This window comes from Paenibacillus sp. Root444D2, from assembly GCF_001426375.1.
GTDB lineage: Bacteria > Bacillota > Bacilli > Paenibacillales > NBRC-103111 > Paenibacillus_E.
Genome location: NZ_LMEO01000006.1, coordinates 84209 through 141879, shown reverse-complemented (window position 1 = coordinate 141879; position 57671 = coordinate 84209). Strand labels below are relative to the sequence as shown.

62 protein-coding genes (2 of these 62 running past the window's edge) are annotated in these 57671 nt (G+C 44.4%); 10 read left to right on the top strand and 52 right to left on the bottom strand.

Going from position 1 to position 57671, the window contains the following annotated elements:
- Both ASD40_RS06025 and ASD40_RS06020 read right to left on the bottom strand, forming a co-directional pair.
- Positions 1 to 1367: the 5' portion of a 3-hydroxyacyl-CoA dehydrogenase/enoyl-CoA hydratase family protein gene (locus ASD40_RS06025; protein ID WP_057302426.1), read on the bottom strand. Its footprint begins 1027 nt before the window's first position; 1367 of the gene's 2394 nt are visible here — the first part of the coding sequence; the start codon lies at positions 1365 to 1367; the stop codon falls past the left edge of the window.
- Between the two features lie 87 nt (positions 1368 to 1454).
- Positions 1455 to 3488 carry a (Fe-S)-binding protein gene (locus tag ASD40_RS06020; protein ID WP_057302425.1) on the bottom strand — a complete coding sequence of 678 codons (2034 nt, stop codon included), beginning with the start codon at positions 3486 to 3488 and terminating at the stop codon, positions 1455 to 1457.
- Between the two features lie 911 nt (positions 3489 to 4399).
- Here ASD40_RS06020 and ASD40_RS06015 point away from each other — a divergent pair.
- The 3 genes from ASD40_RS06015 to ASD40_RS06005 are packed head-to-tail and all read left to right on the top strand — an operon-like array spanning position 4400 to position 6796.
- Positions 4400 to 4987 carry a TetR/AcrR family transcriptional regulator gene (locus tag ASD40_RS06015; RefSeq protein ID WP_057302424.1) on the top strand — a complete coding sequence of 196 codons (588 nt, stop codon included), beginning with the start codon at positions 4400 to 4402 and terminating at the stop codon, positions 4985 to 4987.
- Between the two features lie 38 nt (positions 4988 to 5025).
- On the top strand, positions 5026 to 5790 hold the full coding sequence (locus ASD40_RS06010; protein ID WP_057302423.1) for an electron transfer flavoprotein subunit beta/FixA family protein: 765 nt from the start codon (positions 5026 to 5028) through the stop codon (positions 5788 to 5790).
- Positions 5791 to 5809: 19 nt separating this feature from the next.
- Positions 5810 to 6796: an electron transfer flavoprotein subunit alpha/FixB family protein gene (locus ASD40_RS06005; RefSeq protein WP_057302422.1), complete on the top strand. Its 987-nt coding sequence runs from the start codon at positions 5810 to 5812 to the stop codon at positions 6794 to 6796.
- 63 nt (positions 6797 to 6859) lie between these two features.
- Here the strand turns inward: ASD40_RS06005 and ASD40_RS06000 are convergent, their stop codons facing one another.
- Both ASD40_RS06000 and ASD40_RS39215 read right to left on the bottom strand, forming a co-directional pair.
- Entirely contained in the window at positions 6860 to 7165 is a 306-nt protein-coding gene (locus ASD40_RS06000; RefSeq protein ID WP_057302421.1) for a DUF418 domain-containing protein, read from the bottom strand.
- Complete coding sequence (locus tag ASD40_RS39215) at positions 7135 to 7362, bottom strand: heparan-alpha-glucosaminide N-acetyltransferase domain-containing protein (protein ID WP_327205278.1); 228 nt, start codon at positions 7360 to 7362, stop codon at positions 7135 to 7137. Before ASD40_RS39215 ends, ASD40_RS06000 begins: the two co-directional genes overlap by 31 nt.
- A gap of 192 nt (positions 7363 to 7554) precedes the next feature.
- On the opposite strand from ASD40_RS39215, the gene ASD40_RS05995 reads away from it, so the two are divergent.
- A complete protein-coding gene (locus ASD40_RS05995) occupies positions 7555 to 7977 on the top strand; it encodes an ester cyclase (protein WP_057302420.1) in 423 nt (140 codons plus the stop codon).
- 97 nt (positions 7978 to 8074) lie between these two features.
- Here ASD40_RS05995 and ASD40_RS05990 read toward each other — a convergent pair whose 3' ends face one another.
- The 9 genes from ASD40_RS05990 to ASD40_RS05950 all read right to left on the bottom strand — a co-directional run bounded on the left by ASD40_RS05990 (position 8075) and on the right by ASD40_RS05950 (position 15507).
- Complete coding sequence (locus ASD40_RS05990; RefSeq protein WP_057302419.1) at positions 8075 to 9025, bottom strand: alpha/beta fold hydrolase; 951 nt, start codon at positions 9023 to 9025, stop codon at positions 8075 to 8077.
- A 132-nt stretch (positions 9026 to 9157) separates the two neighbouring features.
- The gene (locus ASD40_RS05985; protein ID WP_057302418.1) at positions 9158 to 9367 is read right to left on the bottom strand and encodes a YezD family protein; all 210 of its coding nucleotides are present in this window, start codon (positions 9365 to 9367) and stop codon (positions 9158 to 9160) included.
- Positions 9368 to 9386: 19 nt separating this feature from the next.
- Positions 9387 to 10217, bottom strand: coding sequence for an alpha/beta hydrolase family protein (locus ASD40_RS05980; protein ID WP_057302417.1), 831 nt, complete (start codon positions 10215 to 10217; stop codon positions 9387 to 9389).
- 228 nt (positions 10218 to 10445) lie between these two features.
- On the bottom strand, positions 10446 to 10853 hold the full coding sequence (locus ASD40_RS05975) for a DUF4395 domain-containing protein (RefSeq protein WP_057302416.1): 408 nt from the start codon (positions 10851 to 10853) through the stop codon (positions 10446 to 10448).
- A gap of 22 nt (positions 10854 to 10875) precedes the next feature.
- The gene (locus tag ASD40_RS05970; RefSeq protein ID WP_057302415.1) at positions 10876 to 11898 is read right to left on the bottom strand and encodes an ABC transporter substrate-binding protein; all 1023 of its coding nucleotides are present in this window, start codon (positions 11896 to 11898) and stop codon (positions 10876 to 10878) included.
- 46 nt (positions 11899 to 11944) lie between these two features.
- Positions 11945 to 12283 carry a 4Fe-4S binding protein gene (locus tag ASD40_RS05965; RefSeq protein ID WP_057302414.1) on the bottom strand — a complete coding sequence of 113 codons (339 nt, stop codon included), beginning with the start codon at positions 12281 to 12283 and terminating at the stop codon, positions 11945 to 11947.
- Positions 12283 to 13893 carry an FAD-dependent oxidoreductase gene (locus ASD40_RS05960; RefSeq protein ID WP_057302413.1) on the bottom strand — a complete coding sequence of 537 codons (1611 nt, stop codon included), beginning with the start codon at positions 13891 to 13893 and terminating at the stop codon, positions 12283 to 12285. The genes ASD40_RS05965 and ASD40_RS05960 overlap by 1 nt, the downstream gene beginning before the upstream one ends.
- Positions 13894 to 13928: 35 nt before the next feature.
- On the bottom strand, positions 13929 to 14699 hold the full coding sequence (locus tag ASD40_RS05955; RefSeq protein ID WP_057302412.1) for an ATP-binding cassette domain-containing protein: 771 nt from the start codon (positions 14697 to 14699) through the stop codon (positions 13929 to 13931).
- A gap of 16 nt (positions 14700 to 14715) precedes the next feature.
- Positions 14716 to 15507: an ABC transporter permease subunit gene (locus ASD40_RS05950; protein WP_057302411.1), complete on the bottom strand. Its 792-nt coding sequence runs from the start codon at positions 15505 to 15507 to the stop codon at positions 14716 to 14718.
- Between the two features lie 505 nt (positions 15508 to 16012).
- Here ASD40_RS05950 and cysT point away from each other — a divergent pair.
- From cysT to ASD40_RS05930, 4 genes are read left to right on the top strand one after another with little or no spacing between them, the layout of a single operon-like run.
- Positions 16013 to 16819: a sulfate ABC transporter permease subunit CysT gene (cysT, locus tag ASD40_RS05945; protein ID WP_235549181.1), complete on the top strand. Its 807-nt coding sequence runs from the start codon at positions 16013 to 16015 to the stop codon at positions 16817 to 16819.
- Positions 16816 to 17622: a sulfate ABC transporter permease subunit gene (locus ASD40_RS05940; protein WP_057302409.1), complete on the top strand. Its 807-nt coding sequence runs from the start codon at positions 16816 to 16818 to the stop codon at positions 17620 to 17622. The genes cysT and ASD40_RS05940 overlap by 4 nt, the downstream gene beginning before the upstream one ends.
- A gap of 14 nt (positions 17623 to 17636) precedes the next feature.
- The gene (locus tag ASD40_RS05935; RefSeq protein WP_057302408.1) at positions 17637 to 18722 is read left to right on the top strand and encodes an ABC transporter ATP-binding protein; all 1086 of its coding nucleotides are present in this window, start codon (positions 17637 to 17639) and stop codon (positions 18720 to 18722) included.
- Positions 18723 to 18758: 36 nt separating this feature from the next.
- Positions 18759 to 19871, top strand: coding sequence for a sulfate ABC transporter substrate-binding protein (locus ASD40_RS05930; RefSeq protein WP_057302407.1), 1113 nt, complete (start codon positions 18759 to 18761; stop codon positions 19869 to 19871).
- Between the two features lie 79 nt (positions 19872 to 19950).
- Here ASD40_RS05930 and ASD40_RS05925 read toward each other — a convergent pair whose 3' ends face one another.
- The 17 genes from ASD40_RS05925 to ASD40_RS05845 form a co-directional block, all read right to left on the bottom strand.
- Positions 19951 to 20745: a TIGR00266 family protein gene (locus tag ASD40_RS05925; RefSeq protein WP_057302406.1), complete on the bottom strand. Its 795-nt coding sequence runs from the start codon at positions 20743 to 20745 to the stop codon at positions 19951 to 19953.
- A 104-nt stretch (positions 20746 to 20849) separates the two neighbouring features.
- Positions 20850 to 21407 (bottom strand): sugar phosphate isomerase/epimerase family protein, encoded by a 558-nt coding sequence (locus tag ASD40_RS05920; RefSeq protein ID WP_057302405.1) that lies wholly within the window; start codon positions 21405 to 21407, stop codon positions 20850 to 20852.
- Positions 21382 to 21570 carry a hypothetical protein gene (locus ASD40_RS05915; RefSeq protein WP_057302404.1) on the bottom strand — a complete coding sequence of 63 codons (189 nt, stop codon included), beginning with the start codon at positions 21568 to 21570 and terminating at the stop codon, positions 21382 to 21384. The genes ASD40_RS05920 and ASD40_RS05915 overlap by 26 nt, the downstream gene beginning before the upstream one ends.
- Positions 21571 to 21685: 115 nt before the next feature.
- Positions 21686 to 22189 carry a GNAT family N-acetyltransferase gene (locus ASD40_RS05910; RefSeq protein ID WP_057302403.1) on the bottom strand — a complete coding sequence of 168 codons (504 nt, stop codon included), beginning with the start codon at positions 22187 to 22189 and terminating at the stop codon, positions 21686 to 21688.
- A gap of 63 nt (positions 22190 to 22252) precedes the next feature.
- The gene (locus tag ASD40_RS05905) at positions 22253 to 22810 is read right to left on the bottom strand and encodes a hypothetical protein (protein WP_057302402.1); all 558 of its coding nucleotides are present in this window, start codon (positions 22808 to 22810) and stop codon (positions 22253 to 22255) included.
- Between the two features lie 46 nt (positions 22811 to 22856).
- Entirely contained in the window at positions 22857 to 23300 is a 444-nt protein-coding gene (locus ASD40_RS05900; protein WP_057302401.1) for an NUDIX hydrolase, read from the bottom strand.
- A gap of 11 nt (positions 23301 to 23311) precedes the next feature.
- Positions 23312 to 24025, bottom strand: a complete 714-nt coding sequence (locus ASD40_RS05895; RefSeq protein WP_327205277.1) for a class I SAM-dependent methyltransferase — start codon at positions 24023 to 24025, stop codon at positions 23312 to 23314.
- 338 nt (positions 24026 to 24363) lie between these two features.
- A complete protein-coding gene (locus ASD40_RS05890; RefSeq protein ID WP_268795874.1) occupies positions 24364 to 24810 on the bottom strand; it encodes a DinB family protein in 447 nt (148 codons plus the stop codon).
- 194 nt (positions 24811 to 25004) lie between these two features.
- Complete coding sequence (locus ASD40_RS05885) at positions 25005 to 25487, bottom strand: acyl-CoA thioesterase (protein ID WP_029195928.1); 483 nt, start codon at positions 25485 to 25487, stop codon at positions 25005 to 25007.
- A gap of 45 nt (positions 25488 to 25532) precedes the next feature.
- Complete coding sequence (gene purT, locus ASD40_RS05880; protein ID WP_057302399.1) at positions 25533 to 26711, bottom strand: formate-dependent phosphoribosylglycinamide formyltransferase; 1179 nt, start codon at positions 26709 to 26711, stop codon at positions 25533 to 25535.
- Between the two features lie 148 nt (positions 26712 to 26859).
- Positions 26860 to 28737: a nitric oxide reductase activation protein NorD gene (locus ASD40_RS05875; protein WP_235549180.1), complete on the bottom strand. Its 1878-nt coding sequence runs from the start codon at positions 28735 to 28737 to the stop codon at positions 26860 to 26862.
- A 49-nt stretch (positions 28738 to 28786) separates the two neighbouring features.
- Positions 28787 to 29674: an ATP-binding protein gene (locus ASD40_RS05870; RefSeq protein ID WP_057302398.1), complete on the bottom strand. Its 888-nt coding sequence runs from the start codon at positions 29672 to 29674 to the stop codon at positions 28787 to 28789.
- Between the two features lie 470 nt (positions 29675 to 30144).
- Positions 30145 to 30849: a hypothetical protein gene (locus ASD40_RS05860; RefSeq protein ID WP_057302397.1), complete on the bottom strand. Its 705-nt coding sequence runs from the start codon at positions 30847 to 30849 to the stop codon at positions 30145 to 30147.
- A gap of 28 nt (positions 30850 to 30877) precedes the next feature.
- Positions 30878 to 31033, bottom strand: coding sequence for a hypothetical protein (locus ASD40_RS37070; protein ID WP_156389908.1), 156 nt, complete (start codon positions 31031 to 31033; stop codon positions 30878 to 30880).
- Between the two features lie 716 nt (positions 31034 to 31749).
- Complete coding sequence (locus ASD40_RS05855; RefSeq protein WP_156389907.1) at positions 31750 to 32229, bottom strand: hypothetical protein; 480 nt, start codon at positions 32227 to 32229, stop codon at positions 31750 to 31752.
- A 38-nt stretch (positions 32230 to 32267) separates the two neighbouring features.
- Positions 32268 to 32903 carry a trimeric intracellular cation channel family protein gene (locus ASD40_RS05850; protein WP_057302395.1) on the bottom strand — a complete coding sequence of 212 codons (636 nt, stop codon included), beginning with the start codon at positions 32901 to 32903 and terminating at the stop codon, positions 32268 to 32270.
- A gap of 16 nt (positions 32904 to 32919) precedes the next feature.
- The gene (locus ASD40_RS05845) at positions 32920 to 33996 is read right to left on the bottom strand and encodes a Gfo/Idh/MocA family protein (protein ID WP_057302394.1); all 1077 of its coding nucleotides are present in this window, start codon (positions 33994 to 33996) and stop codon (positions 32920 to 32922) included.
- A 279-nt stretch (positions 33997 to 34275) separates the two neighbouring features.
- Between ASD40_RS05845 and ASD40_RS05840 the strand changes: the two genes are divergently transcribed.
- A complete protein-coding gene (locus ASD40_RS05840; protein WP_057302393.1) occupies positions 34276 to 34497 on the top strand; it encodes a hypothetical protein in 222 nt (73 codons plus the stop codon).
- On the opposite strand, the gene ASD40_RS05835 is transcribed toward ASD40_RS05840, so the two are convergent.
- From ASD40_RS05835 to ASD40_RS05825, 3 genes are read right to left on the bottom strand one after another with little or no spacing between them, the layout of a single operon-like run.
- On the bottom strand, positions 34494 to 34883 hold the full coding sequence (locus ASD40_RS05835) for a kinase-associated lipoprotein B (protein ID WP_057302392.1): 390 nt from the start codon (positions 34881 to 34883) through the stop codon (positions 34494 to 34496). The two genes, ASD40_RS05840 and ASD40_RS05835, sit on opposite strands and share 4 nt — an antisense overlap.
- Before the next feature lie 27 nt (positions 34884 to 34910).
- Positions 34911 to 35231, bottom strand: a complete 321-nt coding sequence (locus ASD40_RS05830; protein ID WP_057302391.1) for a thioredoxin family protein — start codon at positions 35229 to 35231, stop codon at positions 34911 to 34913.
- Position 35232: 1 nt separating this feature from the next.
- Positions 35233 to 35751, bottom strand: a complete 519-nt coding sequence (locus tag ASD40_RS05825) for a hypothetical protein (RefSeq protein WP_057302390.1) — start codon at positions 35749 to 35751, stop codon at positions 35233 to 35235.
- Positions 35752 to 35823: 72 nt separating this feature from the next.
- Between ASD40_RS05825 and ASD40_RS05820 the strand changes: the two genes are divergently transcribed.
- Positions 35824 to 36036 (top strand): hypothetical protein, encoded by a 213-nt coding sequence (locus ASD40_RS05820; RefSeq protein WP_051253490.1) that lies wholly within the window; start codon positions 35824 to 35826, stop codon positions 36034 to 36036.
- A 63-nt stretch (positions 36037 to 36099) separates the two neighbouring features.
- Here ASD40_RS05820 and ASD40_RS05815 read toward each other — a convergent pair whose 3' ends face one another.
- The 19 genes from ASD40_RS05815 to ASD40_RS05725 all read right to left on the bottom strand — a co-directional run.
- Positions 36100 to 37713 (bottom strand): ABC-F family ATP-binding cassette domain-containing protein, encoded by a 1614-nt coding sequence (locus tag ASD40_RS05815; RefSeq protein ID WP_057302389.1) that lies wholly within the window; start codon positions 37711 to 37713, stop codon positions 36100 to 36102.
- 188 nt (positions 37714 to 37901) lie between these two features.
- Positions 37902 to 39875 (bottom strand): ABC-F family ATP-binding cassette domain-containing protein, encoded by a 1974-nt coding sequence (locus ASD40_RS05810; RefSeq protein ID WP_057302388.1) that lies wholly within the window; start codon positions 39873 to 39875, stop codon positions 37902 to 37904.
- The gene (locus ASD40_RS05805) at positions 39872 to 40921 is read right to left on the bottom strand and encodes a M42 family metallopeptidase (protein WP_235549179.1); all 1050 of its coding nucleotides are present in this window, start codon (positions 40919 to 40921) and stop codon (positions 39872 to 39874) included. The genes ASD40_RS05810 and ASD40_RS05805 overlap by 4 nt, the downstream gene beginning before the upstream one ends.
- Before the next feature lie 464 nt (positions 40922 to 41385).
- Positions 41386 to 41676, bottom strand: coding sequence for a Dabb family protein (locus ASD40_RS05800; protein ID WP_057302387.1), 291 nt, complete (start codon positions 41674 to 41676; stop codon positions 41386 to 41388).
- A gap of 13 nt (positions 41677 to 41689) precedes the next feature.
- Positions 41690 to 43246: an ABC-F family ATP-binding cassette domain-containing protein gene (locus tag ASD40_RS05795; protein WP_057302386.1), complete on the bottom strand. Its 1557-nt coding sequence runs from the start codon at positions 43244 to 43246 to the stop codon at positions 41690 to 41692.
- Positions 43247 to 43448: 202 nt separating this feature from the next.
- Positions 43449 to 44942, bottom strand: coding sequence for a DUF6382 domain-containing protein (locus ASD40_RS05790; protein ID WP_057302385.1), 1494 nt, complete (start codon positions 44940 to 44942; stop codon positions 43449 to 43451).
- 13 nt (positions 44943 to 44955) lie between these two features.
- Complete coding sequence (locus ASD40_RS05785; protein ID WP_057302384.1) at positions 44956 to 45465, bottom strand: A24 family peptidase; 510 nt, start codon at positions 45463 to 45465, stop codon at positions 44956 to 44958.
- 35 nt (positions 45466 to 45500) lie between these two features.
- Positions 45501 to 46166, bottom strand: a complete 666-nt coding sequence (locus ASD40_RS05780) for a TadE/TadG family type IV pilus assembly protein (RefSeq protein ID WP_057302383.1) — start codon at positions 46164 to 46166, stop codon at positions 45501 to 45503.
- A gap of 18 nt (positions 46167 to 46184) precedes the next feature.
- A complete protein-coding gene (locus ASD40_RS05775) occupies positions 46185 to 48476 on the bottom strand; it encodes a hypothetical protein (protein ID WP_057302382.1) in 2292 nt (763 codons plus the stop codon).
- A 14-nt stretch (positions 48477 to 48490) separates the two neighbouring features.
- Entirely contained in the window at positions 48491 to 49519 is a 1029-nt protein-coding gene (locus ASD40_RS05770; protein WP_235549178.1) for a TadE family protein, read from the bottom strand.
- Entirely contained in the window at positions 49485 to 49712 is a 228-nt protein-coding gene (locus ASD40_RS05765; protein WP_057302380.1) for a Flp1 family type IVb pilin, read from the bottom strand. Before ASD40_RS05765 ends, ASD40_RS05770 begins: the two co-directional genes overlap by 35 nt.
- Positions 49713 to 49727: 15 nt before the next feature.
- Positions 49728 to 50597, bottom strand: coding sequence for a type II secretion system F family protein (locus ASD40_RS05760; RefSeq protein ID WP_057302379.1), 870 nt, complete (start codon positions 50595 to 50597; stop codon positions 49728 to 49730).
- 1 nt (position 50598) lies between these two features.
- A complete protein-coding gene (locus tag ASD40_RS05755) occupies positions 50599 to 51471 on the bottom strand; it encodes a type II secretion system F family protein (protein ID WP_057302378.1) in 873 nt (290 codons plus the stop codon).
- A complete protein-coding gene (locus ASD40_RS05750) occupies positions 51468 to 52730 on the bottom strand; it encodes a CpaF family protein (protein WP_057302377.1) in 1263 nt (420 codons plus the stop codon). The genes ASD40_RS05755 and ASD40_RS05750 overlap by 4 nt, the downstream gene beginning before the upstream one ends.
- Positions 52727 to 53842, bottom strand: a complete 1116-nt coding sequence (locus tag ASD40_RS05745; protein WP_057302376.1) for a nucleotide-binding protein — start codon at positions 53840 to 53842, stop codon at positions 52727 to 52729. The genes ASD40_RS05750 and ASD40_RS05745 overlap by 4 nt, the downstream gene beginning before the upstream one ends.
- Before the next feature lie 260 nt (positions 53843 to 54102).
- The gene (locus tag ASD40_RS05740) at positions 54103 to 54615 is read right to left on the bottom strand and encodes an acyl-CoA thioesterase (RefSeq protein ID WP_057302375.1); all 513 of its coding nucleotides are present in this window, start codon (positions 54613 to 54615) and stop codon (positions 54103 to 54105) included.
- A gap of 107 nt (positions 54616 to 54722) precedes the next feature.
- Complete coding sequence (locus ASD40_RS05735) at positions 54723 to 56363, bottom strand: serine/threonine protein kinase (protein WP_057302374.1); 1641 nt, start codon at positions 56361 to 56363, stop codon at positions 54723 to 54725.
- Positions 56364 to 56449: 86 nt separating this feature from the next.
- Complete coding sequence (locus ASD40_RS05730; RefSeq protein WP_057302373.1) at positions 56450 to 57487, bottom strand: SAM-dependent methyltransferase; 1038 nt, start codon at positions 57485 to 57487, stop codon at positions 56450 to 56452.
- 23 nt (positions 57488 to 57510) lie between these two features.
- Positions 57511 to 57671: the end of an ABC transporter ATP-binding protein gene (locus ASD40_RS05725; RefSeq protein ID WP_057302372.1), read on the bottom strand. The gene runs 613 nt beyond the window's last position; 161 of the gene's 774 nt are visible here — the last part of the coding sequence; its start codon lies off the right edge, out of view — the gene reads right to left on this strand; the stop codon is at positions 57511 to 57513.

Genomic DNA, 57671 nt, shown 5'->3' with positions numbered 1-57671 from the left:
TCATTTTTCAGATAGTAAAAACTCTGACCTCCCCTGTTCTCATAAAAGCTGTCATGACCGGCAGCAATCCAAGCTTTTACCCATTCAGGAACTTTACTGCCTTCTGCTTCCATTCGTTCCACAGAGCGTTTTAGACCAATGGCATCCCACGTCTCGAAAGGTCCGAGATCCCAGTTAAAGCCCCATTTAAGTGCATTATCAATCTCGACAATGGAATCAGCAATTTCATCTAATTTCTCAGCGGAATACAGCAGTACTGGCTTCAGAATGTTCCACGCCAGATCCGAATAGCGATCTTTGGTGCCGAGCAAGGCCTTTAACTTCCCTACCGTACCTTTGGCCTGCTTCGAAGCTTCCAAAGAGCCTGAACTGATTTTGCGGCTTGCCGAATATTCCATGGTATTTAAATCTAGGGATTGAATTTCTTTGCCAGCTTCGGATTTCACTTTTTTATAAAACCCTTGGCCCTGCTTCTCTCCGATCCACCCTTTTTCTACCATCGTTTTCAAAATGGCCGGTGTATTGAAAATTTCCTTCTCCGCAGGGTCAGTCACAAGATCAAACACGTTACCCGCCACATGGACGAATGTATCCAGACCTACCAAGTCCAGCGTACGGAACGTCGCGCTCTTAGGGCGTCCCATAGCCGGACCGGTTACAGCATCCACTTCTTCAACGGAATACCCACTCGCGAGCATTTCACGCAAAGTAACCAAAAGCCCATATGTGCCAATTCGATTGCCGATAAAATTCGGCGTATCCTTCGCTTGAACAACACCTTTTCCAAGCTTTTTCTCACAAAAATCAGTCATAAAAGCAATAATTGCAGGGTCTGTCTGTTCATTTGGAATCACTTCCAATAATTTCATATAGCGAGGCGGATTAAAAAAATGAGTGCCAAGGAAATGCTTTTTAAATTCAGGGCTGGCGCTTTGGACCATGGCGTTGATTGAAATGCCCGATGTATTCGAGGAAACAATGGTTCCCGGTTTCCACACGGTTTCAATGCGGCTGATGAGCTGCTGCTTCGCTTGCAAATTTTCCACAATAACTTCAATAATCCAATCCACGCTTCCAAGCTTCGCTAAATCATCCTCTAGATTGCCTGGTGTAATACGTTCAGCGAAAGCTTCACTATAAAGGGGAGCAGGGTTCGTCTTCTTGAGCTTATCCATCGCGTTAAGAGCAAATCGATTACGCACCTTGGGATTATCTAACGTAAGGCCGGCAGCTTCTTCTTGCGGCTGCAGCTGGGCAGGCACCATATCGAGAAGTAACACGGGAATGCCTACATTTGCCAAATGGGCAGCGATACCGGAGCCCATCACACCGGAGCCGATAACGGCCGCTGTACGAATCTTTGTCATATGGAAATTTCCTCCTACATGATTTTTTCAGTTTTCGCATCAACCTTGACAAACACGCTCGCCCTTCGGGCGAAGAAGTCGTTTATCCTAAGGCGTTCCAAAAACAGACAAGGCAAGAATTTCAGCGATATCTCGCGCTTTAACCTGCTCCTCGACCTCCTTCAGCTTCGTTCCATCCTCCACCATCGTTAAACAATAAGGACAGGCAGAACTGATTACAGTGGGCTTCACACTCAAAAGCTGTTCAGTGCGCGCTACATTAACGCGTGTACCTGCGGTTTCTTCCATCCACATCATGCCGCCTCCTGCACCGCAGCACATACTGTTCTCGCGAGAACGACCTTGCTCAACCAACTCAACCCCTGGAATTGCTCGCAGTACATTGCGCGGCTCCTCATACACTTCGTTGTAGCGGCCTAGGTAGCAAGAATCGTGGTACGTAATACGCTCTCTAACTTCATGTTGCGGCTTTAGACGCCCCTCTTTCACCCACAGATCCAACAGCTCGGTGTGATGGAAAACGTCTGCCGAAAGGCCAAATTCGGGATATTCATTTTTGAATGTATGATACGTATGCGGGCAAGTCGTTACGATTTTCTGAACCTTATACTTTTGAAAAGTCGCAATATTGTCCGCACACAGCTGTTGGAATAAAAATTCATTGCCCATACGGCGAGGTGTGTCTCCGGAGTTCTTCTCCTCATTGCCCAAAATGGCAAAGGAGACTCCGGCTTCCTTCATCAATTTCACAAAAGAATGCGTGATCTTGCGGCTGCGGTTATCGTAGGCTCCCATGGAACCCAAGAAAAACAAATACTCGAATTCCGGGTTTTCCTTCACCGTACGCACACCGAGTTCATCATCCGGATCTACTTCCTTAACCCATTTCACGCGATCATTCCGGCTAATGCCCCAAGGATTTCCTTGTCTTTCGATGTTTTGTAAGGCACGTTGACCATCGTGAGGCATACTGCCTTGAGTCAGTACAAGATGTCGACGCAGATCTATAATCTTATCCACATGCTCATTCCCTACAGGACATTGATCCTCACAATTGCGGCAGGTTGTGCAAGCCCACAGCTCTTCTTCTGTTATAACGCCGCCAATGAGCTCAACTTCAAGCGGGTTATGGGTACTTGGACTAGAGAAAGCAAAAGCTGGCACCCATGGTGATTTCGAGGTGATGGCTGCGCCTTTTTCCGTCAAATGATCACGAAGCTTTGTAATCAAATGCATCGGCGATAGCATCTTCCCTGTCGTATTCGCGGGACAAACATTCGTGCAGCGCCCACATTCCACACAGGAGTAGAAATCAAGCATCTGCTTCTGCGTGAAATCCTCGATTTTGCCTACACCGAACGACTCTGCCTCTTCATCTTCCAAATCCAGAGAAGCCAGTTTGCCGATAGGCTCTGTGCGACGAAGCAAGATATTGATAGGTGCTGTAATAATGTGAAAATGCTTCGATTGCGGCACATAGATCAGAAATGAAAGTAGGATCAGCAGATGCATCCACCAGCTTATATAGAAACCAACCGTTGCCGCTGTATGCGACATACCGCTAAAGGCTGCTGCGAACAGAGATGAAATAGGTGCAAATGCGGATGTCTCCATCCCTTCCTTTACCCGTTCAAACCCACCGCTAACGACAACAGATAGCATCAAGAAAAAAATGAACAATATTACGATACTAGGCTTCCAACCGCGTTTCAGCCGTTTTAGCTTTTCTACATAACGTCGATAGGTCGCATATCCCATGGCCAGAAGAATCAGCGCTACCGTCACTTCCTGCATCAATGTGAAATAATCGTAACCTGGTATTGGTAACCCATGGCCAATTAATCCCTTCAGAATGAGATCCAGCGCCCCAAGCTGCAAAATAATGAATCCATAAAAGATCACAATGTGCATAATGCCGCTCTTCTTATCCTTCAACAGCTTGGTCTGGCCAAATACCTGAATCGCAAACTCCTTCAGCCTTGCTTTCGCTTCCTTTTTCAAATTCACAGACTTGCCAAGCCTAATGTATAAATATCGGTGATACACCACACGTACAAACAAATACACTGCAAACCCCGTAACCGCCAGAAATAATAAAAACTGAATGAGTGAACCGGTCATTGAGGACCCTCCCTAGCGTTTTGCTTTAGCGAAACTTTCTTCTTTAGCATGTTCTGCTTTTTCGTAAGACTTCGTGAGACCTCGTAAGAATGGGCCAAGCAAGTACCCTTAGTAAGTTCCCTTACTAATCCACTCAAAATCGAAGTACTCGATTGTTTTGAGCGATCACCAGATAATAAGAGCCTTTGGGGACTGCTATTTCCTCATTTCCATTGCCTTCCTTGGATTTAGGAGTCTCAAGGTACTCTTATTCCACTTTAATCACACAAATTTGTTCGAAATCCAGATAATAAGAGCCTCTAAAGACTGCTATTTCATCATTTTCAATGTTTTCTACAGATATAGGAGTCTCTAGCGACTCTTATTCCACTTGAATCACACCATTTTGCTCGTCATTCACATAAATAAGAGCCTTTAGAGACTGCTATTCCCTCATTTTCATTGCCTTCTACAGATATAGGAGTCTCTAGGGACTCTTATTCCGAACGAATCTCACCATTTTGCTCGAAAACCTGATAAATAAGAGCTTCTGGAGACTGCTATTTGCCAATTTTCATTGTTATCCACGGATTTAGGAGTCTTTATGGACTCTTATTCCAAGCTAGCCAAGACATCCTGCTCGAATCCAACAATAATGAGCCATAACATCGCCCCACCCTCTACTGAACTCGGAACCCCACAATAAAGTAACCGCTTACATTCAAACATCGTAAAAAAGCAAGTTCCATTTGACCCTATTTCCAGAGTTGAAAACTGCTTCTTTGTGAAGTGTAAGCCGGCAAACCTTCCTACTTGCTTTAATAAGCTGAATAAGTCGTTGACAAGGCGTACTGCGTATTTTATGATGAAACTACGAAAATGAATGAGTATTCATTCACCGATATTTGTATTCTAACACCGAGGTGATCTCCTTGACAAGTGGCAAAAAACCAGACAAGTATTACGCAATTCTCGAAGGCGCTCTGAAAGTGTTTGCTGAGCATGGCTTTCACAAATCCCAAGTATCCCGAATCGCCAAGGAAGCTGGAGTAGCCGATGGCACCATCTACCTTTATTTCAAGAAGAAGGAGGATATTTTGACCAGCCTGTTTCAAGAGAAATTAGGCGAGCTTGTAGAGAAGCTCAATAATGGGTTGAACGACCAAATGACAGCTAGAGAAGCGCTGCACAAAGTATGTGAGATTCATTTCAGTGTACTGGAAGGGAATATTCATCTTGCTTACCTCACCCAAATTGAGCTTAGACAGAGTGATCTCGAGCTTCGCAAAGAGATTGGTCTTGCACTAAAGAGATATATTATCCTCATTGAAAATATATTAGAAAAAGGTAAGAAAGACGGCAGTTTCCGTCCGGATTTTGAAGTGAAGCTTGTGAGGCTTCTCATTTTTGGCGGCATGGATGAAGTCGTTACTTCTTGGCTTATTTCTGGGCAAAAGTATTCGTTAACCGCTCAAGTTGGACCTACCATTGATTTTTTCATGAAAGGCATCGAGTCTTAACGTCTGTATAACATGTATATTCAGGAAGGAGCTTGACTATGGACATTTTTGTATTATTGAAGCAAACGTTTGATACGGAGGAAAAAATCGTCCTTCATAACGGGGCCGTTCAAGAGGATGGCGTAAAGTTCGTCATCAATCCTTACGATGAATATGCGGTTGAGCAAGCGATTCAAATCCGAGATGAGCTGGGCGGCAAAGTCACCCTGCTCTCCGTTGGTCCCGAACGTACCGCTGAAGCTCTACGTACTGCTCTCGCGATGGGGGCTGATGAAGCCATTCTTATCTCCGATGAGCGCATTAAGGGAGATGAGTTCGAAGTCGCTGAAATTTTGGCCAACTATTTGCGTGGACAGTCTGTCGATCTTCTATTAGGCGGTAATTTCTCCGTCGACAATGGGGCCGGGCAAGTCGCTATCCGACTTTCTTCCCTCCTAGGCTTACCTCATGTAGCCTCTATTACGAAGCTCGAAATTTCCGGAGGAAAAGCAGTTGCCCACCGCGATGCAGAAGGCGATATCGAAGTGATCGAGGTACCTCTCCCTGCTCTGTTCACGGCACAGCAAGGGTTGAACGAGCCGCGTTACCCTTCACTTCCTGGGATTATGAAAGCAAAGAAAAAACCATTCCAGCACTTATCGCTTGATGATATTGAGGGCGCTGATTCTGCAGTAGCCAAAACAGAGCGCACGGAATTGACCCTACCACCTGAGCGTAAGGCAGGCCGTATTCTAAAGGGCGACCTCCCGCAGCAAGTTACCGAACTCGTGCAAGCGTTACGCAGCGAATCCAAAGTGATCTAAATAAGGGGAGGCTACATTTATGAGCAAAACATTTCTCGTTGTTGCAGAAGCACGCGGCGGCAAGCTGCGACAGGTATCCTTTGAAGCGTTACGCGCTTCACAGCTTTCCGCTGCTGATGGTGATGCCATCGCCGCAGTATTGATTGGCGGCGCAGGAAGCAAAGCGCTCGCTGGTGAGCTTGCGGCTTATGGCGCAGACACCATCTATGTTGTCGAAGACAACCAGCTGGAGAGCTACAGCTCGGAAGCCTATTTGAGCGCTTTGCTGGCTGTCACGGATATCGCCCAGCCAGGCGCGCTCTACTTCGGCCACACGGCAGCTGGCCGAGATCTCGCACCGCTGGCCGCGGCGAAGCTCGCAGCTGGCCAGCTCTCTGACGTAACGGCTATCTCGCGCAGCGGAGATAGCGTGCAGTTCACGCGACCGCTTTATGCTGGTAAAGCCGTCGAAAAGAAAGCGTTTACCGACCCGGATGGCACATGGGTCGTCACGATAAGACCGAACAACATCGCAGCATCCGAGCCTGACACTTTGAGTCGTCAAGCATCGGTCATCGATGTGGCTTACCCCGCTCCCTCCCTGCGCAGCATCATCCGGGAGGTCGTCAAGAAAACATCCGGCACCATCGACTTGGCAGAAGCCAAGATCGTTGTCTCCGGCGGACGGGGCGTGCGCAGCGCCGATGGCTTCCAGCCGCTCGAAGAGCTGGCTGCCGTCTTAGGCGGCGCTGTTGGGGCTTCCCGCGGAGCCTGCGACGCGGGCTACTGCGAGTACGCGATGCAAATCGGCCAGACCGGCAAGGTCGTGACGCCTGAGATCTACATCGCGTGCGGCATTAGCGGCGCCATCCAGCATCTTGCCGGGATGAGCTCCTCGCGCGTCATCATCGCGATTAACAAAGATGCTGAGGCGCCGATCTTTAAAGTCGCCGACTACGGCATCGTCGGCGATCTGTTCGAGGTCGTGCCGCTGCTGACCGAGGAATTCCGCCGTTTGCTCCAGTAACAGCTACGAAAACAGCCTGATTACGGATCATTTAAGATCTGCAACCAGGCTGTTTTTTCTATTCTAGAACTTCCGCATCACCAATTCCAAAGGACCATGCTTAAATGTACGTCTCCAGATTAGAGAAAATACAAGTGCAGCAACGAAATAGGCCACAGCATATAGCATCGAGAAGGTTAAAGAACCATTTTCGAGAATACCGAATATTTCAAGAATACCTAGCCCCACAACGACATGCATGACATAATGTGTCAAGGTCATCTGTCCTGTATCGATGAGCGCTTGGACGATACCGCGAGCATATTTGCTTTCTGCAAGATAAATGCATATTAGGATTACTAGAATTGCGGAACTTGTTGCAGAGAACATATAAAAATCGCAAACCCGATCCCTGCTAACACTACGAAAACGGCAGATGCCCTTCCCTCGAATAAACTAACGAACCAAGATAACCATGCTGGGCCACTGCCCTCTGCCCCCATTGAGATTTTATAATTGACAAACATCATTCCCAATATGGAAATTGCTCTCGCCAAGTCAAGCCCAGTTATTCGTTCTCCACTCACGTTTTTATCTCCCCATTCCACACTTGCTCCACACTGTATTGCCACAATCGATCGTAATCAAAAGCAAGTTTCTAATTAGGCAAGTTATATTTATTTCAAAGTAAAAATACGAAAATCTCTCTGAAATTGGTCAGTGGGGTTTCTTTTCATGTACAATATATGGATAGAATCAATTTTGTGAAGAGGTGCCCTATGACCACGTTACCATCAGCAATCGTACACCAATTTTTTGAAAAAGTTCGCTCAGGTCTTGCGCCTGATACAGCTAATCTCTACATGGCCGAGCAGGTGCTTGCTCATCAAATGACCGCAGAAAACGAAACTACCGTCCGCCGAACACCAGCCAATTATGCTGACCACGTTAGGGAAATGATCGCAGCCTACGGTGATTTCCACCTGGAGGTACAAGAACTTATTGCACAGGATGATCGTGTTTACGTACGCTGGAAACAGACCGGCACTCACATCGGAGAAGTCGACGGCTTCCCGCCAACTGGCCAAACCATCATTGAGATCGCTAGCGCCGTATATCGCATCGAAAACGAACGAATCGTAGAATACTGGATTCAAATCGATCGCGAAGGCATTCGCCTGCAGCTCCAAAGAAACGCATAAGTCCCCTTATTACTCACTTAAAAGCAAAAGCTGTCCCTCAATCATAGATTTCTCTACAAAGAGGAGCAGCCTTTTCTCTTCTATTCACTTCATGATTTTAACCCCTAGATGCAACCTGCTCATTCAGCCATTCTGCGATGTCATCCATGACTATATCCCGATTCACTTCATTCAACATTTCATGTCTGCCGCGGGGATAGAGCTTGCTGCTAACGTTTTTAAGCCCAAGTTCCTCGTACATGCTAAGCAGCCTGCGCACCCCTTTACCTCCACCAACCGGATCATCTTCACCTGAAAATACGTATATAGGCAAATCTTTACGGATTTGATGGACATGCTTAGCTTGATGAATTTCCTTTAGTCCTCTAAAGAAATCTCTGAAATAACCCGATGTAAACGTAACTCCGCAATATGGATCTTCTACATACTTATCAACTTCGCTTGCATCATTACTTAACCAATCGAATGGCGTTCGGTTCGGTGCGAATTTTTTATTAAAAGCTCCAAATGAAAGAGATGTAACAAGCTTACTCCGGTGATGATCTCCACGAATAGCTGCTTCTGTTGTTGCAATAGCGATTGCTGCATGTAAAGCTGCACCCTGTTTGCCATTTGTACCTGAAAGAATGATACCTTGAACGTTGTCGGGATGTTCTTTAATATACGATACCATGTAATGCTGTGTTAAGAACGAGCCCATACTATGGCCCATCACAAATATAGGAATATGACTGGGATACCTTTTACGGATCTCACTTGTGATCTCTCCCATATTTTCAACCATGCCATGAAAGCAATCTTTGCCAAATTTACCTACAGCTTCAGGTGAACCTGCTGTTCGTCCATGCCCCAAATGATCGTTCGCATAGACAGCAAAACCTTGACTCGTTAATAAAGCAGCAAGCCTCTCGTACCTAAAGGCCGTTTCGGACATGCCATGTGCAATTTGAACAATTGCTTTTATTTCAGTGGTCTCATCAGGCAGCCATTCATAGACATAGTTATTAATCTGCTGAAAGTCTTTCCATATAAAGTGCTGCTTCTGCATAAGATCCCCCCATAAACTTTCCATTTCGCTCCAAACTGTTCTTCATCATTATACGGCTTCCGCTTCATGAAAACAGCCCCCTTTCCGAAGAAAGAGGGCTTGTAAATCACTTATATACTTAACCGTTATTTGCTAACCTTTACTCGTTTGTTTGACTGACTTTACTGCTTGCAGTTGGGATTGCGGTTGAGATGACGCGTCGAATCGTTTTCTCTCTGTTTTATCGATTTGAGCAATTTTTCCATCATGTACGACGATTTGAACGGAACCGTATTCCAACCCGTTTAACATTTGTTTAATTCTATCCACCCAAACATCATCTAACTCTAGTGGTTTCGCCATTCTCTTGCCTCCGATTCCATTAAATTGTCCAATCGTTCCATTCTCTTTTCTGCTTCTGAATAAAGGTTAACCAGTTCCCTGTTTTCTCAAAAAGTTCTTTCGCAGAACCTGTTGTTGAATAAGTATGATCTGCTTGATAGACAAGCTCGAGTTCGCATTGGCCCTCTGATCGCATCCAGAACATCTTCTGGTATAATGGCGCATAATCGACTGGTATGATATCATCCGCAGTACCGTGAATAACGAGGACATCGCCGTTAAATTTACGCAGTTGTTCAAACGGCTGATGCTGAGATAAAGAATCAAAAAATTGACTTGTCAATACATAACCATGATGATCGATCGCTCCACCTAACGGAAGTTTCTCGTATTCAGATTTGCTTACAATTCTTACAATATCATTGTGTGGATGAGCGACAGCTGACCATAGCACGAGTGTTTTCACGCGATTATCTCTCGCTGCCGTTAGAACTGCAGCCGCACCGCCTAAGCTATGACCCACCAAGATCACACGACTGAGATCTACACAATCAATCGTTGATGCATAATCAATAACACTTCGCGTTTGTTCAATCAGAACATCCAGCCCGCCAGCTCCATAGTCGCCAGTACTCTCACCGCAACCACCGTAATCGAAACGGAGAACCAAGTATCCTTGCGAGCTAAACTCACGAGCTGCTTTCACAAATAGACGGTCCACCCCTATCCGGCTGCCAATAAACCCATGACAGATGATGATAAGCGGCCAACGTTGACAATCAACTTGCCCGGCTCCTGATTGATTTGTCGGGTAATGTAACGTTGCGGCCAATTCGACGTCGTCGCTTTGAATTGTGATAGCATGCTCCATGATGTTAACTCCCTTTCGCGTTCGCATATAATTCCGATAAGTTTAGTATGAATTAGGTATAAACCAATATTAGCATCACCTACTAGAGGTGTCAATCCTATTTTTAACATATTCTCAGCAATTATAATTGGCCCTAATTTGAGTTATTTACTTTATTATGTGGATAGAAAAGACTCCCACCTTGCTCTAGTGAGAGTCTTTCCATATTTACCTTTCATTAACCGCACTTCACTCTCGTCTGAGGATGAATTGCTTATACTGATAATAAATCGTACATCCGATACAATAGCCCAGCAAGCCTGCACCTGCAGCTAAGAGTAAAAAGCCAGTAAAGATATATCCCACCATACTCCAACCGATGGCAAAAGATGCAAGTGATAAAGTAAGAAATAATACAGCCAAAGTATTGTTAAACCTTGTCAACTCTGCGGCTTGTGTTTCAATACCGCTTCGAGATAGAAACCCTTTAGACACCGCTACGAACAGATTCCATTTCCCACCACTTACTAGGCCAAGCAATTGAATCAGCCAAAGCAAGGCAACTAGCCAAGTCCATTGAAACGCAAATGCTAGCAAGACAAAGACAACAATACCCGTTTGATTGGCCTTTACATAGGAAATTGGAACTTCTTTCACCCTCATCCCTCCTTGGTCAATCCTATTTCACTAACCAGTCCGTTATAACAAAATCTTTCTTCGCCAAACCTTGCTCCACAAGAAATTTCTTCGTTTCTTCTATTAGCTTTAACCCATCCGGTGTGCTTGATTCAACAGGCCACTGCTCGATCTTAAAGGAGGCTTTCACAACGTCCACTGGATAGCCGGATGCTTCCGCATAGAATTTGAAAAACTCTTCACTGTTCTCACGAATTTCCTTCACTGCTTTTGTGCGAAGATCATTCCAAAGTTTAGGAAATTGAGGGTTTTTAGCCAGATAGTCTTCCGTAACTACCGTTAGACTTGAGCCTTGTAGAACCGGATGTTTCGCCGCTTCATCAATAGCAACATATCCTTTTTTCAGAAGTAATGGCCCGAATCCAGTTGGATAGGCATAGGCTGCAATGTCACCGCGGGATAGCGCAGCTTCGCCATCAGCAGGTAATAAATGCAGGATCTTCACGTCTTTATCAAGCCCTTGCTCCTTAAGCAAGCTAGTTAGATATCGACTCATATAGGAGCCCTGGGAAGTAGCGACCTTTTTACCTTTGAGATCAGCTAAGGTCTTCGGACCGTCTGCTTTAGCTACCAGCCAAGCATTCATATTGATTTGCGTTTGATTAATCAAACGCGTCTTCAGACCTGCAGCTTTCCCATTAATTGCGGGAGTATCCCCATAAATGCCAACATCCAGCGTTCCCGCGGTAATCGCCTCATTCAAGTTAGGACCATTCGGAAAGTTGAAATATTTGAACTCCTTAACGCCGTATTTTTTGAGTTCGCTTTCCAAGTAACCTTTGGATTGCGCCCAGCCTTCCGGTCCTGTAATGGTCTTATTGTTGTTCGCTGAAATAAAACCGATACGAAGTGTTTCAGGCAGTGTAATTTTTGCTTCTGATGCTGCTGTCGTCGTTGCTGCGGGAGCCGTTGTTTTCGTCGAATTTGCACCGCAAGCCGCTAAAAATACTGTAAATAAAGTTAAAATAAGAGCAGAACTGAGAAATTTCAATGATCTCTGTGTCATATGTCTTTGGACCCCCTGATAGTCATGTGGAATGATAATAAGCGAATTAATGCGATGCACGCATACGTTGGAAAATGATATAGGAACCGTCTGAGGAGGCTGTCGATTCTCTGCCTTTCCCCCAGCCTATGTTCTCTTTGTAGCTTCCTAATAAACCTTCTTGAACTAACTCCCCTTCGTCGACTGCTATCGTTTGTTCCGCAACCGGAGAAACGTAAAGAGCATCCGTTGGGCAGTATAACTCACACATGAAGCAGCTTTGGCAGTCCGATTGTCTGGCGATGACCGGAATTTCTCCTGCTACGGATTCGAATACATTCGTTGGGCATACGGATACACACTGATTGCAGCTAATGCAGCGATCCTTACTGAGCAGTTCAATCATTACACAACAACCTCCTTTTTGACGCTTAAAAAGGATTGCTCAATCAATGGCTTTGCCCATGTTGTATCCAAACCGCCGCTAATGATGCGGTACTGCTGGTCTTGATCAACTCGCGGGAAATCCTCCCGGCGATGCATGCCGCGTGTTTCCTTTCGCTCCAAACCACTGGTGTACATCCATCTCGCTGTTGCCGTCATAGCAGCTGCTTCACGAACTCGAACAACATTCCCATCACTAGCTTGAATGCCCTGCTTCAGCTCATGCCAGAGATGATTCAAGCGTCCCAGCGAATCTTGTAAACCTTCTCCTGTGCGGAACCAATTGCGGTCATACGGAAACACTTCGGCTTGAACCGCTTTGATAATTTCTTGCGTATCAGGTGCATCGGATCTTGTCGTTGCTTGTTTAGGTACACCTGTAGCCTCGGATAATCCTTTAGCCTTCCTATTTGAAGCTCCTGCGCCTAGTTTCAGCGCATATTTAGCCGAAGCTTCACCTGAGAAATAGCCCGAGGACATAGCCCAAGCTGCGTTGTGGCTTCCACCGCCGGTAAATCCACCGCAGATTAGCTCTCTTGTCGCTGCATCTCCTGCTGCATAAAGACCAGGCACTTCTGTTGCACACGTTTCGTCAATGATATGGATACCGCCAGTGCCTCTAACAGTCCCTTCAAACCGTAGTGTGACAGGAAACTTTTGCGTGAAAGGGTCGATGCCTAGGCGATCGAATGATAGAAAGAAGTTAGGCTGCGCCTGACGCATCGCTTTTTTGACGATATCATCTGCCTTATCGATTCTTGCGAACACTTGCTGCGTCAGCAGCGTACGAGCAATCACCGAACGCCCTTTTTGCGAGCCCGCACCTTCTATTACGCTGCCATCTTCATAGTAAAATGTTGCCCACGTATAGAAGGCAGACTTCGTTACAGGAGAAAAGGCCGGTGCTAACGAATACGCGGTTGAGAATTCCATGCCTGATAAGTTAGCTCCCGCTTCAGCCGCGAGCAAGTATCCATCACCTGTCAAAACATTCGTCCCCAGAGCCTTACTAAGGAAAGCACATCCGCCCGTTGCAATCACGACTGAGGCCGCATCTACACGCCACGTATCATTCGTTTGGTTGTTCACCCCTGTTGCCCCTGCCACACCATGCTCATCTGCTAGCAATTCAAGCGCTGGACTGTGGTCCAGGATGCGGACTCCCGCTTTCTGCACTTGCTTGCGCATCAGCTTCATGTATTCAGGTCCTTGCAAGCTCTTCCGATGCGAAGTGCCTGCTTCGTCGAGCGGGAATGGATATCCCCAAGCAGCAATTTGATTCGTATTGGTATACGTTTGGTCTAGGACTTTCTTCATCCAACCGCGATCAGCTAAGTAACCGCCAAGTGCTTCTCTACTCTTCATAGCTTCTTCACGCTCATCCGCATTGGGATTCACGTACCATAAGCCTGTGCCAGATGGTGCCGTAGCACCGCTCGTTCCGCAATATCCTTTATCGACCAGAATGACTTTCGCTCCTTCTTTCGCCGCTGTGATGGCTGCCCATGCGCCAGAAGGTCCCCCACCAATAATTAGTACATCCGCTTGGAACTGCAAATCAAATTGAGTCATTCCTATGTCCTCCTTTATTTTCGTTCTTCTATTCGTTAAATCGAGAAGACATCTGCCGCAATTTTTAGCTGCTCATACGATTGCTTCACAAGAAGCCTATCCAAAATGGTCTTCTCATAATAAGCGAATCCACTATCATGCTCTCTAGGTCTAGAAAGCGAGATCTTTAAATCCAGACCTATTTTCCCATCTTCGATAATGATGACCCTGTCAGCTAAAGCTACAGCTTCACTAACATCATGTGTGACCAACAGGACAGTGAATTGCTTCTCCAACCATAGCTGCTCAATAAGCTGCTGCATTTCAATCCGAGTTAAAGCATCCAAAGCGCCTAACGGTTCATCTAAAAGCAGTAATCGCAGATTACCCGCCAAAGCTCTTGCCAAAGCTACTCGCTGCCTTTGGCCACCGGAGAGAACAGCAGGCCAATCATCCCGTTTATGTTCAAGCCCAACTTGCTGAAGTGCTCGAAAGGCAACTTCTTTGTCTCCGGATTTAACCCCAATCCGCACGTTATCGATATTTTTTTTCCACGGCAGCAGCCTGTGCTCCTGAAACAGTACCCTCGTATCTTCGTGAATTCCATTAATCGCTTGAGCATCCAATAAGATGGCACCGCTTGAAGCTTCATCGAGTCCTGCAATTAAACGAAGCAACGTACTTTTACCACAACCACTGCGACCTACTATCGCTACAAATTCTCCCTGTTTAATCGATAAATCAATCCCAGATAACACATGTGTTTGACCAAATGCTTTGCTTACATTCCGAATGTGCAGCTGAGTGCCTCCGCTTTTCATGCTCATGACTTTTCCCCCTTCTCTAGGCTTTATTCAAGTAGTTGTGATGCCACTTCAACCAACGATTTTCAAAATACTTGGCTATTAAATCAGATAATTTCCCTAATAAGGCGTACAAGATCACACATAATACAACAACATCCATTTGCATAAATTCTCTAGCATGCGTTGCCATATAACCAATCCCCGAATCCGCAGCTATCGTTTCGGCTACAATTAAACTAAGCCACATGATGCCTAAAGAAAATCGGATGCCAAGTAAAATGTTCGCTAATGCCCCTGGTAAAATCACTTTTGCAAATAACGCAAACCCTTTAAGGCCATACACTTTACCCATTTCTACTAAACCTGGATCGACGGATCGAATCCCATGAAACGTATTGAGGTATATGGGGAAAGCAACTCCCAATGAAACGAGGAACAGCTTTGATGTCTCACCTATACCAAACCACATAATAACGAGAGGAATCATCGCTAGGTGGGGAATGGTTCGAACCATTTGGACAGAAGAATCCATATATCGTTCGGCTATTGGGAATACCCCATTTAGCAAACCAATGACGAATGCAATGCTCCCGCCAATCAGGAACCCAAGAAAAGCCCGCTTCGTGCTCACAGCTACATATTCGAAAATAGTTCCATCTTTAATTACACCGTATAAAGCAGTTAAAACCTCCCAAGGCGTAGGTAGAATGCGCTCAGATAACCACCCAAATAATCCAAGAACTTGCCAGAGAAGCAAAATGAGGATCGGTATGACCCAAGGCTGCCAAAACTTAGATTCCTTTAATGATGAAGTGCGATTAGCTAGCATGTGAATCCCTCTTTCTTCGCATAAAGTAAAGTGGCGTTAGAAAACGGAAAAGACTCCCGATTCATGCCTCAAAATGCTAAGCAAGAATGGGAGTCTCCAGTCATCTGGTCGACTCTTTTATTTAATTAAATAATTCATACCCGATTACTTGGTTTTAATATGTTTCCTATACTATCACCAGTTTTAGGCTTCGTCAATGAGTTTTTTCTACATTCTAAAAGACTATTTCATTAAGAAATAGTTATTTTAAGCCAACGTTTATTTCTTTTGAAATATTCCTTCATTAATAAGCTTGTCTTTTAACATCAGAAAATCGTTTGCAAAAACTGTATTTTAGTACTGCATATCATGCTATATTCCTTGTGAATTTACTTGTTAGAAAAATTTTTCAGCTTTCTTGCATAAAAATGAGTTTAGGCGTATTGACAAATTAGAACGATCGTTGGTATAGTCAATTTATTATTCCGAGTAAATAGCTATGATTAATAAAATTAGGTGGTGTAATGTGGGAAATAAGGTTTTTAAAGCTACGGTTCGATCTGTGCTTATCGGCTATTTGATTGTACTTCTTGTCATCCCAATAGGTTCCATCTATTTGAAGGGATTTTCATTGGGATGGGATCCATTTTGGAAAGAGGTTACAGGACCATTAGCCTGGAAGTCCATCGTTCTAACCATTAAGCTCAGCGTTGTCTCAACTATTATTCAAGCGATTGTGGGTACCATCATTGCTTATGTCCTCGTCCGTTATACCTTCCGCGGCAAAAGCATTTTAAACAGCATGGTAGATCTTCCCTTCTCGCTTCCGACTTCAGTAGCTGGTTTAATGTTCCTAACCCTATTAGGACCTTCAAGTCCACTAGGTGTCTGGCTCGATCATTTGGGAATTAAGCTGCTTTATAATCAAACTGCTATCGTTATTGGCCTTGTATTTGTTACCTTTCCTTTTGTTATTCGAACTGTTCAACCCTTGCTTGAACAAATCGATCCAGCAGAAGAACAAGCCAGCTTTACGCTTGGTGCGGGTAGATTTTATACCTTCTGTAGAATCGTGTTCCCAGCCATTTTCCCAGGTATCATCGCCGGCAGCATGCTCGCCTTTTCTCGATCACTTGCCGAATTTGGAGCCATCTCCCTTATATCAGGCAATTTGCCCGGTAAAACGATGGTAGCATCGGTCTATATATATGGTGAAACACAGAATTTTAATCCCGAAGGCGCCGCCGCTATCTCTCTCGTGCTTCTTACATTGTCCGTCCTTATTCTCTGGATCATCAATGTACTGACACGCGGAAAGGGGCGCCTAGCATGAGAAAAGTATTGATCAGTATTTCGTTTCTCGTTATTTTCTTACTTATTATGTTGCCTTTTCTTGGTATTACCTTTGGTGCTTTTGAAGAAGGCTCGCAAGCTTTTTTCGATGCTCTTGTACGACCTGAAGCCCTGCATGCCATGAAAATTTCTTTAATTATAGTAGTGATTGTAACCATACTTAATGCCATTGTCGGCATTTACGTTTCCTTAGAAATTGTCAGAGGTTCTTGGATCTCTCGCTGGTTGAAGCCTGTCATCAATGCACTTATTGATCTACCATTTGCTGTATCTCCAATCATTGTTGGTTTAATGGTTATTTTGATTTTCGGTCCAAATACGACGTTTGGCACCTTCATGGAAGATCATAATATGAAAATTGTCTATGCTGTGCCCGGCATGGTCTTAGCAACGATGTTCATTACATTCCCTCTGATGGTACGTGAAGTGGTGCCTTTACTTGAAGAGATTGGTACACAGTCGGAAGAAGCTTCCGCTACTTTAGGAGCTGGCGCCTGGCGTACATTCATTCAAATTACATGGCCAGGTATTCGTTGGGGCGTGCTATATGGTCTCATTCTCACGATTGCAAGAGCACTTGGTGAGTTTGGATCAATCCTAGTCGTGTCTGGCAATATCATTAATCAAACGCAAACAGCTACAACCCTTGTTTATCAAGATGCCGAACAATTCCACCTCGTGGCAGCGAACAGCGTTGCTTTCGTCCTAGGTCTCATATCGATTTCTATTTTATTAGCACTTGAATGGTTGAAAAGAAGAAGTGAAAAATTGAGAAGCCATTAAGGAGGAGCCCCAGCATGCATATCGAAGTCAAAAATTTAAATAAACATTTCGGGCAGTTCCATGCCATCAAGGACGTTAATTTCAGCATTACAAAAGGTCATCTGGTAGGTTTGATCGGGCCAAGCGGAGGCGGTAAAACGTCCATTCTTCGCATGTTATCGGGATTAGAAAGCCCAACCTCTGGCGATATTTACTTCGACGGGAAACTGGCGACTCATCTTCCGGTTCAAGAAAGAGGAATTGGGTTCGTGTTTCAAAGCTATGCCCTTTTCAAGCATATGACCGTATTTGAAAATGTCGCCTATGGCTTAAAGGTTCTGAAAAAGCCAAAGGATTTCATTCAAGATCGCGTTACTTACCTACTAGGTTTGATGGGGCTTGCCGGTAGTGAGCGTAAATACCCTCATCAACTCTCTGGCGGTCAACGCCAACGGGTTGCCTTTGCAAGAGCATTAGCACCTGAACCTCAACTGCTCTTGCTTGATGAACCTTTTGCAGCCATTGATGCTAAAATTCGTAAAGAGCTGCGCGTTTGGCTCAGAAACCTCATCGATGAATTTAAAGTAACAACCCTGTTCGTCACTCATGATCAGGATGAAGCCATTGAGGTTGCGGACGAAATCATTCTTGTTCAAGGCGGAAAAATTGAGCAGCAAGGAAGTCCTTGGGAGATTTACACGAAGCCTGCTTCCTCTTTTGTGGCCTCATTTATTGGAGAATCCAACATCATTTCTCAATATACCCCACTAATCGGGTTTCCTTACTTAGAAGAATTGCAGAATGATGGTAAATGGCTTCCCGATGTGAATGTGTTGATTCGACCCGAATCCATTGAAGTTCGCCCCCATGACGTGTCTCATCTCGCTACAGCTGGGGAAAAAGGGAAAGTAACACATGCTCATTTCCGTGGAGATTCCTGGTATTTGGAAATTGATACAGGGGCTATCAAGCTATTTGCTTATCAGTCCGTGAAGGAAAAGATTTATCAACCTGGAGATGAGGTAAATATCCTCATCCATCATATCTCCGTATTTACGAAGACCGACAATAAGTTAATTGAGAATCAGGCTAAACAAGATCCACTGCCTGTTTTTATATAAAAATTTGTGTATACATTAGAAGGGGAGTTGTAAACCATGAAAAATTTCAAAACGCTTGGCTTAATCACAGCAACACTATTCACAGCAAGTATCGCCCTAACAGCTTGCGGATCAGGGACAAAGTCTGCAAGCTCACCTGCTCCATCTGCTGCGACAACAGCTGCAGCTACAGCCGCTGTAAGCGCTGCTCCAAAAGCTGAAGGTGGCAAAGTGACAATTACACTTGGAGCTTATTCGGTCGTCAAAGAATCCTTCGATCTCATTATTCCAAAATTTAAAGATCAATGGAAAAAGAAAACTGGTCAAACTGTAGAATTCCAAGAATCTTATGTGGCTTCTGGAGCGCAAGCTACTGCCATTATCCAAGGTTTTGAGGCTGATATCGCTCCACTGTCTTTGGAAGGTGATATTCAAAAGATCGCTGAAAAAGGTTTAATTACGCACGACTGGAAAAACAATCCTTACAAAGGTAATATCACAGCTTCAATTGCAGCAATTGGTGTTCGTGAAGGGAATCCCAAAGGAATTAAAGACTGGGCTGATTTGACGAAACCGGGTGTTGAAGTTCTGATTCCTAATCCGAGCACTTCCGGCGGAGCCAAATGGGATATCAATGCCATCTACGGCGCAGGCCTGAAAGCTTCCGAAGCTGCAGGCAAAAAAGACCCTGCCGCTGCCAAAGATCTTGTAAGTAAAGTATACAAAAACATCAAAGTATTGGATAAAAGTGGAGCAGATTCCCTTACTACCTTCGATAAAGGTGTTGGCGATGCGATCGTAACTTATGAAAATGAGCTTCTAGCTCGTATTCAATCCGGTAAAAAGTATGTAGAAGTCATTCCACAATACACGACATCCATTGAGAATCCAGTTGCCCTTATTGATAAATACGTAGACAAACATGGTAATCGTGAAGTAGCGCAAGCGTTCCTAGACTTCTTATATACACCTGAAGCACAAACCGTATTCGCAGAAAAGGGCTTCCGTTCCGTTCTACCTGAGGTTGCTAAGAAATACGAGAAAAACTATACTACGCCTGCTGGTTTATTCAACATTGAATACCTCGGCGGTTGGGATAAAGTGAACAAAGAGCTTTATGGCAAAGGCGCAATCTGGGAAACCATCCTTGCAGAAGGTGGAGCCAAGTAAGAACATAGGAAAAGCCCGGTGCGAATGGTACAATTCGCTTCCGGGCTTTCTTAATTATTATACGTCATTTGAGCGATCCTTATCTTCCATCTCCATCAAGCAAATTACCAAGACCACCTAGGATACTTCCCTCTTCTTTCCTTCCTCCCGCTCTTGATGCTGAAGCCAAACGGTCCGCCAGCCTGCTGAACGGCAAGGATTGAATCCAGACGCGACCAGGTCCGCGTAACGTAGCGAAGAATAAGCCTTCGCCGCCGAATAACGCCGTTTTAACGCCTTTGACCATCTCAATATCATAATCAACCTCTTGTGTCATAGCCACGAGACACCCCGTATCCACTCGAAGCATTTCTCCTGGACGAAGGACACGTTCACAGATGGACCCACCTGCATGAACAAAAGCCAAACCGTCACCTTCAATCTTCTGCATGATAAAGCCCTCGCCACCGAAGAAACCAGCCCCTAGCTTACGCTGAAAAGCAATGCCTACCGAAACACCTTTCGCTGCGCATAGGAAGGAATCCTTTTGACAAATCAACTTACCACCGAGATCTTGTAAATCCATCGCTATGATTTTCCCAGGATACGGTGCAGCAAAATTAACCTGTTCTTTCCCGTGCGAACTGTGATTCGTAAAAACCGTCATGAATAAACTTTCACCCGTTAATAATCGTTTACCAGCACCAAGCAGCTTGCCCATGAACCCTTTATTATCACTGCTGCCGTCTCCAAAGACAGTCTCCATCTGGATGTTTTGATCCATCATCATCATGCTACCGGCTTCTGCTACGACACTTTCACCCGGATCCAACTCAATTTCCACATACTGCATTTCATTTCCTAAAATACGATAATCAATCTCATGTGCATTCATTACCTACTTACCTCCTATTTGTTTTCCATAAGGAAATTGACAACATAATTTAAGCCATTTTGATGTTATACGATGTATTTGAGGGTTGGTTTCAGGATACCTCTTCACTTATAATTTTTCTTGATTTGTTCTACTGATTCTCTTAAAGATGTACTAGTCTTCACTTCAATCACAACGGACAAACCATAATTTTCGGCAAAATGAAGTCGATCTTTAATCGGGACATAACCGCTATATAAGGGCTGATGGTCTGATTTATCATCGCAATCATGGAGATGCATATGCTTAATACGATCCGTATATTCGCGGAATACAGTCTCTTCCTTAAAGTGAACTTTAGCATCATGTCCTACATCCCATGTGAGAGAAAAGTTTTCGAACTTCCTTAGCATCTCAAGAGCCCTACTGATGAATGGAATATGAAAGTTACATGTATTTTCAATTGACAAAATAACATCTAAAGAATCAGCAAGCTGGTAGAGTTGAGAATATGATTCAAAGAGTAATTTATTAAATTCAGATTCGTATTGTTCATTAATCCACATTCTCTCATGGGGTAGCGTAAAGTAAATGCCATTATTTAAATGCATATTCAGAGTTTGTATCCCTGCCCTACCAGCCCATTCAATTGTTTCCTTACATCTCTGTAAATTCGATGCCATATTCGTTCTTCATTTGCCTTATTTCTTGATAGCTTAAATTCTCGGGCAGACATATCGGAAGATTCATATTTAGTTCAATGAAATCAAGACCTAATTCTTTACATAGGTCAACATTCTGTTCAAGTGTTTTAAATTCTATTAAAGTTGGCATTCCTAGTTTCATTTTGGACTACCTCCTTTTCCTTGTTTGGTAAACTCCCTGGTTCACTTCCTCGGAATGCCTCGGTAGACCAGGAGGCGTATGCCCGTATCGGGGTAACAGTGTTACTAGACTTTCATTACGATGACTCACTATAATTCCATTTACTATCACATAGAACTACTGATGTCTCGATTTGTCTTTCAGATATATTCCAAAATCTATGTAGTAATTCCCGCTTCTCTTCATGTGAAATTAACTTAAATCCATTCTTTAGATAAAAATGAATTGCCCATTCAGCCGATTTCCAAGTCCCGATTAATATTGGTTTATCTGTTAAACTAATTAAATGATACAGAAGCTGGGTCCCTATACCACCTTTACGTTGACTCGTTTTAACATAAGCATGTCTGATTAATGATACTTCCCCTTTATCTTGTATTCCCATGACTCCAAGTAATTCATTGTTTTCCTCTAGCCCCCAAAACATAATTCCTTCATTCATTTCATGATTTAATTCTTCCATGGTCATGTATGGTACATGATACAAATCAGAAGGAATAACTCCTTCGTATGCTTGAGCTGCATCATTGATAATTTGATAGATAACTTCTTTTTCTTGGTAATCACACAATCTGATCATGATATTAACTCCTTTGATTGTTTAATTTAGTTTATATATCCTCAACCAAAGAACACAGCTATATTAACGCCTTGATTTAACTTGCCTGTAAACTAAAAGAATTAAAACGAGTGCAAGTAGCCCCCTACTCATATACATAAATGCCCAAAATCTTCCTTCTTTTTCGTTTTCAATTGTACTATTATTTTTGACCTCTATTTCTTGACCTAATAAGCCTAGTTCACTCTTGGCACTCTGATATTCCGTATTTCCTGTACAAAAATTAGTTTCTAATGCACCATCATTTCCTAAGTATGAATATACCAAATAAGATTCATTACCCTTGAATTTGTATCCACATGAAGCTCCGTCACCATCATAACTATAAATTGAAATATTTTTAGTTATTTGTCCTTTCCAAGCATTATTTACCTCAAAGGTATACTTTCTAAGTTTTCCTATATCACCGTTCTTAGTTCCACCAACTTTTATTACACGCCCTGCAAAAACGGCATCTGATCGTTCTAACTTTTCAGTAATGCTGCCACCTACACAACTACATGCATAGACTTCATTATCTGTAATATTTAATCCTGTCGTGATTATGAATAATACAAAAAGTGTTACTAATATTTTTCTCATTTTTGGCTCCTAGTCATTAAAGCTCCTGATCTTTGCTCTAGATTTACTATCTCTTTAAAAAAGCATGTAGTATTGGTTTATCTGGAGGACTAATATTGTCAGGTATCTCTTCTAATGCAAAAAATCTAATTTCCGCTACTTCTAACTCGTCGTTATGGATAACCCCATCAAATTCTTTACATATAAATGCAGCCACTACGTTATAGACCTCATCACCGTGTGGATATTTGTAATATAGCTCTTGACCTGAAAATACATCTAATAATTCAAACTTCTTGGCTTGTAAACCCGTTTCTTCAAATAACTCTCTTTTTGCTACCTGTTCCATTGTTTCCCCTGGCTCTAAGGATCCTCCTGGCAATCCCCACATGCCATTATCAGTTCTTCTCTCAAATAAAATGGTGTTATTATGAAAAACGACGACACAGGCACCGGCCATAATTAAAGGTCTTGTTCCAACGATCTTTCTTAAATCCATTATGTACCCCATAGTTATATCATCTACTTTCTTCGACCGATATACAATAAATGTGAAGACACTCCTAATAGGTGAGGATTCTCAGATTCTTTGTAAATCATATTCATTACTTGTTGAAACTCATCTTCGCCACGAGAATGCCAATATTCAAATTGTTCTGACTTGAATGAACCAGCTATACTAGATGACCCAATCAATTTGAGGCTTTCAAAGCCATGAGATTCCATGAAAGGATTAATGTCCTCTATGTTAAAATAATAAGCCCCCGTGAATCTTCCTTCGTCTTTATGATTAAATATACCGGTTTCTAAAAATGAGTTTATATCCTCTATGTTATCATTCGGTTTCCAATGTTGAGGAAATAATAAGGAAGTCGTTAAATGCCGTATCCTTGTCATAAACGCGACAAATACATTACCATCCCGCTTAGTAACTCGATGCAATTCTTGTACGGCTGAGTCTCGATCTGCTGGTGTCTGTAAATGATATAAAGGTCCCAACATTAAAGAGGCATCAAATTGCTCATCATTGAAAATGTCTAAATTTCTTGCATCAGCAATATGAAAACCTTGGAAATATTCCTCTACATTCAATTCGACTGCCTTCTCACCAGCTATTTCCACTAATCTTGGAGTAAGATCCGTTAGTGTAACATCATAACCACATTTCGCTAATTCAACTGAGTATTTACCCGGTCCAGCTCCGTTATCTAAGATGTGCCCTTTTTGCGGCAGCAAACTCGTTATATGGTGCCAGTTAACAATGAATCAATAGGCTCTCTATCAAGACGGCCCCATTCGTCAAATCTATTATAATAATTAATCACTTTATCCATGTATAATCCTCTCCTTCATTAATTTTTAATAGACAGAGTAACTCTTTCGTTCAAAAGAAATTATCGCTTCTTTCTTTAATTCAATAAATCCCAAAATATCCCTCTATTTCATACAAAAAGCAAATAAAAAATGGACAGCACCCCCTTGGAGTATCTGTCCCGATGAATCCTACTAACTTAAAAATGTGCACAAAAAAGCGCACGTCACTTAAGCAACATGCGGCTTTACTATTACCTTGACTATGAATCTCGTAATAAAATTTTATAAAGTTTAATAACACTAATATGCATGCCTTCATGGTACAAATTAAAACTAAGAAATTGCTCAGACGTTTCCAACGTCATTCCGGCGGAGGTAGTATAAGGTGGAACAATCTTCTCCTGCAAACGAAGATCAAGCACATCACGTATCCGCTCTTGCTGATTTTTTAGCAAGCTCTCCAACTCTGGCAAGGTAGGAACGGCAATGGAGTTGGGCCTGTTTAAAGGCGTGGTACCATACTCAAACTGCTCCTTGAACCCTTCTGGCAAACGAAGCGGTAGACCCATATATTGAAATGCGAACCTTTCAAGCACAACATAAATCTGTCCTAGCTGCCAACGGATCGTATTTCGAAAACCATCAGGGATTCGGTCGGCGGTTTCCTCGGTAATTCCATCCATCAATTTTAAGGTTTGGCCCCTCACGAAAGCCAGCTGTTTGAACAAATAGTGTTCTATCGTCCTCACTCCTTCAAATCATTGTTTATGGCATATTATACCACAATACATAGCGATGGCTAAGGTAGTCAAAGTTTTTTCTTCCTAGCATACAAAAAGGACAGTTCCTTGTAAGGAACTGCCCGACGCTTCAGGGACATATGTGCTCTCAATCAAAAAGACTACATGTTCAAATTACGCTCTTCTTTGCGAAGCTTACGCGCGGCAAATCGAGTTTCTGCTGTTTCGAATAGGCGTTTTTCTTCATCCGTTTCAGGTATGATTTCCGGCACAGGACACGGTTGTCCGTTGTCATCTAACGCCACAAAGGTTAGGTAGGCCGTCGCAGTACGCTTCTTTTCGCCTGTCAGAAGGTTCTCCGACTCGATTTTCACATATACCTCCATCGAACTTCGATGGGTCCACGTAACAAATGCCTCTAATTGAATAGCCTCACCTAGTTTGACAGGGGCGAAGAAATCCAAGCTATCACTAGATGCTGTTACGACACCTCTGCGCGAATGACGCATCGAGGCAATCGTTGCTACCTTATCTATATATTGCATTACACGGCCGCCAAACACGGTATTATGATAATTCGTGTCTGCCGGCAAAATGATTTCTGTCAGCACGGTTCGGGAAAGTCTTGCTGGTTTTGCTTCCATTGTGATTTCCTCCTGATGATGACTTTTGACTTGGATCATTTAATCTTATTCGTAGTTTAGTTTAAGCAGGCCAGCTGCTTGCTTCGCAAGGCTTCGCGCTTCTTCTACCGTATCTGCACTGCTCAGCGCAACTGCCATGCGGCGTCCCACTTTCGTCTCCGGCTTACCAAAGACGCGAACCTGTGTATTGGGTACGGATAAAGCTTGCTCTAACCCGCTAATTGTATACTCTACCTGTTCACGATCCGCTTTAAGGGTATAGCTAGCACCCGGCGTCAAAAGACGAATACCTGTAATAGGCAGCCCCAGAATTGCTCTAGCATGCAGGGCGAACTCGCTCAAATCCTGCGTTGCCATCGTAACCATGCCTGTATCATGCGGTCGCGGCGATACTTCACTGAAATAAACGCCTTCCTTGGTCAGGAACAGCTCAACCCCATAAAGTCCGAAGCCTCCGAGTGCATCCGTAATGGTTTTGGCCATGTGCTGGGCGTCTAAAATTTGCTGTTCCGTCATTGCATGAGGCTGCCACGATTCGATGTAATCTCCATCCTTTTGAATGTGACCAATTGGCTCACAATAGGTTGTGCCAGAAACTGATCGAACAGTCAACAGCGTAATCTCTGATTCAAAATGAATGAATTCTTCTACAATCACACGAGCGTTTTTCGCGCGGCCACCTTCCATGGCGATGTTCCACGATTGTTCCACATTTTCAGGTGTGCGGCATACACTTTGACCTTTACCCGAGGAGCTCATGATCGGCTTAATGACACATGGTGTACCAATCTCCGCAACAGCAGCATGCAATTCTTCTAGGCTATTAGCAAAAGCATACTTAGCTGTCCGCAGCTCTAATGTTTCTGAAGCAAGGCGACGAATCCCCTCGCGGTCCATCGTCAAACGGGAAGCTGTTGCCGTAGGAATGACACGGTAGCCCTCCTTCTCAAGCTCAACAAGAACAGGCGTAGCGATAGCTTCAATTTCAGGTACGATAAGATCCGGACGTTCTTGCTCAATTAAAGCTCTAAGCTGCTCTCCATCGAGCATATTAATGACATGACTGCGATGTGCTACTTGCATAGCTGGTGCATTCGCGTAACGGTCAACAGCGATTGTTTCAATCCCCAGGCGCTGCGCTTCGATAACAACTTCTTTCCCAAGTTCTCCGGATCCAAGCAGCATAATTTTCTTGGCTTTGTTCGATAATGGTGCTCCGTACATGAAATGAAATCCCCCTTATGTTATGTCGAAATTAGCTAATAATTGGTTAACATGTATGTAAGTAAAGAAAAAGATAATGGCGATAAGCAGGGCATTTCATCCGCAATAAACTTAAAAATACCCTGATCTATTGTAAAGGATTTCGACATTAAAAGATAGATTTGAGCAGAAGTTTACGCAAAATGGGCACCAACTGCTCGGCGAGCTCCTCCACATTGGGGACGACAATACTGCTGCGCCCATACATATTGCGCATAGCTATACGTTCCGTTTCGTGAACAACGCCACTGGCCAGAAAAATACTGATGACCTCAATACCTTGACGCCGAGCGTGCAGCACGGCTTCATAGGTGTCGAGGATACCGACATCATTGTAATTGGCTGCCGAAGGCTCCCCATCCGAGAACACCAAGAGGATGCGCTGCCGTTCTGTGCGCCGCAGCAGCCGCTCCGTCATGCGGCGAATCGCGAAGCCGTCGCGGTTGTCCTGCTGCGGCTCAAGCTGCATCAGAGCCGCGCCGCTTCCGGACGCTAAGGAGGATCCGAAGTCGACCGCAACCTGGAACAGGTTCGGCGCTTCCTGCTCCGTGACGCGGTCCGCGTCCTCCCAGAAGCCCACGATTTCGTGCGGGATTCGAAGGTCACGGAGGGTCTCGTGGAAGAGCACGAGACCGAGCTTGGTTTCGTCCATTTTGTCATACATGGACGCTGAGCAGTCGACGAGCAGCGCAAACGCCGCGTCGAGCTGGGGTACGGGCGCGCGCTTCTTATAGAAGAGGCGCGGCATCTCTTGCGTCACGGCTCGCGTTAGCCGCTTGTCGAGCCGCCCGAACAACCGATCGCCGTGCGGGGCGATCCGTTTCTGCTCCAGCGTGCGCCGAATGGCGCGCTGCAAGGGCTTCGCGAGCGGCGCTGCGCGCTCGCTCAGGCGCCTGTACCCGGCCTCCTGCGCCGCAGTCGGCCGTTCAGGCGCCAGCCACTTCGCCGTCGCATACGCGGCGACTGCGCCCTCTCCGTGCCCCGCGGCGGCGGGCACGGCAGCACCCTCGCGCCGCTCGCCGGAGGCGGCGCCAGTGCGCTTAGCGCGCACCGAGCGCCCTTGGGCGATGGCGAGCGCCTGATCGGCCGCGTCGCCCTCGCGGGGCGCAGACCCCTGCGCGGCTGTGCGCGAGCCGCGCTCCAGCTCGAACCGCAGCAGCCCCGGGCTGCGGTCGCTGCTCTCGCGGTGCCAGGTCGGCATATGCTCCTGGCCCGGCAATTGACGCTCCCCCTCTTGCTCGGGAAGCACATCATCATTCGCGAGCCGCTTCGCGCGCTTCAGCTCGCCCTTATACCCTGCTAGCAGCGGCTCCGTCACTCCGCTGCCCGGCTGCATCCAGAAATAGGCGGCTGTCGCATCTCTGTCTAGCCAATAAGACAGCGAGTCCATCATCGCCTCGCAGCAAGCGGCAACCTCAGCGGTATGTGCTGCTTCCTCAATCTGCTCCAAAATCGGATAAAGCTGAGCTAACCGGCCAGAAAGTCCAGCACCAGCATCCACCAAGCCTGCATGCCATTCCACACCAGTAAACCAACCATAGACGAATAAAAGAACAGCATCTGCCATCTCGCCTTTGCTCAGGTGTGTGCGCAGCTTATGTTGAAAATAGACTCTCAATATGCGATGCCGATGTGCGAATACGCGGGCGGTCCCCGGTCTGCGAGCTCGACAAATGCGCTCTAATCGCATATCCTCACATAAAGCAAAGAGCGAATTAGCCAACTTCGGGAAACTTGCACTTTGACAAAAGAGTAAATATGACTTGACCGCATCAGCTCCTGTGAACCATGCACTACCGATACAGCGCAGGTAAACATCACTCTTCATTCCTGCCGTTTTATCGACCGCAGGATAATCCCGCCAAAACTGACTCACGGTTATACGAGCGGAAGCTTCCTCGTAGTCAGCGTGGAACGCTGCTTCTACCTCAAGTTCTTTACGCTTAGTGAACATCCGTGCCAGATCCACAAGCTGCATTTGCAGCATCGCATCGATTTTATCCTCTAATAGGCTTAGCTTTCCTACAAACATAGGCTCAGAATAGCGTCTCGGCCGCATTCATCACGGCTGCACGCTCCCTTTCATCCTCCAATTTATCAGCAATAGCCCGCGCAACTGCCCGCATGGGAGGAATATAAGTCGTCAAATCGCAAGCATCCAGTAAAGCTCGAATCGAACCTGCTTCATCCGGCAGCTGCCCCATTTCAATAAGGGATAGTAAATCGGCAGATAACTGTACGAATGTTCTTAACTTCTTTTCATCCCGTAAAATAGATTTGCTCTTCAACAGTTGAAGCAGTGTCTCACCTTGCAAATAGGGAACATCAATCGTTACAAATCGGTTTTTCAAGGCTTCATTAAGCGGCACTGTTCCAATATAGCCTTCGTTAATCGCTGCAATAACCCGGAAGTCCGGATGTGCTGTAATGACATCCCCTGTAAAAGGGTTTGTAATCGATCTGCGATGATCCAAAACACCGTTGATCAATGGTAATGTTTCCGGCTTGGCCATATTAATTTCGTCTATGTATAGAAAGTGTCCCTTCGTCATGGCCTTCATGATCGGACCGGGAATGAAGGCAATCTGAGTACGACCCTGCTCATCGTGCGTTAGTGTTTTGAATCCTAGTAAAGCTTCAGCATCGAGATCCGTTGAACAGTTTACGGCATGCATGGGCTGATCAAAGAACGCTGAAACATGCTCAGCCAGCTTCGTCTTACCCGATCCTGTCGGACCCTTCAACAAGACATTTTTACCCAAGTAAAGTGCAATCAAGGTATCCGTTAAAATGTCTTCACGAGGGGCTTCGAAAGCTGCAGTTCCAATCAGTTTACGTTCTTCTGGGGTATAGTCTGTGTGTCTTTGCTGTTTATTCTGCTCTATATGCTCACGTATTTCTTGTGGTAACGTGTCTGTCATCATGACTTTGGCAGTCCTCTCCTGATCCTTTTTGTCCTCTTACTATTTATCAGGGAAGCTTAGCTTGTCAAGCTTTTCAGGGCAGCCACGGTTCATCAATAATCGAGTGAGAATAAAAAGCCATCGATTCTCCGCATTTCGGACAACTCGGCTTGGAAGGAATATCATTATAATACAGCGCTAAGCCGTATGCGGTTTCAAAGTTAATCGCTTGGATCACATCCTCCTTATGAACATAATCACATTCTCGTGAACTACAATAAGCACGGACCTTATACCGATTACTCATACTTTCTTTCAGACATACCTTGCACCATAAATTCAGCTTCTGGTATCATCGTCGAGCTCCTTTTTGAAATCTTTCATTTGATGTGAACGCAAATATATACGACAAAACCCCCAGCAGACAGCTGAGGGAGAGCAACTATGGAACAACTATGAAATAGTTACGCTCTTTGTCTTTTTAAGCATCTTTAAGGTAAAACGTTTCTTTGACCCGAAGAATAGGTTGGGAACGCATACTGGACCATCGTGTTAAATTCATTCAAATACGTATCCATTCGTTTATTATTTCGCTGCTGCGTGTCATAGTACATCATCCGATTCACGAAATGTGGGTTCGAAGAGATGAAAATATTCGTTTCCGGATAAATACGCGTTAACAAATGTCGAATGGCATTAGAACTTTCCGCTGGAATCGGTTTAGCCGAGAGCCAATCCATCTGTGCCCCTACCCCTGAGCCGAACAAGCCTGCTTCGTTTTCCGGGTCGTTATTTTTTGTTAACATTTTAACGCCATCATCGGCGCCCATCGCTTGCATGCCCCCCATATCAACAGCGACATAAATATTGTTATCAGTTACGGCAACAGCAGTAGAGCCTAAGTGTGCCGCTTGAATAATTTGATCCGCTAAATCCCGATTCAGCTGCAAATGCGAGTTGATATGTGCTTTCACATTATCAATCGTAGGTTGAAGCATTGTGGGCTGCGGTGATTGATTGACACTCTTTGCACCCATTGAAGGATTTTCATTGTTTCTTAATGCTGTATCCCAGCTGCCAGCTTTCGGGTTGGCAGAGCTTGCGCCTGCTTGATTTTTTGGACTCGCTGCTGTACAGCCTGCTGACATGCCGACGAGTATAGCGGTTACCACGATTTTGAACATCGTTTTTTTCATATAGGCCCCCCTTCTAATAGCTCAAACTTTACTTTTTGTTACTCCCATCATCTTCTTGCGTGTAAGCAATCAGGGCTACCTCATACCCCAGTTCATCCTTCATGCGGGACTCGAGGCTGCGCAGATCTTCCAGCAAATCTTCACGTGTGCCAAAGTTAGCAAAACGGTAGGACTCTGTATCCATGATTTCTCCCCCCTCTCCTAATCAAAAGCCATTGGTGTTAATATGGACATTTATCCTGATTTTTACTAAACAAAAAAACAAGCTTACTCTGTCCTTAGTCGATAGTGTTTGTAAAGGTTGATGCAGAGCAAATAACGATTATTACGTGTATGTTTAGCCAATCGCTTGCCAACTCCGTGTAAGTTGTAAATTCTAAAACTTTAGGCAGGCTAATTTACTTTTTCCAAGCGAATAATTCATTCACCGTCCAATTTTCTTCTATATTGAGATGACTTTAATCAGTGTCCTTCTACGTATGTGCTCACTTGAGGTTGTTAGATGAATGGATCCATAGTCGCGGTTGACTGATGTTGCAAAAAGTGCAACAATTCTCCTTAAATCTCGACTTTCCCCCTTCGTTGTTGCATAACGTACAACAATTTGGTCCTATATAGGCCATTTCGTATCAAATGGGTTCTAATTGTTGTACAAACTGCAACTTCAAGTTGCGAAATAGCCCTTTGGGTTGTGAATTGTTGTAGAAAATGCAACATCGGTAACCAAAATATCAAAACCAATCACAAAACTGAGGAACGACTCCAATAAAAATAGGGAGAAGCTATTGCCTCAGCCCCTACCCCAAAACATATAATTTCTTATTTAACAAAAAAGCCCGCCGCCGAATCGTCGGCAAGCGGGCTCTTGGAGAAAAATATGATTAAGGCATTCAATCCTGGCTATTCCTTTTTATTGCGTGTTTCATCCAGTTCTTCAAGCAACTTACGAACCGCTTCCGGGTCTACATTCCCATTTTCACGAAAAGCTCTCAGCTTATTTAACAAATCCTGTGCAATAGCATCATCCTCTGATTGCTGCAATTCATGTGATGGGTCAAACCAAATGTAAAATCCCTCTGGACCGTTTCGCAAAAATGATTTGTTCCAATGCTCTGGATAGGCATAACCCTGCTCCCCAAATATCAAACCGAGCACATCATCGCTGTCAATGGGCAGCAAATAATGAAACGATTCCGGCTCACCAGTGTTCGTAAAATCTCGATGCATGTAAGCATAATGGAGATAATGTTCACCTGTTTCAACATCCTTAGACACCTCATACATGTCAAGCTCCGTTTGCAGCAATTCTTTCACCGAAATAATCCGCGATGCAATCGTCTCTGCTGAAATCTTTTGCTGCTGTAACAATGATGTTTCCATGCTAACCATCCTCCTTTCCAGCTTTAGATAACACGGTACTACATGTCAGCTCTGCGAGTTGCCTCACCTATGGAACCCCGTAAGGAACGTTTAGGCAGTTTCCATTTATAAAAGACCGATAGCATTCTCAGAATCACAATTAGTGAAAATAGCACAGCTAACTGCCAAGCGCCTTGCGTCCAACCTAGTCCGACAAGTGCCCCAGCCAGCATGCCCCAGACAGCATAAATTTCATCCTTGAGCACGAGCGGCTTGCGTCCAGCTAATACATCCCGGACCATCCCCCCGCCAATTCCCGTCAGTACAGCGGCAACAATAATGGCACTGAGCGGATGTCCCATATTCGTCGCATACAAAGCGCCTTGGATAGAAAAAGCAGCTAGACCAATCGCATCAAAGAAAGCTTCCCAAGTTTTCCATAATCGGATGAATCGAACGGGCATAAAGAACACAAGTGTCATTGCAAACAAGGCAATTTGGAAATATAAGCCTTGCTCCCATAAAAGGACAACTGGTTTACCGATCAACAAGTTTCGAATGACCCCTCCGCCGAAAGCCGTAACAAGCCCGAGTACATAGACGCCTAATATATCATATTCTTCTTCCATCGCAACTATGGCTCCACTCACCGCGAATGCAATCGTTCCGATAATACTAAATAACTCCCAGTTCACTTCCTGCAGCCCCTGTCTACTCGATGTCCCAATCCAATTTCACTTCATTACCCGTTTGCGACGAACGGTAAATCGCATCCAAGATCAAGTTGTTCGTATAACCCGTCATGACGGATGTTAACGGCTGTAAGCCGCTTTCAATGCACGACAAGAAATGTCTCGCCATACGGACGCGCGGTCCTTCATCGAATTCAGGCACTGTGAGGTCAATGTCAGCTTCGCGATCGAACATTTCTGCGAACAGCTTCCCTTTTGTTCCACGAATCGAGGCACCGCCTTCGCTTCCAAGCAGCTGCACATAAGGTTGGTTATCTGTTTCAATGAGAGCTGCCCAACTTACATCAAGAGATAAAGTAGCGCCATTGTCAAATTTAATCAGAGCCGTTGCCAAATCCTCCACATCATATTGACCATCCCAATTGGGTGCCCCCCAGGATCCAATCCCTTTTTTACGTGGTCCGAATTCAGCGTAGGTCGCTCCATAGACCGATACAGGTTTCGGATTCCCCATCAAATATAAAGATAAATCCAACATATGCACACCCAGATCAATCAAAGGACCGCCGCCGGATTTCCCCATTTGGGTAAACCAAGTTCCCCAGCCCGGAATCCCTTTGCGTCTTAACCAACCTGCTTTTGCGTGATAAATGTGGCCAAGCGCACCTTTCTCAACCTGTTGTTTCACAGCTAGTGACAAGGCATCCCATCTAAGTTGGTGCGGGATCATCAAGACTTTACCCGCTTTGCGCTCTGCTTCAACAATTTGTTTAGCAGAAGCAAGATTTAAAGCCATAGGCTTTTCGAGCATCACGTGCTTACCAGCCTCTAGAGCTTGTACTGCGATAGGCGCATGCCATTCATTGGACACAGCAATAATTACTGCATCTATAGATGGGTCCGATAGCAGCTTGTCCGTACTCTCATAAACACGTTCAATGTTATGTTCTTTGGCTCTAGCTTCAGCAAGTGGCAAATATACATCCGTGACGGCGGTGATTTCGGCCTCCGGCACTTTCTTCAGCACTTCCATATGTACATTTCCGATATTTCCGGAACCTATAATACCTATACGAATTGGTTTTCCAGCTGTCATTTCTATATCCTCCAGAACGTGTTTAGATTTCAATCTTTCTTATTATAAATGCGGTTATCCTTCCTCGCAACAGCCAATCTTTATGCTCAAATTAATCTTTAGGGAACTGGCCCTCTAGAGCTATTCTTTACATATAATAAATTGCTAAAACTTTTTTAATAGTTTGACCCTAACATATCTAACATTTGAAATGTATCCTTAATGTGTAGACCAGAGTAAGAAATGGGTAAGAAGTAAGAAGTTAGTTTTCCCAAAGGAAGACTCGAAGGAGGGCTTAACATGCAAGCATCAACCATTAGATTCAAAAGCAAATCCATCCCCGTGCTTAATTTCACACATAAACGTTCTCATATGGAATTGTTATCGAGTAAACTTAAGGAACTGGAACTAAATTTTGAATTTCGCAAGAAATTAAAAATGATCTCGATGATCGAGATCATTGGTGATGTTGCCATTTTCAAATATAACGACGGCACGAAATTGTATCTGGAAGTTTCTTAATCTTTCGTTGGAAAATATTCTTTCTGTAACTGATCAAGCTCCTGCAGAGAGCGTCGGGCCCACGCTTCCATTTCCGACAGCTTACTAATTTGCGCGAGTAGCGCTCTCTTCAGAGAATCTTGGTAATCCGGAATCTGACCTGCATAAGGACGAATGGTGGATATAGGCATTAAGGCAATTTCTTGATAAGACAATGCCCGTCGTTGATGAAAAAAAGCTACACTCGGATCCATTGGGTTATGTAAATCTCCTTGTGTCGGGTGCTCCTTTACAGCCAGAATACGAACTGCCGCTTTCATCGAACTGCTTACCTCCACAACCTCACCGAAATAAGCACCTGTTTTATACTCAGCCGTTACGCGATCTCCTATTTGAAAACTACTCATTCGTCAACAACTCCAGTCTTTTCTAATTCACATACGATTAAGTGGCAGCAGTTTACGATACAGCTCATCCACCGATTGCATGCGGTACATAAATTCTTTCTCTTTTCCCTGTTCTAAGATGACTATACACGGTACACTACTAATTTGCCATTCACGAGTAATTTGCGGAAGAAAGTTAATATTGCACTTTACAAGCGGTAAGGCAGGCAGCATTGTCATAATGATGTCTAACATCCGTTCCGTCACTTTGCATGTACCGCAAAAAGGTGTATATAGAAAAACAGCAAACGAACCTTCTTGCGTTCTGCTTACTCGCTCTAGCAGTACCTGCTCCGTTAATTCCTGCATACTAGCTCCCTCTTTCATCCAACCAAGCTAAACTATCTACGGCATACGCGATGAGATGCGGGAAATCATCAATTTGACTTTCATCTACTTTGCGTCCGAAGGATAATGTGATTTGATTATGATAGGAAATTGGATGTAGGCTATGTTCATAAGAAAGCAGCTGAACGACTTGGGGACGCTGCTCCCAAATGGCACCTAATTGCTCTGCGATATAAGGGCACTCGATATCTGGGTTTTTAACTTTGGTAAAAAGCTTAATGGTCAACGTACAGCCTGGCTTAGCTGATGGATTTTCTAAAATTTCTGCTGCTAAATCACTCAAATGAACGTGCAGGTTAATTTCGGCTTTGCTTGGTTTATCTATCTTACGGGCAAATTCAATGGCATATGTGCGTGACATCGAGGATAGATCAACTTGATCTTGCCGCCGCGTAATGATAATTTTACCGTCCAAATCCAAGTCATAGACGGCTCCTTCAAGCACAACCTTAATATTGTCATAGATCGTTGGATCAAACATCTCCTACACCTTCTTTCATCTTTTGTTAGATTCGATTATACTAAAAGCATACCACGTAAAGAAGGTGTTCCTATGTCAGACAAGCCTGAAGATCAGCTGGGTGAACAACAAGGCCCAAAAAAAGTTAGTTTAGCTGATGCCATTAAGCAGAAACTAGCCCAAAAGAAAGCGGATCAAGCCGCTGCACGCGCAAACCCGAAACAAGCTGGAAACAATAATCAAAGCGGAAAAAGTCAAATGACCAAAAAAGTAAACAATCAACGCCGTCGTACCGGCGGCAGCTAAACGTCGCTTTGCGTAGGCAAAAGCGCCCTGAGAGTAATACGTCAGGGCGCTTTTCATTTATCATTACGCGTATTGCGCTTCGCGTTGTTTTTGTACGTCTTCGCTTTCTAGGTATTCATCATAAGTAAACATTTTATCGATGAGTCCTTTAGGCGTGATTTCCATAATACGTGTAGCAATCGTTTGGATGAACTGATGGTCATGGGAGACGAAAAGAATCGTTCCGTCGAAATCAACAAGACCATTGTTAAGCGCAGTAATGGACTCCAAATCCAAATGGTTCGTAGGCTCATCAAGAATGAGGACATTGGCTCCGCTTAGCATCATTTTGGAGAACATGCAACGTACTTTCTCTCCACCCGAAAGAACGTTTGCTTTCTTCAGTGCTTCTTCGCCTGAGAACAACATACGCCCCAGGAAGCCGCGCAAGAAGGATTCATCTTGGTCTTTGGAGTATTGACGAAGCCAATCCACCAAAGTTAAATCAGAGTTGAAATAATCTTGGCTGTCTTTAGGGAAGTAAGCTTGGGAAGTTGTAATCCCCCATGTGTACGTACCCTCATCCGCTTCCATTTCACCCATCAGGATTTTGAAGAGCGTCGTTTTGGCGATGCCGTCCGGACCAACAAAGGCAACTTTATCCCCTTTATTAATGGTAAACGAGATGTTGTCTAACACTTTTACGCCATCAATCGTTTTGGACAATTTCTCAACAGCCAGCAGCTGCTTACCCGCTTCACGCTCACCTTTGAAGTGAATGAACGGATATTTACGGCTGGATGGTCTGATATCTTCAAGAGTAAGCTTCTCGAGTTGTTTTTTACGGGATGTAGCTTGCTTCGATTTGGAGGCATTCGCGCTAAAGCGTGCGATAAAGGCTTCCAACTCTTTACGTTTTTCTTCGGTTTTCTTGTTCGCGTCTCTCGTCAAACGAAGTGCCAGTTGGCTGGACTCATACCACCAGTCGTAGTTCCCGACATACATTTGAATTTTTCCAAAATCAATATCCGCAATATGCGTACATACTTGGTTCAGGAAGTGACGATCATGGGATACAACGATAACAGTGCCTTCAAAGCGGGAAAGGAAGTTCTCCAGCCAACGAATGGACTCTAAGTTCAAATGGTTGGTAGGCTCATCCAGCAGCAAAATATTCGGATTGCCGAACAAGGCTTGTGCTAAGAGCACACGTACTTTCTCATTACCATCAAGGTCTTTCATTTTCGTATCATGCATGGAAGTCGGGATACCGAGACCGATGAGAAGCTCAGCTGCATCCGATTCCGCCTGCCAGCCATCTAGATCCTGGAATTCGCCTTCGAGATCAGCCGCTTTCATGCCATCTTCTTCTGTAAAATCAGCTTTGGCATACAAAGCATCTTTCTCTTCCATAATTTTAAATAAGCGAGCATGACCCATCATGACAGTTTTCAAAACATCGATTTCGTCAAACTCGTAATGGTTTTGTTTCAAAACAGCCATTCTCTCGCCAGGTGTTATGTTGACTTCGCCTGTGTTAGGCTCAATCTCACCGGAAAGAATTTTCAGAAAAGTTGATTTACCGGCACCATTTGCTCCGATTAGTCCGTAGCAGTTACCTGGTGTAAATTTGATATTGGCGTCCTCGAATAGGGCTCTCTTGCCGTAACGAAGCGTCACGTTATTAACATTAATCATGTTTAGTACATACCTGCCTTTATAGTAGTTTGTTCTATCATATCATATATAGGGATCTTTAATCGAAGATTAAAGTCTCTCCTTGTTGGGATCCCTTATCGAAGATTAAAGTCTCTCCTTTTTGGGATCCCTTATCGAAGAGCGAAGTCTCTCCTTTTTGGGATCCCTTATCGAAGATAAAGTCTCTCCTACTTGTTTCGTTCTATTTCCTCTAGCAACTCGGATAAATAAGTCCATCTCTCCATCGCTGCTTCCAGATCCACTGCCGTTTGCTGCTCTTGCTCATACAGCTCGCGAACACGGTCAAAGTCGCTGCCTGCCGCTTCAATTTGCTTTTTCAAGCTAGCCGCTTTGTCTTCCAGAGAAGCTATCGTACCCTCAATTTCGTCCCATTCCTTCTGTTCTTTGAACGTTAACTTCTTAGGACGGTTCGCATTCGATGTGCCCCCTACTGCTGCAGGACTGCTAATAACGGCTGCTGCAGCTGTGTTGGAACCAACATTAGACTTGGCAGAGCTTGCATTACGTATCAATTCTTTCCGAGTCTGATCCGCTTCGGCCTGCTCCTGCTTCTCTTCCAAGTAATCGGAGTAGTTGCCAATGTATGGCTCGATCTGGCCTTTACCGTCAAATGCAAATAGATGCGAAACCGTACGATCCAAAAAGTATCGATCATGAGAAACCGTAATAACGGCTCCAGGAAATTGATCCAGATAATCTTCCAGTATGGTCAAAGTTTGGATATCCAAGTCGTTGGTCGGCTCATCCAGTAACAGTACGTTTGGTTCTCCCATAAGTGTGCGGAGCAAATAAAGTCTGCGCCGTTCACCGCCGGAGAGCTTTCCGATCGGCGACCACTGCAGGGTTGGCGAAAAGAGGAAGCGTTCGAGCATTTGCGACGCCGAGATGGTCTCTCCGTCAGCTGTGCGGATCTGCTCCGCAGCCTCCTTGATGTACTCGATGACGCGCATCTTCTCATCCATCTCGACATTCTCTTGCGTGTAGTAGGCAAGCTTCACGGTCGTGCCGGTCTCGATCGTCCCGCTATCGGGCTGAATACGCCCGGCGAGCATGTTCAGCAGCGTCGATTTGCCGCTGCCGTTCGGACCGATGATGCCGAGGCGATCCCTCGGCATCACGATGTAGCTGAAGCCGCTCAGCAGCGGCTTCCCGCTCTCGAAAGCTTTGGTGACTTCTTCCAGCTCCATCACCTTCTTGCCAAGACGGCTGCCAGCCAGCGCCATGTCAAGCTTCTCCCCGGGACCATCCACCTTGCGGTCCCGCAATTCCTCGGCGCGCCCAATGCGCGCCTTCTGTTTCGTCGTGCGCGCCTTCGCGCCGCGACGGAGCCAAGCCAGCTCGCGGCGCAATAGATTCTGCCGCTTATCTTCGCTGGATGCTTCGGACTCCATCCGCTCCGACTTCTTCTCGAGGAACCACTCGTAGTTCCCCTCGTAGCTGTAGATCTTCCCCCGGTCCAGCTCTAGAATGCGGGTGGTTACCCGCTCTAAGAAGTACCGGTCATGAGTAACGAGCAGCAAGGCTCCGCGCCATTTGCTAAGGAATTCCTCGAGCCAGATGGCCGTCTCGTTATCAATATGGTTCGTCGGCTCATCTAAGATGAGCAGATCGGCGGGCTGAATGAGAACGCGCGCCATGGCAACGCGTTTGCGCTGACCGCCGGACAGCTGGCCGACGGGCTTGTCGAACTCGCTGATGCCTAGCTTCATCAGCACGGTTTTGGCCAAGGTGCTGGCTTCCCAGGCACCTTGCTCATCCATACGCGACTGGGCGCTGAACAGTCGCGTTTGTTTCTTCTCGTTGGAGGCGTCCAGCTCCAAGTCAGCAAGAGCAAGCTCATAGTCGCGCAGCGTCTTCATGAGCGGTGTATCGCCGTGGAATACTTGCTCTAGAACCGTAGAGTTCGGATCGAACTCCGGGTTCTGCGGCAAGTATTCCACGCGGAAATGGTTCGCGTGCACCAGCTTACCGCGATCCGCTGTTTCCAGCCCCGCCAGCAGCTTCAGCAGCGTGGACTTGCCTGTTCCGTTCACGCCAATGAGACCGATGCGCTGCTTCTCGTTCACCGTGAACGAAATATCATCGAACAGCACCTTGTCGCCGAATGTTTTGGTTATATTGACTGCACTAAGTATATTCATGCGTGGGCCGGCTCCATGATATAGGCCGCAAGAAGAGCTGCTGTGTTTACTACAGCATCCATATGCGTTCTTTCCATGCTATGTGACGCATGAACACCTGGTCCCACCAACGCTGCACGAATATCGCGTCCACCTCTAAGCGCGGCAGATGCATCTGAACCGTATCGCGGATAAATATCAACCGCATAGCCGATTTCCAGCTTCTCGGCCAGCTCAATCATTTTCGAAGTCATTTGATAATCATAAGGACCTGAGGAATCCTTCGCGCAAATCGATACATCAAGCTCGCTACCACTCAAGTCATCACCAAGGGCCCCCATATCTACAGCAATAAAATCTGTAATATCGTCAGGGATAAAGGAAGAACCATGACCAACCTCTTCATAATTGGAGAAGAACAGCTTGATCGTAAATTCAGGCTTCAAGCCCTCATCTTTGATCAGCTTTAATAGCCCAAATAAGGAAGCAACACTCGCTTTATCATCCAAATGACGCGACTTCACGAAGCCATTTTCCTTCACCTGTACGCGCGGATCGAACGATATATAATCCCCCACTCGAATGCCAAGATCTTGTACCTCTTTCTTGGTCTTCACAAGCTCATCAATACGCACTTCCATATTGGCTTCATCCCGTTTATACTCTCTGGCATCTTCATAGACATGAACAGATGGCCTCGACGTCAGAATAGTCCCATCATAAACGCGTTCATCACGCGTATGAATTTGAACGTATTCATTTTCAATAGCGCCCATCATAAAGCCGCCCAATGAAGTGATTTTCAAAGTGCCATTATCTTTGATCGAACGCACCATAGCGCCAAGTGTATCCACGTGAGCAGAAATGCCAATGACTCGATCTTGGCGGGTACCAGGAATCGTTACAATGCCGCAGCCCTTATTCGTATATGTAAGCTCAAATCCGAGCTTATTCACTTCTTGTTCAACTCTTTGCATAATGTGATGCGTGTAGCCTGTTGGGCTTGGAGTCCGCAGCAGCAGCTCTAGAATTTCTTTCATATAAGCTTTATTTAACTTCGTTTTCACTCGGGATTCCTCCCTTTTCTATTTATTAGATTTCCTCTAAAGACACAAGGATAAACGACTTCGTCGTCCTTAAAGGACGATCGCGTTTGTCAAGGTTGATGCGAAGCAAAAGTATAAAAACTTATACTTTCTTATCAACTGGGAAAACCTCTATCGAGGCCCTTCAAAGATAAGCGACCGCGTGTAGAGGTGAGAGACTTCGGTCTACGACCAAAGATCCCTATAGCGGAGAGACTTTGGTCTACGACCAAAGATCCCTATAGCGGAGAGACTTTGGTCTACGACCAAAGATCCCTATATTAGGTTTATCGCCAATAATAAAGCGGTTTTCGTGACCCGAAAACTTTTGTTATGTGGTAAAAAAAACAGTGCAGCCTAGGATTCTAAAGCAAGCCCGTGACATAAGTCACAAACAAGTCTCTTCTAGTGATACTACACTGTTCCCCTATGTTTTTCAAACTAGATTAGCTTACAAAATCAACGCAAATGGACGTTCCATCAAGGACTGTCTTCATATGGGCCTTCACTTCTTCATGAACGGGATGTGTGTCATATACCTTGAGATCTTCTAAAGAATCAAATTTGGTAATCAAAGCAATATCATACGAACGTTCCAGATGCAAAATGTCGATTCCAACCTCAATATGCCGCAGGATCGGGATTTTACCTTCCATGTTCGTAAGTACAGCCTTTGTTACTTCAACCGCTTCCGGACTGCGATCTTTGAGCTTAAAAAACACAACGTGAGTTAACATGAATGATTTCCCCCTAATTGGTTACTTTTGCAGACCATTCTTCAACGTCCCACACTCTTGTTACCCAACCTTCATAAAATTCAGGTTCGTGACAAACGAGCAGTACGGTACCTTTATATTCTTTCAAAGCCCTTTGAAGCTCTTCTTTGGCAACAACGTCCAAATGGTTCGTAGGCTCATCGAACAACAACCAATTGCTTTCTCTCATCAGAAGTTTACAGAGCCTTACTTTCGATTGTTCTCCACCGCTAAGCTTACTCATAGCACGCGTGATGTGCTCATTTTTGAGCCCTACCCTTGCAAGTGCCCCTCTGACCTCATTTTGAGTCATCGAAGAGAACTCGTTCCATACGTCATCGATCGGTGTCATGTTCGGAGCTTTAATCTCTTGTTCAAAATAAGCAGGACTCAAGTAGTCTCCACGGTACGTTTTACCGTTGAAAGGCTCCAGCTTACCAAGAATCGTTTTGAGAAGTGTAGATTTACCTACACCGTTGCATCCGACAATAGCGATTTTCTCGCCGCGCTCAATCGTTACATTCATCTTCGGTAAAAGAGGACGATCATAACCGATTTCCAAGTTTTCTGCTTCAAAAACAACTCTGCTGCTTGAACGCGATTCCTTGAACACAAAAGTCGGTTTCATTGCCGTCTCCGGACGCTCAATTCGGTCAATCTTATCAAGTTGTTTTTCCCGGCTCTTGGCACGGGTTGAAGTTGACGCCCGCGCTTTATTACGCGCAATGAAATCTTCTTGTTTTTTAATGTACTCTTGCTGCTTTTCATAAGCGTCAATATGCTGTGTTTTGTTCATTTCAGCCATATCCAGGAATTTCTCGTAATTCGCCGTGTAGCGAGTTAGCTTCGTGAATTCCAAGTGGTATACCACGTTTACGACTTCATTCATGAATTCAGTATCATGTGAAATCAACATAAAGGCAAACGGATAATCTTTGAGGTACATTTTCAGCCATTCAATATGTTCAACGTCCAGATAGTTGGTCGGCTCATCTAAGAGAAGAACAGTCGGTTTCTCCAAAAGGAGTTTAGCCAAAAGAACCTTCGTCCGTTGTCCACCGCTAAGGGAAGTAACATCACGGTCTAAACCAATGGCATTAAGGCCAAGACCATTACCCATTTCTTCGATTTTCACATCTAGCATATAGAAACCGCCGATATCCAAACGCTCTTGAATTTCGCCCATTTGCTCCAGAAGAACCTCAAGTTCTTCCGGTGTGGCATCACCCATTTTCTCGGTTATCGCCATCATCTCCTTCTCCGCTTCAAAGAGAGGAAGAAAAGCATCGCGCAGAATATCGCGAATGGTTTTGCCCGGTTCTAACACGGAATGCTGGTCCAAATATCCGTAATGAACGCGCGGCGTCCATTCAACCTTACCTGTATCTTTAAGAACTTTTCCGGTTAATATATTCATTAACGTGGATTTACCCACGCCATTAGCTCCAACAATACCGACGCGCTCGCCAGCGAGCAGACGGAAGGATACATTTTTAAATAACGTACGATCTCCAAAGCTATGGCTTAAATCTTCAATTGTCAAAAGACTCATCTCGTAATTCCAAACTCCTGTCTATTTCGAAGATAATCGCACATACTCGCGACTTCTTATTATACCACTGCTCATGCAAGACAGGAATAGGTAAATTCATCTGGGAAGCGCATTCATTCTCTTTTATCCAAAACTATGCAAAAAAACGTCCCCCATGGGACGCTGTAAATTGTGCCATATGATCGTGATATTGCCTTAAGGCTCACAAACGAAATTTAATCTCCTGCCTTACAATTCGTATTTCGTCTCCATCCTTCAACGGGTAGGATTGATAGGTAACCAATGGTTCGCCATTTAAATAGGTCCCATTCGTTGATCCTGTATCTTTAATCACATAACCCTCTTCATTCTTCATTATTTCAGCATGTATTCTGGATGCTCCAGCTTCTTCCAAAACATAATCAACCTTCAAACTTGCATCTCCTCTGCCCATTGTAAAATGATCTTTATTCAGTGGAACAGTTTTAGTATTGCCTTCGGTTTGCCATTCAATCCTGGCTCCTAATGGTTGATTCATTAGCCTTCCGAGGAAAACTGTAGCGTTTGGCTTTTTGTGATTGAGCAAGGTCGTATGCTTATGTAAATTCTCATAATAATTTTGGATATTTATCGGTTCAGGTGTTGGAGTTGCTTGGTTTAGGTCTAGCTGCTTCTCTGCAACCGGGAAGATGGGCAGGTTAACACCAGTGCTCCCTTTTGCATGCCGTTGAAAGCGAGGTAATCCCAAAAATTGAATGATAAACCAAACATTCATGAGTAAAATCGAAATTCCTGCGGTTATTTGCAAAGTACCTGTAGATGGGTATGTAAAATAATTCTGCCATAGAAATGCGATTAGCAAAATAACAGCAGTAAGGACTATCGTTCGTGACCGTCCCGATAAAGCTATAAAAGATACCGGATTGCCCTGTTCTTTATTCATTTTCGGAACATTATTGGGCTGCAGTAACTCCTCTATGGAGGTGTTTATCCGAACTTGCTGCTGACCTTCGTCCCGCTTCCAAAGCGGCTTAGGCAACCCATTTTCTTTTGCAGGTGACAATTGCATGTTGAGAGGTATTTCTGTTGAATGTTCATCAACATGATTAGATATCTGAAAAGCTTCTTGCACTAGTGGTTGTTCGTCCATCAGAGCTAGCAGATTCTCCTTAAATCCTTGCAAGCTCTGATTCCGTGATAATGTTTCCATCCACGATACCACCACGACCCTATCATCATCGTTCAATTTCTGTGAGAGTTGTTTCATCAGAGACTCAAGCGACTTGAAGACGGAATCTTCAACATCAATTGGTTCAAGCGGCACATAAGTCAGATATACATCCGACCAATCACTGCCAATGAAGATGAAATTATCTTTCAAAACGTATCCTGATTCAAAAAGCATGTAATTTTTACTTTCTCCAACTGCACAAACAATGGCATACATGAGCTTTGCAAAATGTTGTTTAGATAACTCCTCCACCTTCAGAACATGGGCCAGCATTCGTTTGGCCGACAAGTTATAAAGTAAACTTATGCGGAAATCCACCTCTTGTATTTCTAACGGTAGAAGGTTCGGCACGTCGTTAGCTTCAAGCATCCTGACCTGTAGAGTTGAAAGAGTCTTAGAATCCAAACCGTCCTCCTTATACAACACCATATAATGACCATGTCGATATACAAATTCATAACGAAGTCCAAAAACTTCTTGCGTCATGGATTCACCTCTCTCATAAAAACGAATAATACCAAGCCAATGCCACGCCCGGTACAACTGCATACATAAACGGAAATTTCATGTTTTTTTGATGTTTCATTCCTAGCAGACTGCCCATATCTTGTATAACAACAATAGAAACTAGCCACGCAGCAAGTTTATGACCTGTATTTATCATCTGTTTACGGATAAAGAGCAAGATAAGTCCTATAAATCCCGCACATAGAATGGCATACAGCATCGATTGAAGCACGAATGCAAATCCCATTATCGCCCCAATTGCAGCAAAAAGCTTTACATCACCTGCACCTAGAGCACCAAAAAAATAAAGTAAAAGTAGAGCTGTAAACCCAGTAATTGCACCAATCCCAGCAAAAAACACACCGCTCCACCCCTCCGTAAATGCGTGGTATACAAAGCCAATCATTATTCCACAGAAAGTAACCTTGTTTGGGATCAGTGATCTATGTGCGTCAATCACAAATGCAATAGCTATAAGTATAAATAAGATCAAATGAATCAAAGGAAAAAGGTCCCTCCCTAAAGTTTTTAAGAATCTTAGGCGCCTACCCATGCCCGCTCAACAGCCTTTTTCTTTAATATTATCGTGTGACTTATAAAAGGCAGCGGAAGCTTGTAGGTCATTTGAGCTTCTATACCAAAAAAAGCATTGCCACCGCTTTCCATACTCGGGAGGGTCACAGAAATGACCTTAAATTTCTCTTTCTTCATGATTGTTTGATTGCAAAATGCATAAACAATCGGTGTGAAAGCCGTATGAATGCGAGGCTTAACTTGACTCTCGTAAAGTTCGTCCAGTTCTGCTTGAGCCTTTCCCTCTCCTAACTCACGCTTTTCTTTTTCCCATTTAACAAGCTCCAGGAGTGAATTCGGAATGTAAGCGGCATATTCATCTGCCAGATTCTCCGTGTTCTTCACTTGATCTCGAGCCGTTTGTACACGATCTACAACTGAAGTCAACATTTCATCAGCACGGCTATGATCAAATTTCGATTTGGCTTCTTGGACAAGAAGCCGTACAGGGTATAATTGACCGGCAACCGACTTTGTTGCTTCCGATACCCCGGCTTGCAGCTCCATTTCTAATACGGCAATCTGAATACATATGATCAGACCAATCACAAAAGCTAAAAAGAAGGGCAGCACTAAAGAAGCCTCCAGCACCATGCCGCCTTTTTGCTCATGGTGGAACTTTCGAAGCATAAACAGCCCCCTTTTTCTTCAATAAGCTACAGCTGAAGTACTGTTGAACCGGCACCGATTCCCTTGCACTTTACACCCTAATAACCCAGTTCCATCTAGCAGCTTCATGATTTGCGGTATAAACCACAACCTCACTTCGCTTGATCCATTTCCCTGAATATACGTCGTTTCTTGAACCAAATCCTTACCTGTTTCCAGTTCGATAAGTGCCTGCATTCTAGCCATAAGTTTCGTATTATTACTGTGTAAAAGCAGAAAAATGCGTAAATAGTCTTTGTACGTCAAACTCAAAGTTGATGTAGTGATTTTCGCAGATAACTCTACAGCTTCACCTTTTGTTAGTTTATTCATGTCTTGAAAAGCTTCTAGCGCGCCTTCCGCGGCAGCAGCCAAGAGCACAAGTAAGGGCGAGCCTATTCCGAGCAGCTCTTTTTTCGGATCAAGGAGCGCCTCTACAGTACGGATCGCCATTCGGAATGAAAACATTTCCGCATATGCGGACGAAATATTAGCAACGCAAGAAGAAAATCCATATAACAGATACTCCGCCTCTTGATTTGCCAACTTATGCGAACCTGGATCCACCAGTTCATTGGACAATTTGGGTTGGCCTGCAGGGTCTTTTTCCAATCCATATGTGCGGTAATTAAATTTCGTAAGGGCAAATTCATTCACATAAAGCTCATTTCTCATCGATTCCGCCGCGTTATTAAACGCCTCGAGCATTCCCATCGCTTTTAAACTTACAGGTTCTGGTTTCTCTAAATCATAAGCAATCTCGCTGCCTATTATCGTATCTTGAGCATTAGCTTCTCGATACTTTTGGTACAAATTTTTCTCACCCGCTGCTTGTCCGGCATCCCCCTGAAGACGATTGTATAGTTCAGTGTCACTACTCTGAGTATTCGGCAAACTGCAAGAACCGATTGATTGTTTAGCTTGATCCAAAATGGCTTGTATCTTGTTTTTTTGCTGACGCTTATTCGTTGCCGTTGCCTCATTTTTGTCCATTCTTGTCTTTTCCAAAGCACTTTGCAGTTTATTAAATTCACTAGATTCAGAAAAATAAGCATTATTCGCAAGGTTTGCTCTGCTTGTATTGTCAGACGTATATAGATATACGGAATTAATAACTTCTTGGAACGCAGTAAATAAGGCAGTTATGCTGGCTATGGCTGTCTGATATCTGTAGAAGTAATCATCACCCATAACAGGAACATTTTGAAACACTTCATATGCACCAGAGGTTCCACCTTGAGTTCCACTTTCCGAACTTTGAGCTATCCCATTTAACTTCGTACGTATCTCGTCATTTCGCTGCTTTGCTAATCGTAGAGCTGGTTCAATTGATTGCTGTAATAGCTGGATTTCTCTTCCGTTAGCCGGTACCTCCAGCTTCGTAGCAGCTAGGAGTGCTGCGTATTTAATTATCAGTTGCAACAAAGCTTCTAGCTCATTTAACTTCTGGGCGATGACCTGTGCCTGAGACCCTAATACTTGTTTAGAAGCTGCGAGGGATTGTATGCTCGCCACTGCGCCAGGTCCAGCTTGGCTTAGCGTTGCTATTGACATATCCAGATCCCGTATGGAATCTTGAATGGATCTCAACTGATTTTTCACTTCTACGATTTCGCTTCTCACTTCATCTGCAGTATGAATGCCGATTTGGACTGCTAATTCGTCTAATTCGATGATGCGTTTTTGATAATTAGTATGATACTTCGATATTTTTCCAGTCAGCTCTTCACTGCTCTGCCAAGCTTCATCTAACGCGCTTTCTCTTTGATCAATGAGTTTTTCAAGCTCCGCCGCTTCTTTAGAAAACTGAGACCCAAGGTGAAAGGGGGCTTTCGTCCCGCTTTTCCGAAACTTATCGGTAATCTCAAGTGTATACTCGATGGGAGCCTTGATCTTCATATCCTCCAGCACCTGCCGTTCAAAAATCGTATGACTGGCTAATGTGTACATCGGAGTAACACGCAGGCCATTCTCTACAGGTCGTGTATCCACATAATGAAATGCTCCTCTCGATACTTGACCTGATAAATTACTTGCAAAAACCTGGCGGAATAACGTCTCCGTCTCATCCTGCGAAATGCCAAGACCATAGAGTCCCATCGCTTGCAGCTCTGTATCATAAGCTGACATAACCGATCGCGCTGCAGCTTTGACCGCTGATTCTGTCTCTTTTTCAGCCAGCTTAATTCTTGCAAAATCAATGAGCACAGCTTGAAATAGGAAAATCGGCACAATAATGAGAATCAGATAGACAGACACTGCACCACTCCCTGAACGAACGAATTTCCTCAAAAACTCCCCCCTTTCTAATTGTGAATGACAACAACAATCCCTTTACGCTCCAGCTCCTTACGAAATGAATTAGACGGCATTCCTTTGCCGCTGGCATCTTTTTTGAAAAAGTGCCACACGATGCCCTTCACTTGTGTTCTTTGATCAAGGAGCTCTATATCCTTAGGCATTTGCTCGGTGCGAAGCTGAAATTCCGTCATATTGTAAAAAGCCTGATGACCAATTCCTCGAGCATCCAGCGCATCGACCGTTCTGCTTTTTCCTGATATTGTCGTCAAAATGACCTCTCTACCCCCAACCAGTGATTTCAAATAGGCCGCGGCTTGACGCTCTGATTGGATCGACACACTTGGTCCAGACAAGTTATCCTGAATAGGTTCTACGAGTGCATCTCTAGCCTTTTGAGGCGAAATTCGACCTTTGATCGCTTTGAAATACGTACGAGTAATATCCGTTAATCGAATGAGTTCAACCGGCTCAATAACATGTGAAACAGCCCTGCCAGTTGTTTGCTCAGATTCCAACCATCTTTTTAGCTGCTTTGGCATAAGAAATGACTTTTTCAATTTAACCTCAACCTGATGGTCAAAAAGATAGTTGGCGTATTTTGCAGTTCCCGTCACTCCCGGGGGTAGTAAAGTTGAGGATTTGGCAAGTTTATTCTCCACGTGACCACTAGCACTACCCGAGGGAATAATGACTTCTGTTGTGCCACTACCACTCAGCATTCCAAATAAATCCGTCACACTATCATGTGTAAGTCGCCAATAAAGGCCATCTGTCTCACTAGGGTTATAGTTTCCTGTCACCAAATCTTTGTGGCTGTTATTCCACGTAAAAGCAAGTCGCTCTGCCGCAGTCCTCGCAAGCTGCTGAACAAATACGTTCTGATACGCATACATGCCCACAAAAAGAAGCGTAACCGTGCAAAGTAGAATCAGCGGAAATACAAGAGAAGCTTCTAACGTAAAGCTTCCTTCCTCACTAACGCGGATACACAGTAAACGCCTATGGCGCACAGCTAGTTGTTGGACTAGGCGCACAAGGAACAACCGCGCTGTTGTCTTTCAAATCAGAGTTGGCATCTCCAATTAACTTCTGGAACCACGAGACGATCCACTTTCTAAAAATAATAGCTATTGCGACAAGCACGGCAACGATCAATAAAATCTCCAAAGTGCCTAATCCTTCTTCATCTTCCCAAAATTGTTTTAGCCAATTTAACGCTGTTTTCATCTCTACATACCTCCATTACTGTTTCATCATAAGTAAAGCTGGCGCCGCAACAATGACCATCACGACAACGAAAATGAGCACCATGGGAAATACAAGCTTCGATGAAGCCTCTTCACCTAGTGTTCGTGAAACCGACTTCCTTCTTTGCCAAAGGTCCAACGAAAGTGCGTGAAGCGCTACAACAAAATCATTACCACCTCGCTTATAATTCAACAGAAGCGTAGAAGTAAATAAGGACACTTCATGAAGGGCGCAGCGTTTGCTGAAATCCTCCATTACTTTTGCAAAAGATACATTCATCTCCAGCTCATGAACGGCTTGTGCCAGTTCTTTATACAGCGGTGTTTGTGCTTTATGCGGTCGGGCCTCTACACAGCGTATCCATGCCCGATTTACGGTCTCTCCTGCGTTTACGAGCAGCACGATTGTACTCAATATTTCAGGCAATTCAAGGATCATCAACTGCTGTTTCTTGCGGATTTTCGCATCTAAATCACGTACCATGATCATGGGAATAATCGCAGTAGCCAGCAAACCAAATCCAAACAGAGAACTATCTCCTCCGGCAAGAATGGATAGCAGAGTTAGAATTACTAAACATAAAGTCGAAGCCGAGATAAGCTCTGCAAGAAACCATTTACTGCCATGTGCAGCGAAGCTTCTCCCATGCAGTGTAATTAATTTATGATGTACTTTTGCCGTAAAATCGGGTAATTTTTCCATCAAATTAAGCTTGTCGATAAGCAAGTAGCTGTAAGGTAACAGCAGCTTTATCTGGAACGGATAAGGGTGAGTTTTGAAAGTATCAGCATACTGTACTCGCCCCCAAAGGTATAACAGGATACAAACAGTAATCTGAGTTATAAACACAATCGTGATCCACATGCTACACCTTGATATTCATGATTTTTTGAGTGAGTACATAGCAAGCACCAAGCAGCAACAAACTTGCAGACATGATAAGTACACCACTGCCTGTATAAAGAGTATCCATATACTCTGGAGAAGAGAACGCAAGCACGGCAACAATAACGATCGGGGCAAAGAGCAATACCCTTGATTCAAAACGTTTCTGTGCAATCATTACGGAGATATCCTGTGAAATTTCAAGCTTTTCGCCAATCACCGTAGCCGTTCGTTTCATGACCTCCACCAAGTTGCCACCCGTCCGCTTACAAGTTAAGAAAACGTCTGTGAAGCTTCTTACATCCTCTAGATGGCTGCGATCCGCTAAATTTTTCAGAGCAGCTTCAATGGGTTCCCCGTTCTCTACTTTTCGGCAGATAATACTAAATTCCAAGACAATCAGGCAAGCGGGATCTGGATACAGCATTTTCAGATCTTCTAATGCCTCTCTAAACGCTGTTTCAATCGACTTACCAACCGTCATGGAAGAGGATAGGCAGCTTAATGCTTGCTTGAACTGTACATACAGTTTGTTTTTACGAATTTGAATTAATTGCTGCTTACGTATTCGGGGAAATGCGAAGCCTACCGCTGCCAATGCTGCAGCAAGAACGAAGCTTTTGTAGAAAATGTAGCCTACAATGAACGCTGGTAAGGCAAGCATTAGGATAGCACTTACTTTTTCCTTGAAGGTTAACTGATAGTGGTTATAGTCAATCAGACGGTTGATTGTAGCTGAGTGCTGGATGGGCTGAGATTCAGCTCTCTTAGTTGATCCTTTTCTTCGTTCCAAATACAAAAGAAAAAACCAGCTGAACGCTCCAATAATGAGGAGAAGCAAGAAAATCTTCATCCTGCATCACGCTCTCCCTGAACCTGTGCAAACCACTCTGGCAGCTTCTTTCCAGACATTCGAATTTTGTGCATGTGGTGCAGTCGGTTTCCGGTATAAGCAAGCTCACCTATTACCTTTCGATCCATCGTCTCCCCTTTTTCATCAAATAGGAAAAGGGGATGCAGTTGGACCTCACCATCCTTCACACCAAGTACTTCATGAATTTCAGTGACTCTACGGGTACGATCACGTATTCTGCTTACATGAATCATAACATCCAGCGCTGAGGCAATTTGCTTACGAATAACGTCTACCGGAAGTGGGGCTCCACTGAGCACCATCGTCTCTAGTCGGCTGAGCATGTCAACAGATGTATTCGCATGCCCTGTGCTTAAACTTCCGTCATGCCCAGTATTCATCGCAGCTAGCATGTCGAGTGCCTCCGCTCCGCGAACCTCCCCAACAATAATCCGATTGGGTCGCATGCGCAGTGAAGAACGAATAAGCTCTCGAATCGTAATCTCTCCTTTCCCTTCCGTATTGGCATTTCTGGTTTCCATTCGCACCAAGTTAGGTACAGTCTGTATCTGTAGCTCAGCAGAATCTTCAATCGTAATGATGCGTTCGTGCGGGGGAATCCAAGCACTAAGTGCATTTAGAAATGTCGTCTTCCCTGAACCTGTTCCGCCACCAATAAAGATATTAAAGCCTGATTCAACCATTACTTGTAAAACTTCTGCTGCCTCTTCCGAGATACTTCCCATACGAATCAAATCCGCCATTAGTAGGGGCTTTTCCGGAAACTTACGAATCGTTAAAGTTGGACCACTCAAAGAGGCTGGCGGAAGAACAATGTTTACCCTTGACCCGTCAGGCAGACGCGCATCGACTATTGGCGTTGCTTGATTCACAATCCGGTTCACCTTAGAAACAATCATCTGAATGAGATCTTCGAGCTTCTCTACACTTTCCAAAGGATACGGATATCGCTCAACGGCACCTTTCCTTTCGAAAAAGATGCACTCGTGCCCATTGACCATAATCTCTGTCACGGATGGGTCATCGATCAGCGGTTGAAGGATATCCAACCCACGAAAAGAATCAAAAATACGCTTTACTAGAGCCTGCATCTCGCTTGAAGTCCAACCGTGCTCTCCTGCTGCGCTGAAAACAGACTCCTCTATAAGTTCAATTAATGTGACATCGCTGACCGTACTTGAAAGATCAATCTTCTCCTTTATCTGCTGCTTCAATGTGAGAAACAAATCATGATTCATGAAGCAGCAGCCCCTTCTCTAACCAAAGAAGAATGCCCTTTTTCTATTTGAATAGCAGTAAACATGTCATACGTCTGTTCTGAAAACAAGCCAGATTGCCAGATCTGTTCTGGAGTGCTTAAAACTTTCCACTCGGGGATATAAGGAAGCTTGAACGTTATTTCCTTACCCAAATCTGAGAAATCATTCGTTTCCTTGCCCGTATATTTATTGATTACGAAATGTACATTTTGCATGGAGCCCAATTGCTTCTGGAGTGCCTCAGTTTTATATAAATCATTTAAATCGTCCCGTACAATCCAGATGATATGATCACTGACATCCAAACTTTTTACAATTCTCGGATGCACTGTAGCTTCTAAATCAACAATAATGAAGTCATATTGGTTCAACGAGATCAATGATTCAATAAGCAGACGGACATGATCGCCGCTCATTTCCTGCATCTCCCTGATTTGATCTTTGGGAGTAAGATAATCAATACGCAGCCTAGAATCGTTAGATTTGAGCAGCTGCAGCTTAGGTCCCAATAACTCAGGCGTGCTTTTCATGTAGTATAGAAGCTGTGAAAATCGTCCTAAATCCCCCTGAAGCCACTGAGAGGCTGTACTGACCGACTCCAGGCTGAGATAAAAAACCTGTTCCCCGCGAAAAGACAACTGCTTCGCCAAATGAACGGCGGTCATCGTTTTCCCACTATTCCCGCTGCTGCTGTAGACTGATAGAACTTTAGTTCTTTTCGTCCCAGGCCCCGCATCAAATCTATGTTTTTCCGTATAAAAAGCCTGAAGTCGCGATATTAATTGGTGCAGGGATTGAAAACGATATAAGAACGGAATCTTCGTCTCCGCTTCTTTGGAATTTGCAATCGTTTCACTCAAAATCATTTTGCATAAGGATGTACTCCGATTCATCATAAAGGGGTAATATGCCTCGGACAGTAATAAAACCCCTTCTAATTGCTGATTTTCAATCACCTCGAAAACCAATTCTATTTTGGAAAAAAGCCTCACTTGTATTCTCTCCGCGAACTCAGAAGATCGTATGAAGGCAGCAAGTCTCTCTGCGTAAACGATGTCATCATCTAAGACGTAAAGTTGAATTTTATTCATTCCTACCTCCTTTTTCTTATTTCATTCATGAAACATTGGCATACACGCCACTGGCGATTAAGACAAAGCTAATAACCGTAAGCACAATGGCAATGCGAATGGTCGTCTCAACCTTCATCATCAGCCTCCTTCGCGATTCGGAGAAAACAAAAAAGCACACGCCGATTGAGGAGATATGATCTCCACGATCAGCGGTGCTTCCGCTTGTCCGATTTAATTTATCCAAATTGTACCACATTTTACCGGAAAATCAATCCCTTTTATTCCCAAGGGTATTTCATCGTGAAGAAGCTCGCCAGCTTCTTACTTTCAACTCTTCGTAAACGTCTCATTTCTGCTCGGTGTGGCGCCGATTCATGCAGCTTCTTCTCTTCTTCCGTTTCTGGAACCACATCTGGAACTTCAACCGGAACTTTGTTGTCATCGAGTGCTACGAATGTCAGGAAAGAGGTTGCGGCAATTTTTCTTGCCCCAGTTTTCAAATCTTCGGTTACGACTTTGACGAAAACCTCCATCGAGCTTTTGCCTGTCCATGTCACGAATGACTCCAAGCAAACCGAGTCTGACGTATGTATGGGTGACAAAAAGTCAACAGAATCCGTTGAGGCTGTCACGACAGACCTCCGGCAATGTTTATGTGCCGCAATCGATGCAATGTCATCAATATAGGACATCAATTTTCCACCAAAGAGCGTGTTGTGGTTATTTACATCCGTAGGAAAAATTCGTGACGTCTTAAAGCATCTGGATTCTCTAGCAAATCTTTGTTCCATATGTATGGCCCCCTCTATCTGCATCTAAATGAAATATGACTCATCATAACACAATTAAGGTCGTTTGGTTATAACTTGAGAATCAATTTACAAATTTATTAAAGGGGTTAACTAGGCTTTTTGAATCGTGAGAATAACGATTTACTCTCCTTCAAACTGCTTTTTCTAACCGTATCTGCCGGCAGAATTTCTCTAAGTAAAGGGGTCAGAGCATCTTTCAACTTCTCCAAAACCTCGGTCTGATCTTGAATACATTCCCCTCTCCAAACAGAACGCATGACTTCAGCACGCAGAATTTCAGGTAAGGTGCATAACGGTGCCGCTGGCAGTGAATCTACCCATTCATTCCGCAAATGTCCCGGCATCGTGCCGTTCGCCACAAAATGCACCTTTTTACCACGCTGCTGATACTTATCAAATCGATTGAAATGCGCTCGTGAACTTGGGCGATTACACTTTCCAGGAGAGGCGTCTACAACTACAATGATCTCATCCGCACTATGACAAAGTTCTTGAACAGAAGGATCCTCCCAATGCGTAGATACGTCCCAAATGACGATCGGTTTTTTTATCGTATGTAGAAGCTTGAAGGAATCCGCAGGATGCCATGTGCTTTGAAACCCTTCAGGATGAAGAGGTACCCATGTCGTAAAACCGTTGATCCATGATGAAATCACTGCAGACATTTGTTCACTAATGAGATTAGAAGCGAATGCGTAATCCTTAGGGGCCTTGTTATCGCCGTAAAGGAGCATATACAAATCAGGTTCAATTGTTGGCTGCTCAACAAGCGCGTTCGGAATGTGCATAGCGTGAAGAATTCTTGCCAATGTAATTGCCATGAATGTCGCACCTACACCAGCAAATAAACCGCCAATAACAATTAATTTATCTGGTGTTGAAGTGATGATTGGTGTGTGTTGTCCAAGAGCTAATGGGGCCACAGTTGTTTCGGAATAGATGGAACGAAGTCTCATTTTTACTTCCATGGCAGATTGACAGCGGTTTTGCGGATGCTCTTGCAGGAGTAATCGTACGGTGGAGGTTAAAGCTTCAGGTAAATCTGGACGTATCTGTTCCAACGATTTTTGGGTTATATACGCATACTGGCCGCCTGATAATAAATAATACAGCATAGCGCCGAGTGTAAATAAATCAGTGCGCGCATCCGTTTGTAAGCCTAGGAATTGTTCGGGAGCAGCAAAGCCAATCGTACCCATTTGGATGGTGTCGGATTGTTTGCCGTTTTTGAAGTGTCGGGCAACGCCAAAATCGATTAATCGAACTTGGTTCTGCTCATTCAACATCACATTAGATGGCTTGAGATCGCGGTAAATAATCGGACGAGGTTGAAACGTGTGCAAATAGTGAAGTAAATCGCACAGCTGAAAGGCCATATGAACAATTTTCGCAACGGGTAACTCGCGTCCTTTATCTTCGAATAAGTCTTGCAAGGTTGGCCCTTGAATATAATCCATTACCAAGAAGCCTTTTCCATCATCGGTTGTAAAATAATCAACTAACTGCGGCAACTGTGGATGTTGGAGCCTAGCGAGCATTTCCGCTTCTTCTAGAAAGAATGTCAAATCATCGGCTTCAAAAGGCAAACAATCTTTCACTGCCCATTTCTTCCCTTTCAACTTCAAATCTTCTGCTAAATAAACGTGACTCATACCACCTTGACCGAGCAAGGCTTCAATTCGATATCTTCCCCCAATACATGTTCCGATCCAACTTTGTTTATTCATCAATAAATAAATGACCCCCTTATCAGGTAAGATTTACCTTGATTATAAGAGGGCCTTCTTTAAAAATCTACATTTTTTTCCACATTCTACGTCTTTTGCAAATAAAGTGTCAATTCTTCCCGATTGTGAAACAATTGCTTGGCTTTAAGCAGGAAGAGAGACGGCTCCAAAATCTTCAGAACATCACGAACCGTTTGGAACGGTTTTTTATGCATGAGTTTGACCGTAATGATTGCCGTTCCCCCACTTTGTAAGGAATAGAGCAAATCAGCAACTAAACGACCCATTTGACGTGGATCCCAGCTCATATCGCAGACAAGCAAATCAAACTCATTTTCCCTAAGCTTTACTTCACCAGCATTTTTCTTAAGAATCGTGAGAAGTCGGTTGCCTTGAAGTCTGGGACTCATGGAAGCAGGGTCAATAGCCGTAACACGCAAGCCGCGCTCCAAAAGTAACGATGTCCATCCACCAGGGGCCGCACCAATATCTAGTGCCGTACGAGCAACGCTGAAATCAATACCGAATCGCTGTTCTGCTTCCAAAAGCTTGAATTTAGCACGCGAGATTTGATCCTCTTCCTTCATGAACCGGATCGCACCGCCTGACCAATCTGACAAATTGTCGGCAGGCTTGGATAGCCCCACGAATAACTTCTTAGCGCTAATATACACGGATATGATTTGATCCGCATATCGAACTACGGGTTCAGCCTGAATCTCCGAAACCAATATTTCATCTAAAGCTGCCTTGACGGTAAAAGGCGCGTAAGGTACATCCGCCCGCTCTTCTTTGCGCACTTGGGTGGCTATTTTCTCGCCTGAACCAATAAGTCCTGAAGAAATGGCATCTCTTAGCCAAGCCTTGAGATGTTCGATATCCGCATCCGTACGGCTCAAGTCCCAGTCTTGACTCACAGGCTGAACATGCCTAAGAAACATAGGCTCCTGCTCTTTAAGCGTTGTGATCATATCTTCTGCACCCTCGGGCACTTCGAATATAAAAACCTCTGTTGGCACCAACAAAGTAAACTTAGTTAAGGGAAATAACTTACGAATTTCATCTTGTGCATATTGAGCGAACCCGTGATTCGAGGTACCAATGTATGTCGTTAAGTGTGTCATAGCCGCATCCTTTATGTAATCTACTATCTTGATTCAATAACCTTAATCCATGGCCGTTCTTGGAACCATTCCAACGTGATTTCGATCCCAAAAGCTCGATGAATATGTTCCGGAGTCAATACCTCTTCTTTGCGCCCTGCAGCAATGATTTCACCTTGTTCAATGATAGCAACATGTGTAAATA

Excerpts from the sequence above, each read along its gene's own strand:
- ASD40_RS06020 (WP_057302425.1), bottom strand. The coding sequence starts at position 3,488 with ATGACCGGTTCACTCATTCAGTTTTTATTATTTCTGGCGGTTACGGGG.
- ASD40_RS06010 (WP_057302423.1), top strand. The coding sequence starts at position 5,026 with ATGGACATTTTTGTATTATTGAAGCAAACGTTTGATACGGAGGAAAAA.
- ASD40_RS06005 (WP_057302422.1), top strand. The coding sequence starts at position 5,810 with ATGAGCAAAACATTTCTCGTTGTTGCAGAAGCACGCGGCGGCAAGCTG.
- ASD40_RS06000 (WP_057302421.1), bottom strand. The coding sequence starts at position 7,165 with ATGTTCTCTGCAACAAGTTCCGCAATTCTAGTAATCCTAATATGCATT.
- ASD40_RS05995 (WP_057302420.1), top strand. The coding sequence starts at position 7,555 with ATGACCACGTTACCATCAGCAATCGTACACCAATTTTTTGAAAAAGTT.
- ASD40_RS05990 (WP_057302419.1), bottom strand. The coding sequence starts at position 9,025 with ATGCAGAAGCAGCACTTTATATGGAAAGACTTTCAGCAGATTAATAAC.
- ASD40_RS05985 (WP_057302418.1), bottom strand. The coding sequence starts at position 9,367 with ATGGCGAAACCACTAGAGTTAGATGATGTTTGGGTGGATAGAATTAAA.
- ASD40_RS05980 (WP_057302417.1), bottom strand. The coding sequence starts at position 10,217 with ATGGAGCATGCTATCACAATTCAAAGCGACGACGTCGAATTGGCCGCA.
- ASD40_RS05970 (WP_057302415.1), bottom strand. The coding sequence starts at position 11,898 with ATGACACAGAGATCATTGAAATTTCTCAGTTCTGCTCTTATTTTAACT.
- ASD40_RS05965 (WP_057302414.1), bottom strand. The coding sequence starts at position 12,283 with ATGATTGAACTGCTCAGTAAGGATCGCTGCATTAGCTGCAATCAGTGT.
- ASD40_RS05960 (WP_057302413.1), bottom strand. The coding sequence starts at position 13,893 with ATGACTCAATTTGATTTGCAGTTCCAAGCGGATGTACTAATTATTGGT.
- ASD40_RS05955 (WP_057302412.1), bottom strand. The coding sequence starts at position 14,699 with ATGAGCATGAAAAGCGGAGGCACTCAGCTGCACATTCGGAATGTAAGC.
- ASD40_RS05950 (WP_057302411.1), bottom strand. The coding sequence starts at position 15,507 with ATGCTAGCTAATCGCACTTCATCATTAAAGGAATCTAAGTTTTGGCAG.
- ASD40_RS05940 (WP_057302409.1), top strand. The coding sequence starts at position 16,816 with ATGAGAAAAGTATTGATCAGTATTTCGTTTCTCGTTATTTTCTTACTT.
- ASD40_RS05935 (WP_057302408.1), top strand. The coding sequence starts at position 17,637 with ATGCATATCGAAGTCAAAAATTTAAATAAACATTTCGGGCAGTTCCAT.
- ASD40_RS05930 (WP_057302407.1), top strand. The coding sequence starts at position 18,759 with ATGAAAAATTTCAAAACGCTTGGCTTAATCACAGCAACACTATTCACA.
- ASD40_RS05925 (WP_057302406.1), bottom strand. The coding sequence starts at position 20,745 with ATGAATGCACATGAGATTGATTATCGTATTTTAGGAAATGAAATGCAG.
- ASD40_RS05920 (WP_057302405.1), bottom strand. The coding sequence starts at position 21,407 with ATGGCATCGAATTTACAGAGATGTAAGGAAACAATTGAATGGGCTGGT.
- ASD40_RS05915 (WP_057302404.1), bottom strand. The coding sequence starts at position 21,570 with ATGAAACTAGGAATGCCAACTTTAATAGAATTTAAAACACTTGAACAG.
- ASD40_RS05910 (WP_057302403.1), bottom strand. The coding sequence starts at position 22,189 with ATGATCAGATTGTGTGATTACCAAGAAAAAGAAGTTATCTATCAAATT.
- ASD40_RS05905 (WP_057302402.1), bottom strand. The coding sequence starts at position 22,810 with ATGAGAAAAATATTAGTAACACTTTTTGTATTATTCATAATCACGACA.
- ASD40_RS05900 (WP_057302401.1), bottom strand. The coding sequence starts at position 23,300 with ATGGGGTACATAATGGATTTAAGAAAGATCGTTGGAACAAGACCTTTA.
- ASD40_RS05885 (WP_029195928.1), bottom strand. The coding sequence starts at position 25,487 with ATGGAAGCAAAACCAGCAAGACTTTCCCGAACCGTGCTGACAGAAATC.
- purT (WP_057302399.1), bottom strand. The coding sequence starts at position 26,711 with ATGTACGGAGCACCATTATCGAACAAAGCCAAGAAAATTATGCTGCTT.
- ASD40_RS05875 (WP_235549180.1), bottom strand. The coding sequence starts at position 28,737 with ATGCTGCAAATGCAGCTTGTGGATCTGGCACGGATGTTCACTAAGCGT.
- ASD40_RS05870 (WP_057302398.1), bottom strand. The coding sequence starts at position 29,674 with ATGATGACAGACACGTTACCACAAGAAATACGTGAGCATATAGAGCAG.
- ASD40_RS05860 (WP_057302397.1), bottom strand. The coding sequence starts at position 30,849 with ATGAAAAAAACGATGTTCAAAATCGTGGTAACCGCTATACTCGTCGGC.
- ASD40_RS37070 (WP_156389908.1), bottom strand. The coding sequence starts at position 31,033 with ATGGATACAGAGTCCTACCGTTTTGCTAACTTTGGCACACGTGAAGAT.
- ASD40_RS05855 (WP_156389907.1), bottom strand. The coding sequence starts at position 32,229 with ATGGAAACATCATTGTTACAGCAGCAAAAGATTTCAGCAGAGACGATT.
- ASD40_RS05845 (WP_057302394.1), bottom strand. The coding sequence starts at position 33,996 with ATGACAGCTGGAAAACCAATTCGTATAGGTATTATAGGTTCCGGAAAT.
- ASD40_RS05840 (WP_057302393.1), top strand. The coding sequence starts at position 34,276 with ATGCAAGCATCAACCATTAGATTCAAAAGCAAATCCATCCCCGTGCTT.
- ASD40_RS05835 (WP_057302392.1), bottom strand. The coding sequence starts at position 34,883 with ATGAGTAGTTTTCAAATAGGAGATCGCGTAACGGCTGAGTATAAAACA.
- ASD40_RS05830 (WP_057302391.1), bottom strand. The coding sequence starts at position 35,231 with ATGCAGGAATTAACGGAGCAGGTACTGCTAGAGCGAGTAAGCAGAACG.
- ASD40_RS05825 (WP_057302390.1), bottom strand. The coding sequence starts at position 35,751 with ATGTTTGATCCAACGATCTATGACAATATTAAGGTTGTGCTTGAAGGA.
- ASD40_RS05820 (WP_051253490.1), top strand. The coding sequence starts at position 35,824 with ATGTCAGACAAGCCTGAAGATCAGCTGGGTGAACAACAAGGCCCAAAA.
- ASD40_RS05815 (WP_057302389.1), bottom strand. The coding sequence starts at position 37,713 with ATGATTAATGTTAATAACGTGACGCTTCGTTACGGCAAGAGAGCCCTA.
- ASD40_RS05810 (WP_057302388.1), bottom strand. The coding sequence starts at position 39,875 with ATGAATATACTTAGTGCAGTCAATATAACCAAAACATTCGGCGACAAG.
- ASD40_RS05800 (WP_057302387.1), bottom strand. The coding sequence starts at position 41,676 with ATGTTAACTCACGTTGTGTTTTTTAAGCTCAAAGATCGCAGTCCGGAA.
- ASD40_RS05795 (WP_057302386.1), bottom strand. The coding sequence starts at position 43,246 with ATGAGTCTTTTGACAATTGAAGATTTAAGCCATAGCTTTGGAGATCGT.
- ASD40_RS05790 (WP_057302385.1), bottom strand. The coding sequence starts at position 44,942 with ATGACGCAAGAAGTTTTTGGACTTCGTTATGAATTTGTATATCGACAT.
- ASD40_RS05780 (WP_057302383.1), bottom strand. The coding sequence starts at position 46,166 with ATGCTTCGAAAGTTCCACCATGAGCAAAAAGGCGGCATGGTGCTGGAG.
- ASD40_RS05765 (WP_057302380.1), bottom strand. The coding sequence starts at position 49,712 with ATGAAAACAGCGTTAAATTGGCTAAAACAATTTTGGGAAGATGAAGAA.
- ASD40_RS05760 (WP_057302379.1), bottom strand. The coding sequence starts at position 50,597 with ATGTGGATCACGATTGTGTTTATAACTCAGATTACTGTTTGTATCCTG.
- ASD40_RS05755 (WP_057302378.1), bottom strand. The coding sequence starts at position 51,471 with ATGAAGATTTTCTTGCTTCTCCTCATTATTGGAGCGTTCAGCTGGTTT.
- ASD40_RS05750 (WP_057302377.1), bottom strand. The coding sequence starts at position 52,730 with ATGAATCATGATTTGTTTCTCACATTGAAGCAGCAGATAAAGGAGAAG.
- ASD40_RS05745 (WP_057302376.1), bottom strand. The coding sequence starts at position 53,842 with ATGAATAAAATTCAACTTTACGTCTTAGATGATGACATCGTTTACGCA.
- ASD40_RS05740 (WP_057302375.1), bottom strand. The coding sequence starts at position 54,615 with ATGGAACAAAGATTTGCTAGAGAATCCAGATGCTTTAAGACGTCACGA.
- ASD40_RS05735 (WP_057302374.1), bottom strand. The coding sequence starts at position 56,363 with ATGAATAAACAAAGTTGGATCGGAACATGTATTGGGGGAAGATATCGA.
- ASD40_RS05730 (WP_057302373.1), bottom strand. The coding sequence starts at position 57,487 with ATGACACACTTAACGACATACATTGGTACCTCGAATCACGGGTTCGCT.